45 protein-coding genes and 1 pseudogene (1 of these 46 running past the window's edge) are annotated in these 57,671 nt (G+C 42.7%); 17 read left to right on the forward strand and 29 right to left on the reverse strand.

The genetic code is table 11. The features are described 5' to 3' along the window. The coding region (locus AAEY78_RS11060) for a YifB family Mg chelatase-like AAA ATPase (RefSeq protein ID WP_352339399.1) at window positions 1–982 on the reverse strand (982 nt) is incomplete at its 3' end. A gap of 241 nt (window positions 983–1,223) precedes the next feature. On the opposite strand from AAEY78_RS11060, the gene hemN reads away from it, so the two are divergent. Further along, window positions 1,224–2,768, forward strand: a complete 1,545-nt coding sequence (gene hemN, locus AAEY78_RS11065) for an oxygen-independent coproporphyrinogen III oxidase (RefSeq protein WP_352339400.1) — start codon at window positions 1,224–1,226, stop codon at window positions 2,766–2,768. Between the two features lie 139 nt (window positions 2,769–2,907). Here the strand turns inward: hemN and AAEY78_RS11070 are convergent, their stop codons facing one another. From AAEY78_RS11070 to AAEY78_RS11090, 5 genes are all read right to left on the reverse strand, one after another. Beyond that, window positions 2,908–4,368, reverse strand: coding sequence for an esterase-like activity of phytase family protein (locus AAEY78_RS11070; protein WP_352339401.1), 1,461 nt, complete (start codon window positions 4,366–4,368; stop codon window positions 2,908–2,910). A gap of 196 nt (window positions 4,369–4,564) precedes the next feature. Further along, window positions 4,565–5,992: an esterase-like activity of phytase family protein gene (locus AAEY78_RS11075; protein ID WP_352339402.1), complete on the reverse strand. Its 1,428-nt coding sequence runs from the start codon at window positions 5,990–5,992 to the stop codon at window positions 4,565–4,567. 236 nt (window positions 5,993–6,228) lie between these two features. Continuing rightward, window positions 6,229–7,068: an SPFH domain-containing protein gene (locus tag AAEY78_RS11080; protein WP_502943749.1), complete on the reverse strand. Its 840-nt coding sequence runs from the start codon at window positions 7,066–7,068 to the stop codon at window positions 6,229–6,231. A gap of 140 nt (window positions 7,069–7,208) precedes the next feature. Beyond that, window positions 7,209–7,712 (reverse strand): NfeD family protein, encoded by a 504-nt coding sequence (locus AAEY78_RS11085; RefSeq protein WP_352339404.1) that lies wholly within the window; start codon window positions 7,710–7,712, stop codon window positions 7,209–7,211. 270 nt (window positions 7,713–7,982) lie between these two features. Beyond that, window positions 7,983–8,519, reverse strand: coding sequence for a porin family protein (locus tag AAEY78_RS11090; protein ID WP_352339405.1), 537 nt, complete (start codon window positions 8,517–8,519; stop codon window positions 7,983–7,985). A gap of 354 nt (window positions 8,520–8,873) precedes the next feature. Here AAEY78_RS11090 and AAEY78_RS11095 point away from each other — a divergent pair, with 354 nt between their 5' ends. Both AAEY78_RS11095 and AAEY78_RS11100 read left to right on the forward strand, forming a co-directional pair. Further along, window positions 8,874–10,127 (forward strand): 8-amino-7-oxononanoate synthase, encoded by a 1,254-nt coding sequence (locus AAEY78_RS11095; RefSeq protein WP_352339406.1) that lies wholly within the window; start codon window positions 8,874–8,876, stop codon window positions 10,125–10,127. Next, on the forward strand, window positions 10,124–10,930 hold the full coding sequence (locus AAEY78_RS11100; RefSeq protein ID WP_352339407.1) for a methyltransferase domain-containing protein: 807 nt from the start codon (window positions 10,124–10,126) through the stop codon (window positions 10,928–10,930). Before AAEY78_RS11095 ends, AAEY78_RS11100 begins: the two co-directional genes overlap by 4 nt. A 76-nt stretch (window positions 10,931–11,006) precedes the next feature. On the opposite strand, the gene dnaK is transcribed toward AAEY78_RS11100, so the two are convergent. Both dnaK and grpE read right to left on the reverse strand, forming a co-directional pair. Beyond that, the gene (dnaK, locus tag AAEY78_RS11105) at window positions 11,007–12,956 is read right to left on the reverse strand and encodes a molecular chaperone DnaK (protein WP_352339408.1); all 1,950 of its coding nucleotides are present in this window, start codon (window positions 12,954–12,956) and stop codon (window positions 11,007–11,009) included. Window positions 12,957–13,216: 260 nt separating this feature from the next. Then, window positions 13,217–13,822 (reverse strand): nucleotide exchange factor GrpE, encoded by a 606-nt coding sequence (gene grpE, locus AAEY78_RS11110; protein WP_352339409.1) that lies wholly within the window; start codon window positions 13,820–13,822, stop codon window positions 13,217–13,219. 466 nt (window positions 13,823–14,288) lie between these two features. Here grpE and AAEY78_RS11115 point away from each other — a divergent pair, with 466 nt between their 5' ends. Next, complete coding sequence (locus AAEY78_RS11115; protein ID WP_352339410.1) at window positions 14,289–15,770, forward strand: alpha/beta hydrolase; 1,482 nt, start codon at window positions 14,289–14,291, stop codon at window positions 15,768–15,770. A gap of 75 nt (window positions 15,771–15,845) precedes the next feature. After that, window positions 15,846–17,210 (forward strand): alpha/beta hydrolase, encoded by a 1,365-nt coding sequence (locus AAEY78_RS11120; protein ID WP_352339411.1) that lies wholly within the window; start codon window positions 15,846–15,848, stop codon window positions 17,208–17,210. Between the two features lie 111 nt (window positions 17,211–17,321). Here AAEY78_RS11120 and AAEY78_RS11125 read toward each other — a convergent pair whose 3' ends face one another. The 8 genes from AAEY78_RS11125 to fmt form a co-directional block, all read right to left on the reverse strand. Further along, window positions 17,322–18,401: a metallophosphoesterase gene (locus AAEY78_RS11125; RefSeq protein WP_352339412.1), complete on the reverse strand. Its 1,080-nt coding sequence runs from the start codon at window positions 18,399–18,401 to the stop codon at window positions 17,322–17,324. A gap of 230 nt (window positions 18,402–18,631) precedes the next feature. Beyond that, a complete protein-coding gene (locus AAEY78_RS11130; RefSeq protein ID WP_352339413.1) occupies window positions 18,632–19,570 on the reverse strand; it encodes a TIGR01777 family oxidoreductase in 939 nt (312 codons plus the stop codon). Between the two features lie 100 nt (window positions 19,571–19,670). Continuing rightward, window positions 19,671–20,321, reverse strand: a complete 651-nt coding sequence (locus AAEY78_RS11135; protein WP_352339414.1) for a Sua5/YciO/YrdC/YwlC family protein — start codon at window positions 20,319–20,321, stop codon at window positions 19,671–19,673. A 112-nt stretch (window positions 20,322–20,433) separates the two neighbouring features. Continuing rightward, window positions 20,434–21,711, reverse strand: coding sequence for a DNA-processing protein DprA (gene dprA, locus AAEY78_RS11140; protein ID WP_352339415.1), 1,278 nt, complete (start codon window positions 21,709–21,711; stop codon window positions 20,434–20,436). A 53-nt stretch (window positions 21,712–21,764) separates the two neighbouring features. Beyond that, the gene (locus AAEY78_RS11145; protein WP_352339416.1) at window positions 21,765–22,862 is read right to left on the reverse strand and encodes a LysM peptidoglycan-binding domain-containing protein; all 1,098 of its coding nucleotides are present in this window, start codon (window positions 22,860–22,862) and stop codon (window positions 21,765–21,767) included. A 392-nt stretch (window positions 22,863–23,254) separates the two neighbouring features. Next, on the reverse strand, window positions 23,255–24,676 hold the full coding sequence (gene thrC, locus AAEY78_RS11150; protein WP_352339417.1) for a threonine synthase: 1,422 nt from the start codon (window positions 24,674–24,676) through the stop codon (window positions 23,255–23,257). Between the two features lie 99 nt (window positions 24,677–24,775). Next, on the reverse strand, window positions 24,776–26,356 hold the full coding sequence (locus tag AAEY78_RS11155) for a transcription antitermination factor NusB (RefSeq protein WP_352339418.1): 1,581 nt from the start codon (window positions 26,354–26,356) through the stop codon (window positions 24,776–24,778). Window positions 26,357–26,528: 172 nt separating this feature from the next. Then, on the reverse strand, window positions 26,529–27,623 hold the full coding sequence (gene fmt, locus AAEY78_RS11160) for a methionyl-tRNA formyltransferase (RefSeq protein WP_352339419.1): 1,095 nt from the start codon (window positions 27,621–27,623) through the stop codon (window positions 26,529–26,531). A gap of 357 nt (window positions 27,624–27,980) precedes the next feature. Between fmt and AAEY78_RS11165 the strand changes: the two genes are divergently transcribed. Continuing rightward, on the forward strand, window positions 27,981–30,926 hold the full coding sequence (locus AAEY78_RS11165) for a hybrid sensor histidine kinase/response regulator (RefSeq protein WP_352339420.1): 2,946 nt from the start codon (window positions 27,981–27,983) through the stop codon (window positions 30,924–30,926). Between the two features lie 17 nt (window positions 30,927–30,943). On the opposite strand, the gene AAEY78_RS11170 is transcribed toward AAEY78_RS11165, so the two are convergent. The 8 genes from AAEY78_RS11170 to rpmH form a co-directional block, all read right to left on the reverse strand. After that, on the reverse strand, window positions 30,944–31,609 hold the full coding sequence (locus AAEY78_RS11170) for a riboflavin synthase (protein ID WP_352339421.1): 666 nt from the start codon (window positions 31,607–31,609) through the stop codon (window positions 30,944–30,946). Between the two features lie 461 nt (window positions 31,610–32,070). Continuing rightward, window positions 32,071–33,126: a bifunctional diaminohydroxyphosphoribosylaminopyrimidine deaminase/5-amino-6-(5-phosphoribosylamino)uracil reductase RibD gene (gene ribD, locus AAEY78_RS11175; RefSeq protein ID WP_352339422.1), complete on the reverse strand. Its 1,056-nt coding sequence runs from the start codon at window positions 33,124–33,126 to the stop codon at window positions 32,071–32,073. 52 nt (window positions 33,127–33,178) lie between these two features. Next, window positions 33,179–33,646: a transcriptional regulator NrdR gene (gene nrdR / locus AAEY78_RS11180; protein WP_352339423.1), complete on the reverse strand. Its 468-nt coding sequence runs from the start codon at window positions 33,644–33,646 to the stop codon at window positions 33,179–33,181. A gap of 71 nt (window positions 33,647–33,717) precedes the next feature. Next, on the reverse strand, window positions 33,718–35,106 hold the full coding sequence (gene mnmE, locus AAEY78_RS11185; protein ID WP_352339441.1) for a tRNA uridine-5-carboxymethylaminomethyl(34) synthesis GTPase MnmE: 1,389 nt from the start codon (window positions 35,104–35,106) through the stop codon (window positions 33,718–33,720). 316 nt (window positions 35,107–35,422) lie between these two features. Beyond that, a complete protein-coding gene (yidC, locus tag AAEY78_RS11190; RefSeq protein WP_352339424.1) occupies window positions 35,423–37,114 on the reverse strand; it encodes a membrane protein insertase YidC in 1,692 nt (563 codons plus the stop codon). A 196-nt stretch (window positions 37,115–37,310) separates the two neighbouring features. Then, window positions 37,311–37,700, reverse strand: coding sequence for a membrane protein insertion efficiency factor YidD (gene yidD, locus AAEY78_RS11195; RefSeq protein WP_352339425.1), 390 nt, complete (start codon window positions 37,698–37,700; stop codon window positions 37,311–37,313). A 1-nt stretch (window position 37,701) separates the two neighbouring features. Beyond that, window positions 37,702–38,073 (reverse strand): ribonuclease P protein component, encoded by a 372-nt coding sequence (rnpA, locus tag AAEY78_RS11200; RefSeq protein WP_352339426.1) that lies wholly within the window; start codon window positions 38,071–38,073, stop codon window positions 37,702–37,704. Window positions 38,074–38,260: 187 nt separating this feature from the next. Further along, window positions 38,261–38,395, reverse strand: coding sequence for a 50S ribosomal protein L34 (gene rpmH / locus AAEY78_RS11205; RefSeq protein ID WP_007394757.1), 135 nt, complete (start codon window positions 38,393–38,395; stop codon window positions 38,261–38,263). A gap of 625 nt (window positions 38,396–39,020) precedes the next feature. On the opposite strand from rpmH, the gene dnaA reads away from it, so the two are divergent. The 5 genes from dnaA to AAEY78_RS11230 all read left to right on the forward strand — a co-directional run bounded on the left by dnaA (window position 39,021) and on the right by AAEY78_RS11230 (window position 47,103). Continuing rightward, complete coding sequence (gene dnaA, locus AAEY78_RS11210; RefSeq protein ID WP_352339427.1) at window positions 39,021–40,472, forward strand: chromosomal replication initiator protein DnaA; 1,452 nt, start codon at window positions 39,021–39,023, stop codon at window positions 40,470–40,472. Between the two features lie 138 nt (window positions 40,473–40,610). Then, window positions 40,611–41,786, forward strand: a complete 1,176-nt coding sequence (gene dnaN, locus AAEY78_RS11215) for a DNA polymerase III subunit beta (RefSeq protein WP_352339428.1) — start codon at window positions 40,611–40,613, stop codon at window positions 41,784–41,786. A gap of 120 nt (window positions 41,787–41,906) precedes the next feature. Further along, window positions 41,907–43,172, forward strand: a complete 1,266-nt coding sequence (recF, locus tag AAEY78_RS11220) for a DNA replication/repair protein RecF (protein WP_352339442.1) — start codon at window positions 41,907–41,909, stop codon at window positions 43,170–43,172. A 590-nt stretch (window positions 43,173–43,762) separates the two neighbouring features. Next, the gene (gyrB, locus tag AAEY78_RS11225) at window positions 43,763–46,354 is read left to right on the forward strand and encodes a DNA topoisomerase (ATP-hydrolyzing) subunit B (RefSeq protein WP_502943751.1); all 2,592 of its coding nucleotides are present in this window, start codon (window positions 43,763–43,765) and stop codon (window positions 46,352–46,354) included. A 146-nt stretch (window positions 46,355–46,500) separates the two neighbouring features. Then, entirely contained in the window at window positions 46,501–47,103 is a 603-nt protein-coding gene (locus AAEY78_RS11230) for a manganese efflux pump MntP (protein WP_352339430.1), read from the forward strand. A gap of 124 nt (window positions 47,104–47,227) precedes the next feature. On the opposite strand, the gene rlmF is transcribed toward AAEY78_RS11230, so the two are convergent. Further along, window positions 47,228–48,265: a 23S rRNA (adenine(1618)-N(6))-methyltransferase RlmF gene (rlmF, locus tag AAEY78_RS11235; RefSeq protein ID WP_352339431.1), complete on the reverse strand. Its 1,038-nt coding sequence runs from the start codon at window positions 48,263–48,265 to the stop codon at window positions 47,228–47,230. Window positions 48,266–48,511: 246 nt separating this feature from the next. Here rlmF and AAEY78_RS11240 point away from each other — a divergent pair, with 246 nt between their 5' ends. From AAEY78_RS11240 to AAEY78_RS11265, 6 genes and pseudogenes are all read left to right on the forward strand, one after another. Next, entirely contained in the window at window positions 48,512–49,300 is a 789-nt protein-coding gene (locus AAEY78_RS11240) for a crotonase/enoyl-CoA hydratase family protein (protein ID WP_352339432.1), read from the forward strand. A 68-nt stretch (window positions 49,301–49,368) separates the two neighbouring features. Then, window positions 49,369–50,529, forward strand: coding sequence for a MalY/PatB family protein (locus tag AAEY78_RS11245; RefSeq protein WP_352339433.1), 1,161 nt, complete (start codon window positions 49,369–49,371; stop codon window positions 50,527–50,529). A 208-nt stretch (window positions 50,530–50,737) separates the two neighbouring features. Beyond that, window positions 50,738–52,345, forward strand: coding sequence for a glutamine-hydrolyzing GMP synthase (gene guaA, locus AAEY78_RS11250; protein WP_352339434.1), 1,608 nt, complete (start codon window positions 50,738–50,740; stop codon window positions 52,343–52,345). A gap of 298 nt (window positions 52,346–52,643) precedes the next feature. Further along, window positions 52,644–54,065, forward strand: coding sequence for a dihydrolipoyl dehydrogenase family protein (locus AAEY78_RS11255; protein WP_352339435.1), 1,422 nt, complete (start codon window positions 52,644–52,646; stop codon window positions 54,063–54,065). Window positions 54,066–54,108: 43 nt separating this feature from the next. Further along, window positions 54,109–54,243 (forward strand): annotated as a pseudogene (locus tag AAEY78_RS11260) (GMP synthase (glutamine-hydrolyzing)); the annotation flags it as partial. Between the two features lie 170 nt (window positions 54,244–54,413). Next, entirely contained in the window at window positions 54,414–55,439 is a 1,026-nt protein-coding gene (locus tag AAEY78_RS11265) for a hypothetical protein (RefSeq protein ID WP_352339436.1), read from the forward strand. Between the two features lie 117 nt (window positions 55,440–55,556). On the opposite strand, the gene AAEY78_RS11270 is transcribed toward AAEY78_RS11265, so the two are convergent. The 4 genes from AAEY78_RS11270 to AAEY78_RS11285 form a co-directional block, all read right to left on the reverse strand. Further along, a complete protein-coding gene (locus AAEY78_RS11270) occupies window positions 55,557–55,733 on the reverse strand; it encodes a hypothetical protein (RefSeq protein ID WP_352339437.1) in 177 nt (58 codons plus the stop codon). Window positions 55,734–55,754: 21 nt separating this feature from the next. Next, complete coding sequence (locus tag AAEY78_RS11275) at window positions 55,755–56,732, reverse strand: zinc-binding dehydrogenase (RefSeq protein WP_352339438.1); 978 nt, start codon at window positions 56,730–56,732, stop codon at window positions 55,755–55,757. A 173-nt stretch (window positions 56,733–56,905) separates the two neighbouring features. Next, entirely contained in the window at window positions 56,906–57,568 is a 663-nt protein-coding gene (locus AAEY78_RS11280) for a GDYXXLXY domain-containing protein (RefSeq protein WP_352339439.1), read from the reverse strand. Then, window positions 57,565–57,671, reverse strand: partial view of a DUF4401 domain-containing protein gene (locus AAEY78_RS11285; RefSeq protein WP_352339440.1) — the 3' end only. 349 nt of this gene lie beyond the right edge of the window; 107 of the gene's 456 nt are visible here — the last part of the coding sequence; its start codon lies off the right edge, out of view; the stop codon is at window positions 57,565–57,567. Before AAEY78_RS11285 ends, AAEY78_RS11280 begins: the two co-directional genes overlap by 4 nt.

Here is a 57,671-nt window from a genome sequence, read left to right on the forward strand (position 1 = left end):
TAACAGAGAATCTAAGGCTGAAGATAGATTTTTGACATCTATTCTTGGAATTTGACATTAATTGTTGGAATTGACAGCCGCCACCCACCAGCGCGACTGCCGATATGGTGTGATGCACCTGCCGAAAAGGGCGCGTGCCGTAGTCATAATCGCTGTCGGCGACCGAATAAGTACTGGCAACTTCTAACGCATCTTCCGCGCTCAAATCCGGCAAAATGGTTGGCAAGCGTGAAGCCATTAGAGTCTTGCCAGAGCCAGGCGGTCCGGTAAATAACAATGAATGTCCACCAGCAGCCGCAATTTCTAGCGCCCTTCTGGCATGATGCTGACCTTTAACATCGGCTAAGTCTACGCGATAACTGGCACTCGGTTGCAAGCAATTTAATGGTATAACCGGCAACTGATCTTCTAGCGAACCGTCAGGATGCGCAAGTGCTTGTAGGTGGGAGCAGACGTCTTTGAGACTTTGCGCGGCTAATACCGTTACGCCTTCAACCCGACTCGCTTCGCTGCCATTATCTATCGGTACAATTAGTTGTCGTAACGGTGCGCTGGTTTCCTTTTTTAGCCCATCTTTTTTTAGCGATTCGGCTTTGATTGCGCGTGCTACCGCAAGGCTACCTGTGACTTGACGCAGCGCGCCATTGAGTGCCAACTCTCCGATAAACTCAAATGCCGATAACACATCAGGCTCAAGCTGGCCACTTGCCGCCAAAATACCAATGGCGATTGGCAAATCAAGGCGCGCCCCATCTTTGGGTAAATCAGCAGGGGCTAAGTTAATCGTTAGCCGTCGATTGGGGAATTGAAAGCCTGAATTCAAAATCGCTGAGCGCACCCGATCTTTACTTTCGCGCACCGCTGCGGCTGGCAAGCCGACAATCGTTAGTGCTGGCAACCCTTGCGATAAATGCACTTCAATAATAACTTGCGGCGCGTGTAAACCAACGACAGAACGGGTATAAACTTGAGCAAACGACATATCAGCTTCTTATTATAAAATAAGAACGATAATAGACTACTCTTTATAAGTGCGCAAATGTCGTATTTTATCCAACAGTAAGGATTAAAACAGGAACGCGATAATAAATGAAAAATTCGTTAACCTCCACACTCAAAGCATGGATTTGTTATAATCAAAGACAATATATCGCTCATAATCACCTATACTAATCGGGCAATTAGCACGATTAGTATAATGCCGTTCACTAAAAGGAAGTTGTATGACCCATCATTCACATCAACCTGACGGCACTGCCGCCCCACTGTCGCCTAATGAACAGCCCACAACGATACGCCCATTAGTAGAAAAGGTTAGCCCTTACGCAGCACCACGCGGCTCGCTTGGTAATAAACAGTTGGCAGCATTTGATGAAGCGCTGATTCATAAATACAGCCGCTCAGGACCACGCTATACCTCTTATCCTACGGCATTAGAATTTATGCCTATCGCAGACGGACTTGAAGCAAAAATCTTGCAAAACCGTGAAGCGCGCGTACCATTATCGTTATATTTTCATATCCCGTTTTGTCGGCATTTATGCTATTACTGCGCTTGTAATAAAATTATTACTAAAAAAAATAGTGACTCAGGCGATTATCTAGAATATTTAATGGCTGAGATTAAGCATAAGCGTAGTCTACTGCCTACTCTAGAAGATGGTAAAAATCCACTTGTTAAACAGCTACATTTAGGCGGTGGTACGCCAACGTTTTTACGTGATGAAGAGCTGGTGCAACTGTGGGATTTTCTACAAACCCAGTTCGAATTTTTACCTGAAGATGAAGGCGATTATTCTATTGAAATCGATCCGCGCGAGCTTGGTGACAACACTCTACAAACCTTACGTCAATTGGGCTTTAATCGCATCAGCTTGGGCGTACAAGATTTAGAGGAAGCGGTACAAATTGCGGTGAATCGGGTGCATTCAGCAGAAATGATTGCCGCTATCTTAGATGAAGCACGAGCATTGGGTTTTCATTCCATTAATATTGACTTGATTTATGGCTTACCGCATCAGACGCCAGCAACTTTAGACAATACCGTGCGCCGCATTATTGAAATGTCACCCGATCGTCTCTCTGTCTTTAACTACGCGCATCTACCGGAGCGCTTTAAAGCCCAACGCCAAATCAAAGATGAAGATTTGCCCACGCCAGCCGCCAAACTTACGATGCTAGGCAATACTATCAATACCTTGACCGCAGCAGGTTATCAATATATTGGTATCGACCATTTTGCCAAGCCTGATGATGAGCTTGCTGTGGCGCAGCGCGAAGGCAAGCTGCACCGTAACTTTCAAGGTTATACCATTATGGGTGATTGTGATTTATTAGGCTTTGGGGTGTCGGCAATCAGTCATATCACTAATGCTAATAGCCGTTATATCCTGCAGAATGATACCGATTTACAGGTGTATCAAGACACAATTAACGCCATTACTAAGAACCCTAAGCTGATGCCAGCGGTCAAAGTTATCAAAACGTCTATTAAAGATCGTCTCCGCGAATATGTCATCATGAACCTGCTCTGTCATGATTATATTGACTTTAAAGACCTTAACCAAAAATTTGGTATCGATGCCGTTACTTATTTTATTGATGAGATTCAAGCTTTAGGCGACATGCAGCAAGACAAACTGGTAGATATGGATGTCGCTGGTATTCGGGTATTGCCAAAAGGGCGTTTATTGGGGCGCAATGTGGCTATGGTCTTCGATGAATATTTGGAGAAAAAACACCAACATCGTTTTTCACAAGTGATTTAATCGTTTTTCACAAGTGATTTAATCGCTTTATATCGTTAAAACATTTTTCCAATACCTTCAAAGTATCTTTAAAACATCACTAAAAAAGACCTCTACTATGAGGTCTTTTTTAATTTGAAAAACATAAATAGCTGCTGATTTATTGTTTGGGTTTCACAATATATAAGCGCCCAATATCCTGCATGCGCCCTTCTTTATCCAAGTATTTTTGGCGCAATTTATTCTCTTGCGTTTCTACCGAAAAATCATCGTCGTTCAATAGCCCAAGCGTGCCATCTTGACGTAGCCATAAGCCTTCTAACTTATCATGTGGATACTTTAATTCTTTTACCGCATCAAACACCAACTGCTTGGCAACGGGCTTGATACCAAGCTGGGCAAGTTTGCGCCAAGCATCGGATTCTTCAGCGACATACTGCTCAAGCGTTTGCTTATTGATAAGTATCCCGGTATTTGGGTCACGCTGGATACTGTTTTTAGCAGTATTATTATTAACGGCGATACTCTCAATATCGGTGGCATTGGTAAGGTTTATTTTATAGATATGCTTTTGTGATTTTGATTCTTGTAACGGCAAGTCGCCATCGCGCTCAATCACATAAAACTCATGGTTATTAATAGCAACGATAGCGGAGTTGGCATTGCCCGCGCGTTGTTGTTGATAGAGATACTGCTTCACCTCTCCGCTACGCAGATTGATACTGACAATACGGGTCAAGGTACTGTCACGCCCTGATTTATCGGGATTGTCCATCGACGACTGCATGATACCTATTAAGGTAGTTTGGTCAGGGGTGATGGTCAGACCTTCCATGCCGCGATTGGCACGGCGTTTGGCAAATTCCGCCGGTAGCAGTACCTGCTTACCATTAACAACGACAGTATTGCGCGTGTCTTTGGCAAAGGCATTGATGCGTTGCATTTCTACGCCCTCGCTATTGTAATGCACGATATGCGGGCCATACTCATCACTGACCCAAAACGTACCGTCTTTTAGCGCCGCCAGCCCTTCGGCATCCAAGCCATTGGGATCGGTTTTGCTAGGGTTACTGCTGGCATCATAAGGACGACTGCTATCGACGGTGATGAGCTTGGCTGCACTGTCATACGCCAGCTCATTGGTGCCGCCCATTGCTTTCGGATTGGGCAAGCCATTGATCAATTTACCGCTCCGGTCTTTTAATAATATTTGCTTAATCAGCTTTATCTCGCCCGCTGCTGTTAGCTCAAATAAGCCAATCCGCGGGGTATAATCTGGCGTTAAAAACTGCTTCCCTTTCCCTTCACTGCCGTTAAAGTCGGCATTCGGTCCACGATCAGTCAGCGCATAAAATTGATTGGCATGAGTAGGATGCGCTGCGGCATCTGAGCCAAAACCACCATTATGGATACTGATTTTTTTACCATTATCAGCAAGCGGTAAACGAGTATCTAAAATGCTATAGGGCAGCGCGGTGCCTTGGGTAAAGTTTAGCGGCTGTACTGCCTCATTATTTTTAGCTTGTAAGCTTTGGCTGCTTGCTAAACCACAGATAAAAAACGCTAATGCTGCGTACGTAAATTGCTTACCCGTTTTTACTTTTGCTCTTATTATGGTCATTATTACTCTCAATCATAAACCAAATGGCTCAAAAAAAGCGATGCTATATCGCAATCAACACACTATCCAATCCTGCACGATAGTACAGACGGTTTGGGTAGTGTAGCGACGGTTTATGACAGTAATAAGAAAGAGATAATCAGGATAAGACAAAAAATAAGACAGCTATAAAAATACTGAGAGCTAAGATTAAAGCTTACTTTATAGGCTTCACTGTTTCAGGCATGACAATATACAGTCGATTGGCATCTTCTATGGTTTTTTTACTGTCCAAATACTTTTGCTCAAGGGCATTGCTACCATCCGCCATGGTGACATCGGTTATGGCAAAATCATCATCATTTAACAAGCCCAGCGAGCCATCTTGTCTAAGCCACAAGCCTTCTAATTTATCATGTGGATAATCTAAAGATTTAAGAACGTCAACTACGAGAGTTTTAGAGATGGGTTTAATATTTAGCTTTTCAAGCGCCTGCCAATTCTCATTATTCTTACTAACAAACTGCTCTAAAGTATCGCCATTGACAGTCAAGCCGACCACCAATTCTTGTTTTAATTGATAATTATTTTGGCTGGTCTCGCGAATCGCTGAAATGTCAGTAGCCGCATTTATATCCATTTTATAAATATGTTTTTGCGCCTGTTTATCTTGCATGGGAAATTTGCGGTCATGTTCAATCACATAAAACTCATGACCATTAATAGCCGTGATGCCAGATACAACATGCTGCGTGCTATTGAGTCGATATAGATACTGGGAAATCTGCCCAGTAAGCAAGTTTATCGCAATAATACGAGTTAAGCTTGAGCCGCGCCCTGACTTATCCGGATTGTCCATCGATGACTCCATTACGCCAACCAACGTGCTTTGGTCAGGGGTGATGGTCAAACTTTCCATACCGCGATTGGCGCGGCGATTTATAAATTCTGTCGGCAGTACTATCGGTTTGCCATTAATAATGACATTGCCCATAACATTGCTTATAACATTGTTACGTACATCATTTGCAAAGGGATTAATACGTCCAATTTCCACACCATCAGCATTATAATGGACAAGGTGCGGACCATATTCATCGCTCACCCAAAAGCTGCCGTCTTGTAACGCCGCTAAGCCTTCAGGGTCTAAGCCATTAATATCATTGTCAATCGGATTAGTAACCTCATCAAACGGTAGGTTAGGATGCACAGTCATTACATTACCTTGAGCATCATAAGGGACTTCATGAGTACCGCCAAATGCTTTTGGATTGGGCAGCCCAGAGATAGGCTTACCGTTTGCATCTTTAAGCAGAATTTCTTTAATCTTGGTAATCTGCCCATTATTTTGCAGCTCAAACAGCCCAATACGCGGCGTATAACTAGGCAATAAAAATCGTTTTCCCGCGCCAGCACTGCCGACAAAATCAGCATTAGGTCCACGGTCGGTGAGCACATAAAACTGCTTAGGGTTAGTTGGATGGGCAGCAGCGTCTGAACCAAAACCGCCATTTCTAATTTCTAGTTTTCTATCAGGGTATGCAGCATTGATAGACTGATTATCCAACACGTTAAATGGCAAAGGGCTGCCTTGAATAAAGTTATCAATAGTTATAATTTTTTCTTTTAGAGTAGTTTTTGGCATTTTTAATTTCCTAAATGAATATATTTTTGTGTTTTAGACAGTAGCTACTAGCAAAACCATACCTGAATAAAAATTCTATGAAGTAGGGTTTTGTTACCTATTTATCGCTTAAAATTCAACTAAAAAAATGATCAAAAAAATAGCCAGCGCAAAGGATGCTTACTGGCTACTATTTGTTAAGGATTAGTCGTTATTCTTACTGCTTATTTTATAGTCTAAAGCTGAGCTTCCTGTAACTATACTTTCAACTTATCACCGACCATGCCCTTAATTGTACTTAAAATATCGGCTGGCAACACCACCATTTTGGCATTATCCGATTCCGCCAATTGACGAATCGCTTTAATGTATTGCTCACCCAATAAGTAAACAATAGGCATCTCCTCTGTTCCCATCGCAGCGGTAATCAGACGAATAGATTCTTCTGACCCTTTCGCCAGCACCACTTGCGCTTCAGCATCACGGCGTGAGGCTTCCAAACGACCATCCGCCTGTAGGATAGCCGCTTGCTTTTGACCATCAGCACGGGTCACGGTCGCACGGCGCAGACGCTCTGCTGCTGCCTGCTCTTCCATGGACGCTTGCATGGTGGCTGAGGGATTAATATCTTGGATTTCAACAGTTTTTAAAGTGATACCCCAATCCGAAATATCTTCAGATATCGCGTGCTTTAGCTTGGCTTTAATCTCATCACGGCTCGATAATGCGCTGTCTAAATCCATCTCACCAATGATGGAACGCAAAGAGGTCTGTACCAAATTACGAATGCCATAAGCATAATCTTCGATACCATAGACAGCTTTATCCGGTCGCACGATATTAATATACGCCACAGCATTGGCGACAATCACCACGTTATCACGGGTAATCACTTCTTGCGACGGAATATCAAGTACGATATCTTTGGTAGTGACTTTATAAGCGACCTTATCGACAAAGGGAATGATCAAGTTTAAACCCGGCTCTAAGGTTTGGCTATATTTACCCAAACGCTGCACAATCCATTTATAGCCTTGCGGTACGATACGTACGCCCTTTAATACCGTAAAGACAATTAAAACAATCAGTACAACCATAATAATGCTCAAGCCATCTAGGCTATTGATAATGCTATTCATGCAGCTCTCCTTAAATCATGATAATAAATAACGTTAAACGAGCACGGCTAATTTTTTTACGTATTATTTTTATGGTTTTATATTGAATGTATAACGTTCTAGAGGTTATCTAAACGATTAACAGCGGGCACTGCCATGCGTTTAGGACGTTCAACAACCAGCTCATTACCGATAATATCCGTTACCACCACGCGGTCACCAATCTCAATGCCCTCATCCTTGCTACGGCAAAACCATTCATCAGCGCCAACAATAGGCACGCTAAAGCGCACCCGCCCGAGCATATCGACTTGGGGCTTGGCGACAATCATCCCCGTCTCCCCAATGATGACTGAACCACCGAGACCGGCTTTAGTACGATCGACCGATAACGGCTTGATGTACTTGACCCAAGCAAACATAAAAATAACAGCCAGCGTTAGCCACAGTAGTACTTGCCATAATAATGATATCGGTAGCAACCAAGATACGGCAGCAACCACAATGGCAGCGGCACCAAACCAAAGGCTAGCAAACGTCGGCACAAACATCTCAACCAGTATCAGCAAAAAACCCAACACCAGCCAATGCCACGGCTCAATCATATAAAGTGTCTCAACCATTGTCGTCTTCTCCGCTGCTTACTTATGATTTAATGTAGCACACTTCTATCGGCATTATCCGTCTAAAGTACCATCGGCTCACAGTGATTGAAGCTGTTATATAGGTCAATAACTTATTTATTAGCACCTAACAACGAGTCGAAAAAATTTAATAATATCAACAATATAATATTTCACGACAAAAAAAACGACCACCTTAGGTGATCGTTTTTTTATTAACGTTGATGATTTACGATAAATAGGTCTTAAGCCAAATCATCTAGTGAGCACTTAGAATTTCAAGTGCGCGCCAACTGTCATTAGATCCAAGTCACTACCTAATTTGTCGTATTCAGCTTCGATACCGAAGTTAGGGTTCACTGAGTAGCCTAAACCAACACCACCAGCAAGGCTAGTATCTTTATCAGTACCATTATTTAGACCTAGATTGGTATTAGAAGCTTCAATCTCAGTTCTTGCGACACCCAATTTACCTTTGGCATATAAGCCGGTATTTGGGAATGCATAACGGTAAGTACCGTAGGCGCCGAATGCTTTAGCGTTGATATCACCGCCTCTGTAGTTAGCATCATCAGAACCTACAAACTCGCCTTCTACACCGAAATTAGGATCGAAGTTATAGCCGCCATAAACACCGTAAGCTGTTGGGTCACTAGCACCGTCAGCATCTATGTTAAATTGACCAACTTTTACGCCAACATATGGTTGACCAGTGTAACCATTACCATAAGTTACGGCAGCTTGTGCGCCTACACTTAATAAAGAACCAGCTACTAGAGCAAGTAGAGTTTTTTGGAATGTTTTCATTTCTCTCTCCTTAAAATTAATTGCGACAAACAAGTTATTTAATTGTGTTTGTTATTATATCTATGCTATCAATTTCATAATCTTCATAGATATTTTTACAGTCATATCGCCTTGTTTGCTAACGATGAGTACATAGTAACAAAGTATGTCATTCACACTGTCAGTGTTTAATAGTACCTTAGTTAAGTTTTGCAAGTATTTATCAGCCACCAAGAAACAAAGCGCAGTTAATGAAATTATTTGTTACAAATACTTGATTTGTGCAATAATCCCTACGCAATCTGGGTTTAATTTATACCTAGCTCTATTATCTGTATCAAATTATCGTGTTAAATGCCAAAAAGGAAGCTGTACATGGCAATCTCCATCATTGAGAAACTCGAGACGTCTCTGCAAGCCCTTAAAGAGCACCAGCAATATCGTGACTTGCCTATCCTGAACCATCAAGGACGTCATGTCATTTATCAAGGTAAGACCTTAGTTAATATTGCCAGCAATGACTATTTAGGTTTGGGCTGCGATGCCGAGCTACAGACAGATTTTTTACAACAAATACAAGGCTTGCCAATAACGCAATTGCCAAAAATGAGCGCGACGTCTTCACGGTTATTGACGGGTAATGATGAGCAATTGCAAGCGCTTGAGTGTGAATTGCAAGATTGGTATCAAGCGGCAATGGCATTAACTAACCCGCTAGACTTAGCGAAAAAATCAGTAACGCCAAAGACTGCTCTTGTAATGAACAGTGGCTATCATGCCAATATCGGTATTCTACCAGCGCTAACTGCATTGCCTATCAAAACGCTTATTCTCGCGGATAAACTGGTGCATGCCAGTATCATCGATGGTATACGGCTGAGCCAAACCAAGCTATGCAGTTATCGCCGCTATCGACACAATGATTATCAACAGTTAGCTATGATGATTGAACAAGCGCCAGCAGATATTGAGCGCATTATCATTGTCACCGAAAGTATTTTTAGTATGGACGGTGACCGTGCTGACCTTGTGCAATTGGTGCAGCTAAAAGCACATGATAATCGCATTGAGCTGTACGTCGATGAAGCGCACGCGGTAGGTATTCTTGGCAATCAAGGCTTAGGACTGGCAGAAGAGACGCACACATTAGCAGATATTGATTACTTGGTCGGTACATTTGGCAAAGCTTTTGCGTCCGTTGGGGCTTATATTCTATGCGATGAAGCAGTTCGGCAATGGCTGATTAATCACATGCGCCCGCTGATTTTTAGTACCGCATTACCACCGATGAATCATGCCTGGACACGCTTTATTTTAGCAAAAATGCCGCAGCTTAATGATAAGCGCAAACATTTAGCATCGATATCGTTGCAGCTTAGTCAAGCGATTGACCAACAATATAGGGCATCGTCAAACACGCTACAAGTAGGCTACCAATCACCAATTATTCCTTATGTTTTAGGCGATAATACGCGTACGGTGGCAAAAGCAAAGCAGCTGCAATCGGCTGGATTTTACGCGCTGCCTATTAGACCGCCTACTGTACCTGCCAATACAGCGCGTATTCGGCTGGTTATGAATGCAGCGTTGACCCATGATGATTGCCAACGGTTAATAACCCATTTATGAAAAATACTGCACACTCCGCTGATTTAAGTCATAGAAAACAACGTATCGCCCACCACTTTGCACAGGCGAGCGATTATGACCACCATGCCAGTATTCAGCAGCAAGTTTGTGAGTTATTGCTGACGAGGATTGCGCATACTTATCAAGACAGTGTGCTAGAGGTTGGCGCAGGCACGGGGCAGATGACACGGTTGCTAGCCGAAAACATCCAAAGTAAGCATTGGGTTATTAATGAATTAGCAGGCAGGCAGTCGCCCATTTTACAAGCCATTTTTCCAGCTGCAAAAATAATGATTGGAGATGCTGAACAGCTAGACTTGAGCTCTAATCACAGTTTAATTATCAGTGCCAATGCCGTGCAGTGGTTTGATAATCCATTGAGCTTTATTCAACAATCGTACGAGCGCCTAGCATCAGGTGGGCAACTATTGTTTAACACTTTTACGCCCAATAATTTTTTGCAAATTAAGGCATTAACTGGGCAAGGTTTAGCTTATCCAACTATGAATAAATGGCGATTGGCTTTAGAAAAATCAGGCTTTAAGCAAATAACACTTTCAACCCATCGTTTTGATCTGCCTTTTTCCAAACCATATGCCGTGCTCAAACATATGCAGTTAACGGGCGTTTCTACCAATCAAACAGCAACATCTTCAAATGACACGCCCTTCAAGTGGACAAAAGCGCGTCTACAACAGTTCGAACGCGAATATTGGCAACAGTTTGCCGCAAAAAATGCAAAAGGTGAACTTTGCGTCAACTTAACGTATGACGTGCTGATTATTAACGCTGTTAAGCCCTAGCATTTCATAATACTAGACGCACAAAAAAACGCACCTCGAAAGGTGCGTTTTTTATTAAGCAAATAAGTCAGAAAGCTTATTTTTTATCGTCGTTCACTTCAGTGAATTCAGCGTCAACCACGTCATCATCGGCAGCATTGTTCTGATTTCCGCCTGCGCCTGCAGCCGCATCTTGGAACATACTTGGATCCATACCTTCTGGACCTGTGCCTGCATCAGCGTAGATTTTTTGGCTGACTGGTAAGAAAGCATTGTCTAACGCTTCAAGCTTCGCTTTGATATCGTCATGATCGTCTTCTTTCGCTGCAGTTTCTAGCTCAGAGATTGCCGCTTCTACTGAAGATTTTTCATCGTCAGATACTTTATCAGCCGCATCTTTTAACGCTTTTTGTACTGCATGGATACGACCATCTGCTTCGTTACGCACTTGCGCTAGATTGGCAAATTTCTCGTCTTCAGCCGCATTGGCTTCAGCATCACGAATCATTTGTTCAACTTCTTCGTCCGACAAACCAGAATCCGCTTTAATTTGGATACTTTGTGCTTTGCCAGTACCTTTATCTGTCGCTGAGATGTTCATGATACCGTCAGCGTTAATGTCAAAGCTCACTTCAATTTGTGGCAGACCACGTGGTGCTGGTGGAATGTCCGTTAAGTCAAAACGACCAAGCTGTTTATTTTGGTTCGCAATTTTACGCTCGCCTTGATACACCTGAATACTAACTGCTGGTTGGTTATCTTCAGCGGTTGAGAATACTTGTGATTTCTTAGTCGGAATCATAGTATTTTTTTCAATGATTGGCGTCAAGATGCCGCCCATGGTTTCAATACCAAGGGTTAACGGGGTCACGTCAAGTAGCAATACGTCAGTTTTCTCACCAGACAATACCGCACCTTGAATCGCTGCGCCTGCTGCGACTGCTTCGTCAGGGTTCACGTCTTTACGTGGCTCTTGACCGAAGAACTCTTGTACTTTTTGCTGTACTAAAGGCATACGAGTCTGACCACCAACCAAGATAACATCGTTGATGTCGCTTGCTTTTAGACCAGCATCTTCAAGGGCAATCTTACAAGGACCCATGGTACGCTGAACCAATTCTTCCGTTAGGCTCTCAAGTTTTGAGCGACTGATGGTAACTACCAAATGCTTAGGACCACTGCTGTCAGCGGTGATATATGGCAAGTTTACTTCTGTGCTTTGAGCACTTGATAACTCAATTTTTGCTTTTTCTGCCGCTTCTTTTAGACGCTGCATCGCAAGAGAGTCACCTTTTAGGTTAACGTCTTGCTCTTTTTTGAATTCAGTTACTAAGAAGTCAATCAATGCTGAGTCAAAATCTTCGCCGCCAAGGAACGTATCACCATTGGTCGCCAATACTTCAAACTGTTGCTCGCCATCAACGTCAGCAATCTCAATGATTGATACGTCAAATGTACCACCGCCCAAGTCATAAACCGCAACAACGCTATCGCCTTGTTTTTTGTCCATGCCATAAGCCAATGCCGCAGCGGTTGGTTCGTTGATGATACGTTTTACATCAAGACCAGCGATTTTACCAGCATCTTTAGTGGCTTGACGCTGTGAGTCGTTAAAATAAGCAGGAACGGTAACAACCGCTTCAGTAACCGCTTCACCAAGATAATCTTCAGCGGTTTTTTTCATTTTTTTCAAGATCTCAGCAGAAACCTGTGGTGGTGCCAATTTTTTACCGTTGATTTCTACCCACGCATCGCCGTTGTCAGCTTTAGCGATTTTGTATGGCACCATACCGATGTCTTTTTGCACGACTTTGTCATCAAAACGACGACCGATAAGACGCTTGATAGCAAATAAGGTGTTGTTTGGGTTGGTCACTGCTTGACGCTTGGCAGACTGACCGACCAATACTTCGTCATCTTTATACGCAACAATCGATGGTGTGGTACGGGTACCTTCAGCATTTTCAATGATTTTAACTTTGTCGCCTTCCATTACCGCAACACATGAGTTGGTTGTACCTAGGTCGATACCAATAACTTTACCCATAATTTATTCTCCAAATTTATTCTAAGTGGCTTATATTGCTTACGTTTAGATTCGTTAAACTGGTGTAGCTTAGGAAACTATTTAAGCTAGGGATAGCAGACCATTGCTGGTCAGTTGTAGCCTTATATCGGACTACATCACAAATTTTTCAAGTCATAGTCAAAGTAAATATCTCAATTTGTGTGACTTTTTGTGAATACCCACATTTTATATAGGGATTAATGACCAGTAATTAATGACCAGTAATAACTGAACAACAATTACTGACCAACGCGCACCATAGCGGGGCGTAATAGACGACCGTTTAAGCTATAGCCTTTTTGCAGTACCGTGCCCACGGTATTGGCGGCAGCTTCTGGGTCGATGCCCACCGCTTCATGGAAATCAGCGTCAAATGCTTCGCCTTCTGGATCAACAACAGCAACACCGTTTTTATTTAAAATAGATAATAGTGCTTTGTGAGTCAGGGTCACGCCTTCAGCAACTGGGTCGTTGGCGTCGGCATTTTCAATGGCACGCTCTAAATTATCGACCACTTCTAACAGCTCTTTGGCGAATTTTTGCAAGGCATATTTCTTGCTTTTATCCGCCTCTTGTTCGATACGTTTTTGCGCATTATAAGTTTCGGCATTGGCACGCGCAGTATGCTCTTTTGCTTGTTTAACTTCTTCTTCAAGCTCAGCGATACGAGTTTCAAAGGCGTGAATATCGATTTCACTATCGATAGTTTCCTCATTACCTGAATTCACTTCTGGATTAAATTCATCCAGCGTTTCTGCTAATACGCTGCTGTCACGGTCAATATTGCTTTGTGCCGCTTTTGGGTCTTGGGTGTCAAATTCGTGGTTTGGGGCTTGTTCGCTCATGATAATTCCTTATGATTTTTTAATAACGAGGCTGATATTTATAATAAAACCGGCAGATGCCGATAGACTACGCTGTTTTAATGGTTCAAATAGGCGCGTTATCAAGTAGGGGCTTTATAATGTACTCAGGTTCAGCACGTGTTTCAACTGAAGCCTTTAACGCTTAAGCCCTTAAAAGCAGACATTTAATATTAGCCTTGTAAAACTAGGCTATGATGGACTGCGTTTTCGCCCTTCTTTTACAGCCGCTCTTAGTTACAATAAACTCTAGTCAATAGCTGCTTGATAAAGGTAATAAGACTAAATTTCAAGCCTAGAGTGGCGCTTTTTTATGTTTATTAGGATAATAGTAGGAAAATCTTTTTAGAAACCATGCAAACATTCTGTAATTTTGCTGCCAACTGTCCTAAATATCGGCTAAAGTTGATATAAAAACTTCTCATAGGTTGATTGAATAAGGAGCCGTATGCCTATTTTACCCACGCCATCGCTGCGCACTTTTATAAATAAGATGTTAATGGGTATGAGTCCTGCCGCCTTTGGTCAACAAAGTCCGCCAACAGCCTACCTGCCCAAGCCTCATATACCAAACGTCAATACTGGCTTTTTTAAGTCTAAACACATATCACGCTGCAAACACGTTGCGATGTATCAGCAGCATAAGTTGCATTATGTGCTAAAAACGTTAGGTTACTTACCGGAGCCCTTGCTTGAGCAGTTGGTTCGTTATTTAAATGGTCCAACAACCAAGCAGTATGAACATGCCAATGCACATTTGCGCTTGATTCTCGCTGTAAACAACAAATTAAAACGCCCTATACAGTTTGAGCTACTAGGTAGATTGCGGCAACGTTTTGCTATTGATGCTGTAGCGATGCAATCCCCGAGAGTTTGGCAACAGGCCGCACCTAATAATGTCGATACTGATAAGCTTGGCGCTACATTAAAGGCGCAATTAAATACCAAATTAAGGGCGCAATTAGAGACGCCGTTGAGCCATCTGACGGCGCTAATCATAAAGCCAAAAACGCTGACATTAGGTGTCAACTGGGACGATAAAACCATCACCAACGCTGATGGCGGGGCAATGAGAGTTCGCTGTTATCAAGCTTCAACCGACCCTAAGCAACAGCAACCTAACCCTGATAAAAGCGTTATGTTGTTTTTTCATGGTGGTGGATTTTGTATCGGTGATGTCAATACGCATCATGAGTTTTGTCATGCGGTCTGTGCCCAAACTGGCTGGGCGGTAGTCAGTGTGGACTACCGTTTGGCACCTGAGCATCCTGCGCCCACTGCATTACGTGACTGTATTGCAGCTTATGTTTGGCTATCATCGCATGCACATATATTGGGTGCCGACCCTGCACGTATTGTCTTAGCTGGTGATAGCGCGGGTGGCTGCTTGGCAACGCTGGTCGCTCAACAAGTCGCCACCCCAACTAAATCGGCGTGGCTAGATATAGGAATAGAGGGACAAGAAACTTTAGATTGCCTACAAAATCTGCCACGCCCGCTTGCCCAAATGCCATTATATCCGGTGACCGATATCGAAATCGAATATCCCAGCTGGACACTTTACGGCAAAGGGCTGCTATTAGATCACGAAGATATTGTCGTATTTGATGCTGCCTATGTTCAGCATAGCAGACTTATACGTCAGCATGTTTTGATCTCACCGATGCTTGGCGACAATCGTGAGGTATGCCCCACCTATATTATCGCCGCCGAACTGGATATTTTACGTGACGAGGCATTTGCCTACGCTGAGCAACTGCAGCGCTATGGCATTGACGTATCCACTCATCTAGTACTGGGCGCGCCGCACGGTTTTATTCATTTTATGAGCGTCCATCAAGGGCTTGAAAATGAGATGCACAAGATTATTAAAAATTTTGCCCAGTTTGTCAGTGAGATAATTCATGCTGAGGCAAGACTGGCAGCTTAATAGTGATGCGAGTACTAATGAATAACAGTCAATGCTGCTTTTAACATGTTCTTTTTAGCTCGTATAAGGGACTATATGAAAATTTTGCCGATATCATCGCTGCATGCTTTTTTTACAAAAGTAGTAAAAACAATAGAAACCACGGCGCTAGAGCAGAGCCAGCAGCGCCATGTACTGCATTATGTCGTCAAAGGTTTAAGCCGCTTACCAACACCTATCATTAACCGACTCAATCATTATTTAAATGCGCCTACCTCGGAGCAATACCCGCATACCGATGCGTCGATGAGGCTACTTCTTGCATTGAACCATAAGCTTAGACCCTCTATAACAATCAATAAATTATCACAGTTACGGCAAAAATTTGCCATTGAAATGGTCGCTCTGCAATCTCCAAGCGTCTGGCAGCAAACTAAGAACGACAATCATTTTAAAACCACCTTTATTATGGATAAGGTTTATAAAATTAGAAATAGTAATAATAAAGAAAACGCGAAAGTGGTGAGCTGGCAGGATAAGGTGATTAATAATGCTGACGGCGATGATATGACCATACGCTGTTACCATTCAATAGATAGTAATGAGCAGAACGGCAATGGAGAAAATCCTGATAAGGTTGTAATGTTATTTTTTCATGGCGGCGGATTTTGTTTAGGCGATGTCAATACTCATCATGAATTTTGCCATACTGTTTGCGCGCAAATCGGTTGGGCGCTGGTCAGTATTGACTATCGTCTTGCGCCGGAATACCCTGCGCCTACGGCTATTAGAGACTGTCTTAAAGCTTATGCCTGGTTGGCACAGCACGCTGATAGCCTCGGCGCGTCCTCATCTCGTATTGTCTTAGCCGGTGACAGCTCGGGTGGCGGTCTTGCTGCATTAGTAGCACAGCAAGTAAGCAATTCTGTAGCAATGCACGCGGCTAATCAGCAACCAGATATGCCGACACCTGATGACTTTACCATGGATATTTTTCAGCAGTTGCAAGCGTTACCGCTGCCGCTAGCACAGCTATTGCTATACCCAATTACGGATATCGACATAGACTATCCCAGTTGGAAATTGTACGGTCAAGGGCTGATTCTGGATTATAACGATGTGCAGGTCTTCCATGCGGCTTACTTGCAAGATTGCTCATTGTTACAACCGCACGCGCTGCTATCACCTATGGCTGGCGATAATGCGCATCTGTGTCCGAGTTATATTGTCGCTGCTGAATTGGATATATTACATGATGAAGCGCTGGTATATGCCGAGCAGCTACGAGGCTACGGCATTAATGTACAGACGCATACTGTCCTTGGCGCACCGCATGGTTTTATTAACTTAATGAGCGTCCACCAAGGTATGAAACAAGAAACGCATCATATTATCGATGCTTTCGCCACCTTTGTACGGCAGATAATTCAGACAAAAGCACCTACTCTGAAATTATTATAGAAAGGATATTTTGTCTATTTTCATCTTTTAACAGTGGCTCATATTAAAAAATATAGTCGGCTTATTTATTAATGTCATTTATTAATATAATTTATTAAAATTGTTTGTCCATCAAGACGATTTGCCTATCAATGTTACTACCCAAATCTCTGAGCGCGTGCCCAGTCTAAATGGCACAGCGCCAAAACCATAGCCTGAAGTCACCAAAAACTGCGTATTATTCATCTTTTTAGCGCCATATAATAACGGGCTAAAGTACTTCATCAATACGGTTAATGGGAATATCTGTCCACCATGAGTATGACCGGTAAGATGCAAATCTATGGGTAGCTTACTGATAAGCCTAATTTCTGAAGGACTATGCTCTAGCATGATGACAGGCTTGTTCGTATCAATCGGTGGCAACAATTCTTCTGCTAACGGGCGACCATAATCCGTTTCATCCGAACGCCCAACCAGCCAGACAGCGTCATTCAAATAGACACTTTTATTATCAATAACTTGGATACCGGCACGGGTCACAGCTTCAGCAATCGACACCTGATTACCAGAATAATCGTGGTTGCCCAATACGGCATAGACGCCAAGTGGCGCGCGCAGCTTTGACAACTGCTCATGCATATTGGTTTTATCATAATAATAGGTACGGTCATTCATAAGATCGCCTGCCAGCAGCACCGTATCAACATGCTGCGCATCAACAAGGCTGACTAATTTCTTCAGCTGTCGATTGCCAAACCAGCGATCCAAATGCGTGTCAGATACCACTGCCATGGTTAGCGGTTTGGCTAACGGCTTGTCCGTTTTTACAGTCAAGTGGTGGACAACGGGCGAATACGCATTAAATACCGCTAAGCCGACAATGCCTATATATACCCCAACAGCTAGCGTACGCAGTAATTTCGGACGGCTCGATTGCTTAAGAATATAACAATAAATACCAGCGATAAGCGCCGTTATCAAAGCCGCATAAAGCATAAAGCCTTGTGAGATACTGACCACTAAATATATATGAAAGCGCGCCCGCCAAAACTCACTTAGACCGTAAAGAAGCACTATATTATTAACAATAAATACTGTCCCTGCCAATAGCAGCATATTCCGGCGGCGCTTTATGCGTAGTAGCCAATACAATAAAATACTGGTCGTTAACGAGAGACCTTGAGTAATCAACACAAAAAACAGCATCATTCAAACAACATCCAAAATGTAGCGCTATCTTATGATACAAGTTTGCGGGTCACCATAGCTATTGGTAACCGATGCTCGTTTATATTGCTCGTACCATACGGTTTTTTTAGGCTCTTTCTTGTAAACACTGCCACAATCAATCATCTAAAGCGTCAAACGAGACAAAATATTGTCAACGAAAAACATAAATTATGAATTGTTTCACGTGAAACTTTATCATACTTTTCTTATTAGGATTGCTGCGTTAACGCTTGCTCTAAAGTAGGATATTTAAATTTATAACCGGCATCTAATAATGCTTGCGGAAGCACCTTTTGCCCATCAATAAGCAAGGTTGCCATCTCACCGAACATGATTTTTAGTACCGCGCTGGGCAACGTTAGAAAAGTTGGGCGATGGAGCCAAGTGCCAAGCGCTTTGGTAAAGGTGTGATTGGTCACAGGATTGGGCGCAGTAAGATTATAGATGATGTGCATATCTTGAGGTGTGTTGTGCGTGTTAATAGCTTTTGATAAATGTTGCTCAATAATGAAAATAACCGCCTCGACCCAATCGTCACGGCTAATCCAGCTCATGATTTGTTGACCGTCACCCAACTGCCCGCCAGCGCCCATTTTAAAGGGGGTTAACAGCTTCGCCAGCATACCGCCATCTGGATGAATAACCACGCCCGTACGTACAATCGCAACCGGCACGCCAGATTCCGTTGCTTGCAACGCCAACTGCTCCCACGTCTCACACAAGTGATGGGCAAAGTCGTCCTTAGCAGGGCTGCTTTCAGTTAATGGGGTATCACCTTGCACGCCATACCAACCAATGGCTGAACCGCTCACCAATAACTTGGGCTTAACCGAACTGCGGGCAATAAATTTAAGTAATGATTCGGTAGGCTTAATACGGCTGGCAAGCAGTGTCTCTTTCTGCGCATCGCTCCAGCGCTCGTCGGCTATACCGGCACCCGCTAAATTTAAGATAACATCGAAACTTTTATCTGTTTTTTCCAGTTCATCGTAACTCAACATAGCGATGGCATCAGGATGCGCTTGGCTACTGTCGCGCGTCAGCCACGTGGTATGCAACGGTTTATTTTGTTCCTGATAACGTGTTATTAATGCCTTACTAAAGGCACTACCCAAAAATCCTGAACCACCACTGATTAGTATGTCCATCACTTATTATCCTTACGTTTTTTATATACTTAATGATGATTTGGCAACAAATACCATATAAAAACAAGAGGATAAGTGTAGATAAGCGTTAGTAGCAGCTTTAGCGAATTAATTGCCCGGTTAAGGCATTATGGATTTGACTTGGTAGCTGATAACCCAATGTGTCACCAGATAGATACCTAACCTGCTCAGCGTCAGAATCAGTTGCAAAATAAGCCTGCGCTGGCGCTAAAGACAATGCAGGTGTTTGCCCAGATGGGTTGCAACTGGTCGAGACCAGCAAGCCATAAGGATTATGCGCAGAAACCAATTGGGCGCACAGCTGCTGAATAAGAGGATGGGCAATAACGCGTACCGCTATACTATTGTGTGCGCCAGTAATCCAAGTAGGCATAATAGGTTGATTTGATTCATTGGATAATGAGGATGGTAATGGTAGCAGCCAAGTATGCGCTTGTTTTTCTGTCGTATGATTTGACGTATTCCAACTGTCTAAAACCGTTTGGCGCTGGCTAGCAGTTAGCGTCGCCAGTAAAGGCGCGATACGCTCAGCACTATCAGTTACTACTATCATTCCTTTTTCGACAGGTCGCTGTTTGATAGCCAATAATTGCCGCACTGCTCCCTCATTGAAAGGGTTACAGCCAATACCCCAAACACTTTCAGTAGGATAAGCCAATAGCCGTCCTGCCTGTACCCAGCTGGCAGCTTGACTAATAGAATCAGTGGTTACGGTCGAGGTTTGAGTCATAGAAAAATTCATAAAATAACGGATTCATGGTAAGTAAAGACACAGTAATCCAGTATAAAACTTTCTGTAAATTTTTAGAAGTATCAGTAATAAACGTTAAGGTATAAATACATTAAAGCCGTGAATAACGCCCACCCTGTACGTTGATAACGCCTAACAACTCAAGCTCCATTAGCTGCCCTATTAATTCTGCTGGGGTCAGTCCCGTTGCTAACAAGAGCGCATCCAAATCCTGACCATGCCAATCAAGCTGATCATAAACAGTAGTTAAATGGCTAGGAACAGATACCGAAATAGCCGTAATGGGCGGCTGGATAATAAAAGAGTCCAAATGAACATTAGATGACGCATCATCGACTTGTTGAGAAGGAACCTCTTTCTGCTTATGATCTACAGAGTTATTATTTTGAGACCTTTTATTTTTAGGGCTGTTGTTGTTAGTGCTGTTATTCTGAGATTTGGCAGGATACAGCCCAAGTTGCAGATTAACATCAGCCAATACTTGCTCAGGATGGTAAATTAAGGTTGCGCCCTCACGTATCAGGTGATGACAGCCTTCCGCATTGCTATTATCGATGTGACTGGGTATGGCAAAGACCTGCTTACCTTGCTCAGAGGTAAGACGCGCGGTAATCAGTGAGCCGCTTTTGATAGTCGCTTCGGTAACGATAGTGGCAAGACTTAGCCCAGCAACCAAGCGGTTACGGCGCGGAAAAGTATGCTTATGCGGCTTTGTATGCGGTAACAGCTCACTAATTAAGCAGCCGCCTTGCTCAACAATTTGGCTAAAGAGTTGGTCATGATGATTGGGATAACAAATATCAATACCCGTTCCCATCACACCAATAGTACGACCTTGCAACATAGGATCAGTTTGCGCCAGTGCCCCTAAATGTGCGCGTTTATCTACGCCCAGCGCCAACCCGCTGGTAATGACATACCCTACCTGAGCTAAATATTGCGCCATATCAAAGGTAATCTTTTGCGCGTGCGCGGTTGGTTTACGGCTGCCTACCATCGCAATTTGTGCTTGTTGTAGCCGCTCGATATTACCACGGCAAAACAATAGCGGCGGTGGGTCAAATATTTGTAGTAACTGAGTAGGAAATTCAGGCTGCTCTGCAAATAATAATTGATATTGTCCAGCGGCTAATGCCTGTTCAATTTTATCTATACTGTCCACAGTTTGTTGTACTGCTTCATGGCGCTTAAGATGGGTATGATGAATGCCCAATTGCTGCCACGCACCTACTTTTGCTGCCCACGCTTGTTGAGCACTATCAAAACTCGCTATTAACTGATGATAAGCAGATAACGACGCATTAACCTCATACCAAAGCGCCAAAACCGCGCGCTGCTCATCTGATAAAGGAGGTAGTAATGCGCTCATAAAAATCACTCATCTAGAAAACTCAATCTTTTAAAAATATTAGTCTATAAAACTCATAAATAAGGCGGCGGTAACAGCTGATCGCCCACACTCAGCGGCAATTCTGAATTTAAAACATAGGCATAGCTAATGTCATCAAAGGTATTAAATACCATCACCATACCGGTAGGCTCACTTGGCAAGCGCACAGGCATATCATTATCAAACACATCGCGTACTAATGGACCTTTTTGATAAACAGTCAATACGGCACCCGGCTTTGCGCCTTGATTGCGTCCTAGATTGATTGCCACCACACTACCGCGCGCGGCAGAGCTGATGGAATCCATGACCCGAACAATCATGCCGCCGCGATTAACTGTAGCGGGCGTAGGATAAAATACCGGTGGAATTGAATTATCTAGCTCTACAAAAACATGGTCGCCTTCACGAACTTCTTTACCGTAGCTGTCCGTTAATTGCAAACTGGTTACGCCATTACTTTCCGTTGCCGTGACTAAACCAGTTGCGACTTGAGTAACCTCTAAACCAATGATCTTATTGGTTTTTGGTTCAACGTATAATTCACCTTTACGATAAACCCCGTAGCGCTGACCAACGATAAGTGGAATACCTTTGGCATAGACTTTATCACCACTACCAGTAATCAAATTGCGCTTTTTCGAGGCTAAAATGTAAGGCGTGGTGTCAAAATCTTTTGGATTCACAATCAGCGTTTTATCGAGCCAATGTTGAATCGCTGACATGGGAATGGCGGGGATACTATTTAGCGTTGACGTGACGGCAACCGTATTTACTGCCACATTAGTCGAGATTTGTTTTTCGACCCCAGCACAGCCTTCACCCGTATCGACGCCTATCAAAGTTTTACCCTTAATCACGCAGAGAATAAGAATGTCATTGGGATAAATCAGATTGGGGTTTTTAATTTGTTTATTGGTAGCCCAAATCTCTTTCCAGCGCCACGGACTCTCTAAATAGCGCCCTGAGATGTCCCATAAGGTATCGCCTTTTTTGACGATATAGCGATTGGGTGCATCGGCTTTAATCGTTGGCGGCGGGTTATTGGCGTGAGCGGTATTGAGAAGAAATACACTACTAAAAGCAGTCATTAACAGCGCTTTTGCTAGCGCATTGAGGCTTATTTTCATTATCAAATCCATAATGGGTCAAGGGTAGCGCTGGCGCTGTTAACGGCTTAATCGGTAGTAAAAGACGATACTGTGCTTTAGTTAATAATAAGCATCGTTAATTTTTAAAAGATGGGGTGGCAGATACCATAGCATAATATCAAACCATTTTTTACATAAGTGTAATCTTTAATCGAGTATTTTGCGAATTTTATAGCGCAACCGTATATCTTAGCAAGATATCAATATTTATTACTCACTATAAATAACAAAGACTTTGTTTCACGTGAAACAAAGTCTTTGTTGGATATGATTTAGTAAGCACCTATTTTAGAGAGCCGTTATTTTAAAGAGCATCTATTTTGTAAAGTGCTTCTTTCTTCTTTATGAAACAGCTCATTTTAAGTAGGCTCTTAAGCAGCATTCACTTTGACATGTTGACGAATTTGCTCAGCAACCAATTCAGCATCATTGTCTAAGATAACCACACGCTGCGGTAATGCTTCTAAACCTTCGGTATGCGCAGGGCGCGCAATATCAATTTGTCCAATAGCTTCGACGATAGTTTCGGCAAATTTAACAGGCAATGCCGTCTCAGCGCAGATGATGACTTCGCCCGCTTGCTGTAATTCTTGGGCAACTTTAATACCGTCAGCCGTGTGCGGATCGACCAGTTCACCATATTGTTCATACAGTGATTTGATGGTCTGTAGGCGGTCACTATGCGTAGACTTGCCCGCAGCAAAGCCATAACGGGTGTTTACTGCTTGCATTAAATCTGCTAAATCAAAACCTTGACCTGACTTTACCCCTTCAAACAACTCATGAACGCGCGCACTATCTTTCTCCAGCAGCAAATATACAAAACGCTCAAAGTTAGAGGCTTTAGAGATATCCATAGACGGGCTAGAGGTAATGTAAGTTTTAGCAGTCGGGCGTGGTTGATACGCGCCTTTATTAAAGAAGTCATTAAGCACGTCATTTTCATTGGTCGCAACGATTAAGCGTCCAATTGGTAAGCCCATTTCACGAGCAATGTGTCCAGCACAAATGTTACCAAAATTCCCTGACGGAATACTAAAGCTGACTTGTTCATCATTGCTAGTGGTCACCGCAAAGTAGGCTTTAAAATAATAAACGATTTGCGCAAGAATGCGACCCCAATTGATAGAATTGACGGTGCCTAAATTATAAGCCGCTTTAAACTCCGCATCTTGCTGCAAAGCTTTGACGATATCTTGGCAATCATCAAACATACCATCAATGGCGATATTATGAATATTGGCATCGGTCAAACTATACATCTGGGCACGCTGAAACTCGCTCATTTTGCCGTGCGGTGATAGCATAAAGACTTCGATATTATCTTTACCGCGTAATGCGTATTCGGCAGCGCTACCGGTATCACCACTGGTGGCACCAATAATCGTGATGCGTGCGTCTTTTTTCTTCAGCACATACTCAAAAGCATTGCCCAAAAACTGCATCGCCACATCTTTAAACGCTAAGGTTGGACCATTCGATAAGCCTAAAATATAGACATTATCTTCAAGCTTACGCACTGGAACAATATCGGCACTGCCAAATACTTCAGTAGTATAAGTGCGCTCAATAATATCTTGTAGGTCTGCTGCTGGAATATCCGTAGCAAAGCGCTGCATAATCGCCATGGCAAGCTTTGGATAACTTAGCGTGCGCCATTCATCAAGCGTTGCATTATCAATGTGCGGATAATGCTCAGGCAGCATCAAGCCACCATCAGGCGCAAGCCCCATTAATAGCACATCACTAAAATCCATCGGTGCTGTCTGACCACGAGTACTGATATATTTCATAAGCTTCCCTACCTACAATGATTTTTGAGATTTAACCCGAGTTATTAAAGGCACTTATTAAAGAACGTTTATTAAGCAGTATTGGCTAAGCAGTATTAATTACGCCTTTTTTTGTAGCAATGCATAATAAAAGCCATCACCACTTTCGCTATCAATTGGCAAACATTGGCGACCCACTTCTTGCGCAATTCCCCAGCTACAGGCTTCGGTAAATTCAATCGCCGTGGCATTGGTATGATGACGTAAAAAGTCCTGCATTTGCTCAACGTTTTCTTGTTTTAATATCGAGCAAGTAACGTACAACAAATAACCGCCGACTTTTAGCTGTGCCCACAGATTGTCTAGAATTTCTGCCTGTAACGATACGGTTTGCGCAATATCTTCTTCGGCACGTAACAGACTGATATCAGGATGGCGACGAATGACGCCGGTTGCCGTACAAGGGGAATCTAATAATATGGCGTCAAATACAGGTTTATTTTTATCAATTTTTTGGTTTTTAGATTGAGCGATGCCTTGCCATCTTGTGGCATCGGCGCAAACGATATTTAGATTAATAAGTTCCGATTTTTCTAAATTTAATCGCTCTAAATTTTCATGGATGCGGGTAATACGCGGCGCTTCATTATCAATAGCCGTAAAGTTAATGGCGCGACCGTCTGCTACATCAGCTTTACTATCATGTTCAATACGTTTCACATGAAACAATGAGGATTGTTTATCAGCATTTAATAGCTCTAGCCAATGCGCAAGCTTGCCACCAGGTGCAGCACAGGCATCTAAAATATGTAGCTCATTCTGGTCATTGTTGTTATCAATATTTACTTTATTAATAAGTGCTTGATGAATTAATGGCGCGGCAAGTTGAGCATGCATATCTTGTACGCTAGCAGCACCTACTGCAAATGAAGGCAAACCTACAACGCCCGTACTTTGCTCAAGACGTAATGCTTGGGTAGTGATTGTTTTGGCGGTCGTTGTAGCGTCGTTATTGACAGACTGTGGCAGTTGTAATTCACTTACTAACTGAACCAATTCAGCTTCAATATCTGCTTGCTCAAGCGTTTGTTGATAGCCCTCTACGGTGCTTAATGCCGTGTTGACGCGTAAAAACATCGGCGCAGGCTGACGTAACCCTTGAGTTAGGGCTGGATACTCTTCGCTCCAGTCTTGCTTAAGCTGATACGCAAGCCAGTTCGGTAAGCTGTGATTTTTATCACATTTTTTGTGGTATTTATGGGTATTTTTCACCACTTTACGCAAGATGGCATTGACCAAACCAGAGGCATGGGCAAATTCAATTTCTTTTACCGCTTCAACAGTTTCATGAATCGCAGCGTGGTCAGCAACTTGTAAATATAGCAGCTGGGTCAGTCCCACTTGTATGGTGGTACGCACTTCCATCTCATCAATCGTATTGTCCGCTAAGCTATCAAGCAAGCGCTCAAGCGCAAACCACTGACGCAATGTGGTCAACAATAAAGCATGAGCAAAGCCCTTATCGCCTTCATGCAAGCTGTTTAATAACGGGTCAAGCACACTTGATAATGACTGTCCGTTTTGGATGGCAAGCAAGGTGCGAATAACGCGCGCGCGCACACTACCGACCATCTTAAGGTTGCTTGATGGTTTATTTTTATTGTTTCGAGGGCTGTTAGACGCGGTTGCGTGATGTCTCATAGTACGTGATTTCCTGTGCGCCTACTGGCAGCGTTGGCAGTGCATAATCGTTTAAATATTAGGTTAAATATTGCTTTAAATAGAGCTGATAACTTTAATGGAATACATTTAATAAATTGGTGCGATGGTCATGTTAGGTGATTACGTTGAATAATCCTGTTAAACAATCTTATTAAATAACATCTGTTTCAGCGGTAAATTGGTCACCATCATTGAGCTGGTTGCCATGGCAGATTTGCTCTGCGCTGACTGGTTTACCGCCGGCAAACTGCAACTGAGTAATCGCTAAAGTACTGGCTTGCCTTGCTGTATTGGCACTGTCAGCATCAAAATTAGCATCATTATCAATACCACACGCCACCAAAATTGCCTTGCGACCGACGCTAATAACTGTGCCGGCAGGTTTATCGGTTTGCTGAGAATCATTGACCGGTAAGCTGGCTAAAATCTTGACGCGCGCACCCTTTAAAAAGGTGTAAGCGCCCGGCCACGGTGTTAAGCCACGGATTTGGCGCTCTATCACGCTAGCCGATTGTGACCAGTCAATCTCACCTTCTGTTTTAATCAGCTTTTCGGCATAATTAGCCTGACTGTTATCTTGCGCGGTTGCTTGCGCTTGATAATGCGGTAAATCTTGCAGCACGGTGCTGATTGCAGTCGCGCCTAATGTGGCTAACTTATCATGGAGACTGGAGGCACTGTCATTATCTATAATGGCGCAGCTGACTTTATAAAGCATATCGCCAGTATCCAGCCCTTTATCCATCTGCATAATGGTAATGCCTGTTGCAGCATCACCCGCTAATAACGCACGATGAATGGGCGCAGCACCACGCCAGCGTGGCAGTAACGAGCCATGAATATTGAGGCAACCATACGTTGGCGTGGTTAAAACGCCAATGGGTAAAATAAGCCCGTAGGCGGCGACTACCATCACATCAGGCTGGTAAGCGCGCAACGTTTCTCGAGCCGTAAGACCTTCGTCACTGGATTTTTTAAAGGTAGCGGGTTGTTCAACGGGAATGTCATGCGCCAATGCCACTTGCTTAACGGCAGATGCGGAGAGTTTTTGCCCGCGTCCGGCTTTGCGATCCGGCTGGCTATAAACAGCGACAATATCGATATTCAGCGCATTTTGCTGCGCAATTAATGCCTCAAGGCTAATAGCAGCAAATTCAGGCGTACCTGCAAATACCACGCGCAAGCGCTGGGTGGTTTTTGGCGCATTGTTAACAGCAGTCAAAGCGTTAGGAACAGTTATCGTCATAGCAGCAGGGTATCTTTAAATAGTATCAGCAAATGATAGCGTTGATTAAATGAAGTTAAATAAGAAGTTAAGTTAATCATATCGTTTAAATATTGGGTTTATTATAAGTGAGTTTACACAGTTGTACCATGCTGATAATAGAGCATCAAAATTATCTCTGCTAATATCTCTATTTAGTTATAGGTATTTTAGGGCATTATGAGGTATAAGCGTTACTAATAGGACATTAACTGCATTGTGATGGTCAATGATAGCCCACACCATGTTACTTTATACCCTGTGCTTATACCATCATTAAGGCATGCTATCCACCTTGTGATAAGTGAATACATCCTCTACCGATAAGGGTTGTGGTCTGTGCAACAGTTTCAGTCGCTAAAGCGCTTACTTATCTTCTACTGCCTAACATTGTCTATTATGTTGGTTTTGTATTATGTCATGCTATTTTTGACGCTCAAAGAAAATACCCAGCAATACAGTAAAATGGTTTTTGATAGCCTCCAGCATAATTTAACAGAGACGCACGACAACACAAACCGCCATATAGAGACTATATTACAACGACCACTTTTCAAGCGCGTTAGTTATCAGCTGATTTTGATGATGCCATCTGGGCAGACCTACGTATATAGGAATACTCGCCCTGACGAGCCACCTTTTACCACGGTCAGCTTTTCTCATATTAAGCCACAAACCCCCAACGCAAAAAGCGCTTTTAAGGTGACTGAACGCCAACTAATGGCTACTTTAACCCTTAAAAATGATCAGCAACTTTGTATCATACTGCGCCATCAGCCCATTGTTATTAATTTAATCTCGTACCTTTATTGGTTACCGCTCATGGCTGCGCTGATATTATTAGTCACAGCGCTACTATATATGCTAAAACGCCGCGCCAATTGGGAACAGCTGCTAACGTATGCGGACGATATACCAACCCTTGCTAAAGAAAATTATACCCCACCACCCTTTATAGAGGCCGATAGTACCATTGAGTTTTTACGCTTAGGTCATATATTAGGGCGGATTGGCTATCAGCTACACAGTCAGCACCGACGTATTAATGTGCTCAATCATCGGCTTGAGCGCTTGGTTACTCAGGCGCCATTACCGATGCTCATGATTATGCGTCAAGGTCAGATCAGCTTTTCCAATCAACGTTTTGATCAAGTGTTTACCACCTCATTTCAGAAAGACGTCACTTATACGCTCAAAGATTTTGTCACTGGTAGCGATAAAATTACCCAGCAATATTTGCAAAAACTGACTTCACAGCGAGTTACGCGCACGGTACTGGTCTATGGCTTGGAGGATAAACAAGCTTATCAGCTGCACATCACTCCATGGTTTGGCGATCATGAACAAACTCATGGCTTCACAGTGATGTTTACCAACGTTAATGAGCTAGTGACTCGGAATCTGAATTTGCGACAACAAAATCAGCAGCTCAATCATCAGGTAGCGCAGCTGACAGCCTTAAAAAGCACCTTGGGGCATGAATTACGTACCCCACTTAATGCGATTATCGGAACGTTAGACTTAATAGAGCCTCAAACATTGACTGACAATCAGCGCGATGTGCTAGCAACGTTAATCCAATCCAGTTATTCGATGTTAGCAATGCTGAATGACATGTTGGATGTGGCAAAGACTGAAGCGGGCAAAATGGAGGTGGTACTTGCGCCGACTGATGTGTTTAAACTCAGTCAACAACTTAGTGACTTGATGGTGGGTAATGCGCGCCGACATGAGCTTGAGCTGCTATATTTCTTTATGCCCAACTGTCCACGTTATATCGACACCGATGGCAGACACCTGCGTCAAATTCTGCTGAACCTACTCGATAATGCCGTAAAATTCACGCGCTCAGGTTATGTTGCCTTCATTATTGAAGGTGTGAGCGATCAAGAGATGGGGCAGATTATTCAGCGTGGTTTAAGTAAGTCTCAACCTCAAAATAATCGTCATCTCTCAAGTTTTCTAGATAATGCTGACACTTCCGCCACATTGCCGCTTGCTTTACCTTCAAGCTATCACCGCTTACAACACGCCGTCAATACGCAGCAGCCTTGGCTCCATTTTAGTATTCAAGATACCGGTATTGGTATCGGTCCCTCAGAGCAAAAGGCTATATTTAGCTACTTTACTCAAGCCAATCCACAAGTAAGCGCACAATTTGGCGGTACAGGGCTTGGGCTTGCCATATCGAGCAGCTTTGCTCAGCTGTTGGGTGGTTTTATCCAGCTGACAAGTACTAAAGGAGTAGGCAGTACTTTTCACTTATATTTGCCCGCCCACAACCCAACTTATCAGCCGGTTTATCAATATCATAGTAGTTTTCAGCAGATGCATCTGGTCGCTATCGTCAACCAAACGCTGAGCGCCGTTTATTTACAGCGCTTATGTCAGCATTTAAATATCCGTGCCAGTATTTATAGTCAGTTCGATAAAGCTGTGTTGCAGCAAATAACAGCAACACTGGCATCTGAAGCTAAAAGCGCTACAGTCTTACTCTTAGATTATGAGTACTACCTTACTCATAATGATACTACTGAAATGGGCGACAAAAAGGTTAGCAAAGACACAGACACAGACACAGACACAGACAACGCTAACCACACAGCTACCGATAGCGCCATTCATATTGACGCGAGTGCCAGCGCAGCTTTACAAGACTTTTTAGCCAGCCTCTCCTTGCCAAAAATACTACTGAGCATGAAGCCTGAGCGCAGTATACCTTCAACTTTCCTCATTAATTTCGATGGTTTTTTGAGCAAACCTTTGGATGTTGCCCGTCTATTATCCGAGCTGATACGTCTTACGCTGCCGCAATCTAGCGTATTAACCAACCCTGATGTACCTGAATCTAAGCAACTGACTGTGAGAATTTCTGAGAGTGATGCGGATTCTCTCAGTGCCAATACATCGATTCAAACGCCACTGATCTTGGTGGTCGAGGACAATCTGACCAATCAAAAAATTACCTGTAAATTACTGACCAAGCTTGGCTATCGCAGTGAGGTGGCAGTAGATGGTCAAGAAGCGTTAGATAAGCTTGCTGCCAAGCCGCAAGATTTTGCGCTGATTTTGATGGATTGCCGTATGCCCGTAATGGATGGCTGGCAAGCAACTACCATCATTCGTGAGCAAGGCTGCACTATCCCTATTGTAGCGCTTACTGCCAATAATAGTGATGAAGACCGCGCAGCATGCCTTGCTGCTGGGATGGATGAATTTTTAACCAAGCCGATTAATAAAGACAAGCTGCATGCAGTATTACAACAGTTTATTAAATATTCATAATATTTATTATCATGCTTCTATTTCATAAAACCGTTGTCCGCTAAAAAAGCTTCTGTGAGCGTACTGGTAGTCGAGGAAGTATTTGGCTGCGACTTATTGAGCAGACGCTCTAGATAACGGGCGACGATATCGACTTCAATATTTACTTTATTGCCCACCAGCCAATATTCAGCAATATTGGTCATCTCTGCGGTATGGGGAATGATATTTAAGCAAACAATATTATCGCGCACCAGATTGGTAGTCAGGCTAATACCATCTACCGTAATTGACCCTTTGGTTGCGGTAAAATGGGCAATCTCGGCTGGAACCTCAATTTCAATATAAAGTGAGCGCGCATCTTGTTGCAACTTGCGCACGATGCCCACCCCATCAACGTGACCAGCAACGATATGACCTCCAAAACGAGTGGTTGGAAGCATCGCTTTTTCCAAATTAACTTTATATCCTACTTTCAAATCCTCAAGTGCGGTGCGCGAGATTGTTTCACGTGAAACATCAACGGCATAGTAATTGCTACCGAGGTCAACCACGGTTAAGCAAATACCATTACAAGCAATAGAATCGCCTAACGACACATCACTAAAATCAAGTCCATTAGACTCAATCACCAAGCGGATATCACCGCCGATAGGCTGCATGGCTTTTACGTTGCCCATACTTTCAATAATTCCAGTAAACATAGCGCCCTCTGCCTTTATAGATAGATATTATGATAATAAATAGTGAATTTTAGATTAATAAGACTGGATAATTATCATGGATTAATAGTATAAGCTGTGGATAACTTATAGATTATTAGTAAAAAACAAGCCTTTAATCATTAACATTAAGAGTTATCCACAAGTTTTACCATACTAGCAACCAAAGAATAGTTAATACTAAAATTACATAAGATGTTGATTAGTAGTGGTTTTTATATATGAATTCAGAACAATCTTAGCTTGGACTGTTTCACATGGAACCCGATATAAAGTTATACACAGTTTCATGTGGAACCTATTGTAATTTATAAATTCATTCACACTGATTAAAGATTAAATATTAAATTACTAGAAGCGTGACATCATAGTTATACCCAACTTAATAGTTATACCCAGCTTATCCCTAAATAATCATGAAATAAATAACTGCCTAGAATTTATTAGAGAGGCAATAAAGTCAGCTTTAGATCATTGCCTACTCGTTGCTGATGAGCATATTGAAAGCGCAGCTGCTGTGCTAATGCCAAAGGATTAAAATCTACCATGGCTCGTGCCTGTACACCCAGTAAGCAAGGCGCTTGATAGACAATCAGCTCATCTACCAATTGCTGACTCAAAAAGCTACCGGCAACACTGGCGCCAGCTTCCACTAAAATGTCATAACACTGATAGTCGCTAACTAATGTAGCCAGTAGCTTTGGCAGATTATCGTCGCGCCAATACAAGCTATCAGTATGACGGCACAAGTGATAATCAGAATGCACATCATGTGCTAAGCGCTCTCGCCTATCGAGTATCACTATCTTAGGCGCAGGGATGTCTTCTAGGGCAAATCCGAGTCTGGTCGAGCGTACATTGAGCTGTGGATTGTCCGCGATAACCGTGCTGCTACCAGTAATAATCGCAGCGCTTTGAGCACGCAATTGCTGAACATCTTCACGTGCAGCTGCTGAGGTAATCCATTTAGACTCCCCTGATGCCATAGCCGTTCGACCATCAAGGCTGGTTGCTATCTTTAAGCGGACATAAGGTAGTTGCGTCCGCATCGCCTTTAAAAATCCACGATTTAATGCTTCAGCCTGCTCTGTCATGATGCCCACTGTAACTTCAATGCCTGCCTGTTGTAATAAGCTGACGCCACGTCCGGCTACTTGCGGATTAGGGTCAAGTCCAGCGATGACGACTCGTTTAATACCGGCTTTAATCAACGCTAGTGCACACGGGGGCGTGCGTCCAGTATGACTACAAGGTTCTAGGGTGACATACGCGGTTGCGCTATTAGACTTACTACCTGCATCATCAAGCGCAAAGACTTCAGCATGCGGCTGACCAACCTTCGGGTGAAACCCTTGTCCAACCACAACGTCTGCTTGTACGATAACGCAGCCAACAGCTGGATTTGGGCGCGCGGTATATTGTCCGCGCTGAGCCTGCTCAATAGCTAGCATCATAAAATAGCGGTCTGTGGCAGTTTGTGCATGCTCTAACAGGGACATAAAAGGCTTACCCTAATCTAAAGAATAAAAAGGTTCATAGCAATTGTTACGCTTACTCATCTTGCTTTTCTAAGGGACGAATATTAGCGATTTCTTGGTGAAAGGCATCAATATCTTGAAAGTCACGATATACGCTGGCAAAACGGACATAAGCAACATCATCGAGGGTTTTCAGCTCGCTCATAATAATTTCGCCTAATACCTTACTGCTGATTTCACGCTCACCCATTTGCCGTACGCGTTTTTCCACACGGCTAATCATGGCTTCTTGCTCATCAATGGTAATCGGGCGTTTTTGCAACGGCAATTGAATAGATCGGCGCAGCTTTTCATTATCATACGGCTCAATTTTAGTACTGGATTTAATAATACGCGGCATCACGACTTCGACCATCTCAAAGGTAGTAAAGCGCTCTTGGCAGCCACTACAAACGCGGCGGCGGCGAACCTGTGCCCCTTCCGCAGCCAAGCGAGAATCAATCACTTTCGTCTCTGAGGCGTTACAATAAGGACAGTGCATACGCTTTTCCTTTGTTAATATGAGCGGTGATAATAATCAGTCGCCGCTAAGTAAACACTAAATAGCGCCCTTTATTTTCCAATACAAAAGCTACCAAATATCTTACCAAGCAAATCATCGGCACTAAATTCGCCCGTGATTTCACCCAAATGCTGCTGGGCATGGCGCAAACTCTCTGCCACCAGCTCACCCGCTTGAAATACAGTTAATTGTTCATGAGCGTCTACTAAACAATCAGCCGTGCGTCTCAGCGCATCCAAATGTCTGGTACGGGCTATCAAACTGTTTTCAGGCGGATGAAAACCTACTTTAGCACATAAGGTTTCGATTAAATCTGTAATTCCAGCACCTGTTTCACATGAAACATGCACCTGCTCATAGCCACGACTATTAAGCTCTATTTGTGTCGTTGACGTATATTCATTATTATTAATATTATTCAATAAGTCGCTTTTATTAGCAATAATCAGCAAACGCTTAGCGGCGGGCAGCTCACCGAACAAGTGCTCTGCCAGCTCCAATGGGGTCGCATGATTATCAATATCACGCGTGACATCATAGACCATCAGCAGAATATCTGCCTGCTCAATAGCGGTTCGCGCGCGTGCAATACCAATGCGTTCAACCGTGTCATCAGTATCCCGCAAGCCTGCGGTATCGGTCAAATGTAGTGTTAAACCATTCAGGACTACCGTTTCTTGTAAGGTATCGCGCGTGGTTCCTGCCACATCAGTAACAATAGCACGCTCTTGACCTGCCAAGCGGTTAAGCAAGCTTGATTTGCCTGCATTTGGTCTGCCAGCAAGCACCACATGAATGCCGTCACGCAATAGCTGACCTTGTTTTGCCGTCATTAATACCTGTTGAATTTGGTGTTGCGTCTGTTCAAGCTTACTTTGAATCACCCCATCAGATAAAAAATCTACGTCCTCTTCATCTGGAAAATCAATCGCCGCCTCAACATGCAACCGCAGATGAATCAGCTGCTCTAATAACTGATTAATATGCTGAGAAAACTCACCACTGAGTGATCGAATGGCGCTACTAGCCGCCGCCGCGCTGGTTGCATCAATGGCATCGGCAATCGCTTCAGCTTGCACCAAATCCATTTTGTCATTATCAAAAGCACGATAAGAAAACTCACCGGCAGCCGCCTGCTTGGCACCCAGCTCAAACACCCGTGCTAACAGTAGGTTTTGCAAAATCATGCCACCATGACCTTGCAGCTCGATAACGTCTTCGCCAGTAAAGGAATGTGGAGCGCGAAAATACAGCACCAACCCTTCATCGATAACCGTACCATCTGCCTGATAAAAACGGCAAAAACTTGCCAATCTCGGAGTAAAGCCAGATTTTCCCGTTAATTGACAGGCAATAGCATAGGCTTTGGCACCTGAAAGACGAATGATACCTACACCACCGCGACCCAATGGCGTTGCGATAGCAGCAATGGTCGTCATGCCGGACGCATGAGATGGCTCAGATGACGCAACTGGTGCTAAGCCCGCTTTGACAGAATCCACACTAACTCTCAGTAGCTAAAAACTTCATTATAGACGGCTATACGCAACCTGACAAAGCAAACTTGTAGCAAGGTTTATTTTGGCTCTACTATAAAATTTAATAACGAGTCATTAATATCGCTTTTAATTAAAACAAACGGATTAAACGGTTAATCATCCAGCTCGGTAACATCTTTAATAATCTACCTCATAAAAAAACCACCGCAAGTGCGATGGTTTCTTTATTTTCGATACTAATTAGCTTAAATTACTATTAATCAAGTACTTTGACCGTACGCAGTTTTTGTTCTTCTTCCACTTTTTTATTGACAAAATACTGATGCGTCATACTAAATAAGTTATTCACTGTCCAGTAAAGCACCAAGCCTGCTGGGAAGAACAGCATAAAGGCGGTAAAGATAATTGGCAAAAACTTCATCACTTTTGCTTGCATCGGATCAGTTGGCTGCGGATTTAACTGCTGCTGTACAAACATCGATGCACCCATCAGTAGTGGCAAAATAAACCAAGGATCCATCGCTGATAAATCCTGAATCCATAATATCCACGGTGCGTGACGCAGTTCAATACTCTCAACTAATACCCAATATAAGGCTAAGAAAATAGGCATTTGCATTAAAATAGGCAAACAACCTGCCATTGGATTGACTTTTTCTTCCTTGTAGATGCCCATCATTTCTTGTGACATCTTCATGCGATCGTCGCCATGTTCTTCTTTTAATGCTGCCAGACGCGGCGCAATCGCCCGCATCTTCGCCATTGAATAGTAACTCTTATTAGAAAACCACATCAAGGCAATCTTGACCAAAACGGTCAACAGGATAATAGACCAACCCCAGTTGCCAATAATCTTATGAATCCCATCAAGAATAGCAAACAACACTTTTGATATCGGCCATAACAATCCGTAATCGACGGTTTTATTCAAACCGACCGCCACATCTTTTAGCTCAGACTGAACCTTTGGACCAGCATATAACGTGGCACTTAACGTCACTTGCTTGTTGGGTGCAACATTTACCGGCTGACTGTTAAAGCCAATAAAATAATCACTGCCCGATTCACGGCTAAAGAATTTACCGGTAAAGTTCTCAGGTGTCCACGCAGATACAAAATAATGCTGAACAATACCCACCCAACCTTTATCACTGGTTGTGGTTAAAGAGCCATCATTAAATTTGCCAAATTTCAACTTATTATAAGGATCATCAGGCGTACCCCAAGCACCGCCCAGATAAGTTGCCATGCTCAGCGCACCCTTACCCGACATACCAGGGTCTTTACTATCATCGCGCTTTAGCTGCGCAAACAACTGACCTTGCCATGGCTGCGCTGACGCATTTTGAATCTGATAGCTGACATCAATAGGATATTTATCATGCGTAAAGGTAAAGGTTTTGGTAATAGTCACGCCATCTTTTTGATAGGTCAACGGCACAGATAAGGTTTGCTGCCCTTTTTCCATCTGATAACTGTTGGCAGTATGACGATAGTTGGCACGACCTTCGGCAGTATCAATACCATCTTGTCCAATAAGACCCGATTGCGCCACATAAACCCGATTACTATTGTTCTCTAGTAATACAAAAGGCTGCTCACTATTGAGTGTCGCATCGTACTGCTTAAGCGCTGCATAAACAATATCGCCGCCCACCGGATTGATTTTAATATCATAACGATCGGTGGTGACCGTGATAAGTCCTGCATCCTTAGCAACAGCGTTCGACCCGCTAGCAGCTACTGCGCTATTGGCTGGTAACGTCTGTACCGGAATATCGCCAGCCGCGCCCGTTGTCGAGGGAATATCTGCACCTACTGAAACGGCAGCGTCTGATACCCCATCAACAACCGGCTCATTAGCGTAATCATCACGCCACGCCAAAATCAGTAGATAAGCGGTGATTAGCATCGCAATGATGATCATCACCCGAAATATCTTTTGCATAAACCTATCCTAGAGTGAAAAATTAGGGTCTGTGTCGTAACTCAGATTCAATGGTTTATATGTGACAAAACCATGCCATCACTTGTCATTGACATAAAATGGTCATCATTTTACTAAAAAACCACCTTAAATGATACCAACAGTATAATTAACCTGATAGGCGCTGTTAAACGGTGATGATTTATACAAATACGCATTACCTCAACAGATGATTTAAACGCGCCGTATAGCTATACCTATCTCGATAAACTCCCCATCCCAACGTGTAAGATTGAAATAACACATAAGAATCAGTATTGATACTTTGTGCAGGTTGGTAGCAATATTTATAAGAGGCTAGAGGCAAAGGTACAAAATCAATCCCGTGTCCGCCAAAGGGCTGACAGCGAGCAAGACGTTTTAATAACAGCCAACTGCCAGTACGCACTCCATGCCACTGTAGTGCCTGTTTGCCATAATTTGAGCAAGTTGGATAATATCGACAGCGGGCTGGCATGATAGGACTGATTATTTTTTGATAAAAAGTTATTATATAAATCAATAAATAATAAGTAACATTATTAATATTATTTTTGAAATCAAACATATTATTTATTTTTAATTTTTTTTAATATATTACTTATTTCATTTTTTAGTTCTTTATTACTTAAATTTTTAATAGGTTTTTTGACAATAAATACAATATCTTTATTTTCTAATTCAGAAGCTTGTACTCGAAAAATCTCTCTTATTTGACGTTTAATTAAGTTTCGCGCAACCGCTGTTGGTACTTTACGCTTGGTTATTGCCATCCCTACACGCGCATGAGTAATCGTACTGCTACGTACAAATGCCATCAGATGGCTCTGATGTAGTTTACGCTCAGGCGCATCAAATACTTCACGAAAGGCCGCAGGGGTCAGTAAACGCTGTGCTTTTGTAAAGCTTGCAGTAGAAGTAGTTTGGCTATGATCAGACATAAGATAACCTAAGAAAAAGAGGTTGAAATCTAGAGATAATCAACAAAATAAAGAGACAAAAAAAGCGCCAACATAGGCGCTTTCGATATATGGCTAGTGTTTCATGTGTAGTCAATAATATAGAAATGACAGACTCCAATGACGCACTAAAACCATAAACATCGTATGTATCTACTAATAAACCAGTTTATACAGTAAGACGATGACGTCCTTTTGCACGGCGGCGCGCAAGTACTTGACGGCCTTTTTTCGTTGCCATACGGGCACGGAAGCCGTGAGTACGCTTGCGTTTGATCACGCTTGGTTGGAATGTACGTTTCATAACTCACCTATCAAATAATGGACTAAATTCGTAATAACGCAGGATTATATCATTCTCACTGATTTGGGTCAATAAACTAATTCAACTCATGTTTATATACGCAGAATTATATGATTCTTACAATCAGTATTTGCACGATAACGGTCCATACTTACTTATATTGATATTGATATTGATATTGGTTTCAAAAGCCCTGTTTTTTTAGAATAATAAGCCGTTGTAAATCGTATCAATGTATTTAAATCTGATAAAGTTATCCACAGAAACCCTGTGTTTCAATAATTATTATGATTTATATATATATAGATATTGTTGTTGTTGGGAGGCTTATTTTCTGTGGTTAAGTGCGTTTTTTCATTTAATATTATATATTTACGCTATGGGTAAGGCTGTGGATAATCTGTGGGTCAATAGTGGGTAACTCGATATTATTAGTTAGCTAAAAAACAACCCACAGGGTTATCCACAAAAAATACCATGTTATCCACAGGCTGTTTGTGCTAAATTAGCAGCCTGTTTAAGTATCAAGTTCTATGATTTTTATAAGATTAATGCTCCTATGCGGTTAGTGAATATCATAACTTAATTAGAGCATTTACTATAATTTATGAGGTTAGCGATTTTAATGACAGACATGCCAATGCTTTGGGATAAGTGCTTAGAGGATTTACGCTATAGCGTGAAAGATAATGTATTTACTATGTGGTTACGTCCCTTATCCGCGCATCAAGAGGGTCAAACTCTGGTAGTAAGGGCACCTAATGATTATTTTGTCTCCTACATTCAAAAAAATCATTTACAGAATATTGAGCAATTGGTTGCTAAGCACAGTCAAGGTAGCATTGAGGCTGTTGTAGTACGTGTCGATAATGCGCATCATAATGAATCGACGGTAGATGAAAAAGAAACTAGTAATATCAAAGTCTTACAGACGGTAAGCTCCATTACTATTCCCTCCCCTATCGAGCCAAATTCTAGTGTTCACCCTCAAGATGTGCGAGTCAATAATTCTTACACGTACTCGACTATGTTGGATGCGGCAGCCGATACTAAATCGTTGAGCTATTTAAATCCTGAGTTCACTTTTGAGACGTTTGTAACCGGAAAGTCAAATAACTTGGCTTATAAAGCCTGTTATGAGCTTAGTAAGCGCCAATCAAAAAATAGACACAATCCATTGTTTATATATGGACCTTCTGGTTTGGGAAAAACGCATTTAATGCACTCTGTTGCAGATCGCTATTTAAAAAATAATAAGAAGTTTTATTATTTTACTTCTGAAAATTTTATTAATCAATTAGTTTATGCATTAAGAAATAATAAGATAGAAGATTTTAAAAAGAAAATAAAAAAGGTAGATTTATTAATTGTCGATGATATTCATGTTCTAGCTGGTAAGACCAAAAGTAGTAATGAGTTCTTAACGTTATTTGCTGACTTTACCAGTGGCGATAAACAATTGATTTTAGCGTCCGATCGTCACCCGTCACAAATGACTGAATTCGATGAGCGTTTTCGTTCGCGTTTTTCATGGGGTTTAACGGTGGCTGTGGAACCACCTGAAATTGATACTCGTGTTCAAATTTTGCAGCGAAAAGCAGCTTCGGTTGGCATGAATTTGCCCAAAGAATGTGCGTTATTTATTGCTCAAAACGTGGTGTCAAATGTGAGACGGCTAGAAGGAGCGCTCAATCAAGTATTCGCTAATGCTAATTTAACTGGCGCACCGATTACTTTGGAGATGGTGCAATATGCTTTGAAAGATATCGTTGCTATGCGTGTGCAAGCGGTCAATATGGATAATATCCGCAAGGTAGTCGCTGAATATTATGATGTTAGTATTAAAGATATCATGGGTCGCAAGCGCACGCGCATGATTGCTCGTCCGCGCCAAATAGCCATGGCATTAGCACGTGAGTTGACCAACAATAGTTTTCCAGAGATTGGTCAATCATTTGGTGGGCGCGATCACACGACGGTCATGCATGCTTGTGATAAAGTAGCAGAGCTACGCGCGCTTGATCCTGCATTTGATAAGGACTACAAGTCATTGGCAATGATGTTACAAGCAGGCTAAATGCCGCTTTCGGTGTTGCCGTTCGTCAATATGGTTTATAATGACGAATAATATATCGTCTATAAACTACTATACGTTATTAGCCAATCAGTAACAGATTCACTCATTTACGAGTAACTTATTTAAGAGTAACTTAGCATGCAATTATCGATCAATCGAGAATCGTTTTTAAAAGCCATTAATTTGATCGCCAAGGCTGCTGATAAGCGCCATAATATGGTGATTTTAGGTAATATTAAGCTACAGCTGACTGAATCTGAGCTGATTTTGACGGCCTCTGATTTAGAAGTGGAGTTGACATCAACGCTACAATTGCCTGCAGGCGCGTGTATTGAAGTAGGTTCAATAACATTGCCAGCGGTAAAATTAAAAGACATTTGTAAATCATTGCCGGCGCAAGCGCAGATTAATCTGGCGACTCAAGAAAACGAGCGTTGCTTACTTACAAGTGGTAAGAGTCGCTTTACTTTAGGTACGCTGCCTGCGACCGATTATCCAAGTTTGGGCACTCCTGAAAACATTACCCCGCTGACAATTAGTCGTAACCGCTTAACAGACTTGATTCATAAAACGCAATTTGCGATGGCGATACAGGATGTTCGTTATTATTTAACGGGCATGTTGTTTGATGTGGCGCAACAGCAGCTTACAACAGTGGCGACAGATGGGCATAGATTGGCATTGGCGCGTAGCGTGATTGATGTTAACGCTGACTTAAGTATGCAAGCGATTTTGCCTCGTAAAGCGGTCATTGAACTTGAACGTTTAACCTCTGAACTTGGTAAAATGTTGGGTGAGCAAGATAATATTGTGACTTTAAGCTTTGGGCGTGAGTTTTTACAAGTGAGCCTACCGTTTGGTGACGTAGACAGCACGGGGCAAGTCAGCCAGAATTTAATGGTGACATTTACTGCTCGTTTGATCGATGGGAAATTCCCTGATTATCGCCGTGTTATGCCTAGTAATACGGATAAGTTGGCGCTATTTAATCAAGAAAAAATGACTGACGTATTGCGCCGTGTGGCTATTTTAAGTAATGAGAAATCTCGCGGTGTGGTCTTTAATTTTGCTAGTGATGGCATGGTGGAAGTGCGTGCTAATAATGCCGAGCAGGATGAAGCGGTTGAGATGATTCAAGCCAAATATCAAGGTGAGCCAATGGAGCTGTCATTTAACGCCGCTTACTTACAAGACGTACTATCAGTAACCCAAGGCGATGTTCAGATGCATATGAGCCAATCTAATGCCTCGGTACTAGTAAATCAGCTGAATGATGAGTTTCATCAGTATGTCATTATGCCAATGCGCATATAGTTATTATTGAGTCGATAATAGTACGATAAATGGCTATTGGGTGCTTCGCTGTTATTAAGCTCAAAGCTAACATTGGATGTTAAGCAACAATACTAATATAAAGCAGATGCGGTGAGTATTATGATTGAACGTCTACAAATCTCGCATCTGCGTAATCTTAAGCAGATTAACCTACCATTAGGCGCTTGTAATGTCATTATTGGTGCTAATGGTAGTGGCAAAACCTCATTATTAGAGGCAGTGTTTTTATTATCGCGCGGTAAAAGCTTCCGTCATAGCCAACCAAAACGCTATGTTCAGCATCATCAAGCTGCCGCTGTGGTTCATGCCAGCTTGACTGATGGTAGCAGCTTAGCGATTCAAAAACAGGCGGACGCAACGACCGTATTACGTCTTAATCAAACGACGGTTTATAATCAAAGTATCTTAACCGAACAGCTGCCAACTTTGCTCATAGACCCATCTTCAATGGATATGTTAGAGCAAGGCAGTGCCAGTCGTCGTCAGTTATTGGACTGGCTAGTGTTTCACATGAAACAAGGCTTTCATCCGCAATGGGTTGCCTATCAACGTCTACTTAAGCAGCGCAATAGCTTATTAAAACAAACCAAACACCTCTCTCATAATCAACACGCTGAGCTAAAAGCTTGGGATAAAGGGCTTGCCAATCATGCTGCTCTAATTCACCATTATCGTTTGCGTATTTTTGAAGCGTGGCAGCCTCATTTCGCAGAGAGTATTCGGCAACTATTGCCGTCTTATGCTGAGCAATTAAGCTTAAGCTATACTCCAGGCTACGATACGAGCATACCTTTAGATGAGCAATTGGCTGAGCGCTTGCCGCAAGATTTGCAACTGGGTTATACCCGTATTGGTAGCCACCGTGCGGATATTCATGTGCATTGGCGCTCTCAAAGTAAAGCTGGGTCAATAAATTCTGTAGAGTCAGAAATAAGCAAAAAAGAAGCGGGGAACGAAGCGTATATTTTTAAAGGGGTTGCAGCTAAAGAGCCTACAAGTAAGGAAACTGTTATTAAAGAGCCTGCCATTAAAGAGCAAGCAGCAAATATACTATCACGAGGTGAGAAAAAATTACTAATTACCGCGCTGAGATTATCACAACTGCCCTTGTTACTGAATGCGGGACAGGCTATAGACCCAGCGCAATTGTCTAATCATGCTAACGCGACCCCAATTGTATTATTGGATGACATTACGGCGGAGCTAGATGAGAGGGCGATTGACATTCTGTTATCAACTTTAGCGCAACTGCCTTGTCAGGTTATTATGACCAGTTTGACAACAGATATTCTTCCGCAGATTTATAAATACTGGTCAGAGCCAAACGTGTTTCACGTGAAACAGGGTGTTATTTTGCTTGATTAATAAAGTTAAAGTTTACCTTTATGTACTCTCTGCCTGTTTATTACGTTATATTAATTTTTATAAATCCAATGACTATTATCTATCTTCCTGCAAAAGTTTTCCTATCTACTATTTATCTTTTCTGTCTATCGCTCCCTCTTATATCTTCCTTATTTCATAATATTTTTTATCATTATTCCGTAATACGTCTGTAGTTACTAGGCTATCAGTAAACAGTGACTTAGAGGCAAAAAAATGCTAAAATAAGGCTTTATTTTCGTCCTATTTTCAGTAAGTTATCTATTGGCTTTATCATATTTATTATGAATATAAATAAAGCGCTAAGTGGTTGATAATCAATATCTTTTTAATAATTAGTTATATAGCCAAGTGATTAAAACGGGCTTTTGCTAATGCTAATTGATTAAGAAAATGGCTATCTGTTTTTCTGCCTTGCCACTGGTTTTCAATAAAAGATTTTAACGTTACATGCTGTAAAATCTAAGATAACGTCATGAGGTATCACCTAAAGGTGTGCGCGTCATAAACCGCTGATATGGCTTGATTAAGGAATACCAATGAGTGATTCATTTACCGATAACGAGCAACTGATGTCAGATACTAGTGTTCAGCCCATCGACCCTGAGGTAACTGTTGAAGTGGTTACCGCAAGCAGCGAGTCCGATTATAGTTCTAAAGATATCCGCGTGTTGCGCGGTCTTGAGGCGGTACGCGTGCGCCCAGGTATGTATATTGGTGACACCGATGATGGAACTGGTTTGCATCATATGGTCTTTGAGGTCGTTGATAACTCGATTGATGAGGCGCTTGCTAACCATTGTGACCAGATTGATATTGTGATTCATGAAGATGAGTCGGTCAGTGTCATGGATAATGGTCGCGGTATTCCAGTTGATATCCATCCAGAAGAAGGTGTATCTGCAGCACAGGTTATCATGACTGTCTTGCATGCGGGCGGTAAGTTCGATGACAACAGCTATAAAGTATCTGGCGGCTTGCATGGCGTCGGTGTGTCTGTGGTTAATGCGTTGTCTAAGCATCTTGAGATGAACATCTGGCGCGAAGGCTTTCATTATCAGCAGACCTATACTGATGGCGTACCTAATGGCGATATTCAACCGATGGAAGCAACGGACAGAACCGGTACACAAATCCGCTTTTACCCCAGTAGTGAGGTGTTCACCGGCACTGTTTTTGAATATGACATTTTAGCCAAGCGTCTGCGTGAGCTGTCATTTTTGAACTCTGGTGTGCGCATTGTGTTAACGGATGAGCGCATTGATAAGCGTCATGAGTTTGAGCATAAAGGCGGTTTGTCTGAGTTTGTCAGCTATATTAACGCTGGTAAAGATGGCATCAATGAAGTTTTCCATTTCATTAGTAATCAAGACGACGGTATTAGTGTTGAAGTTGCGCTACAGTGGACGGACACGTATAACGAAAAAGTATTGTGCTTTACCAATAATATCCCGCAGCGTGATGGCGGTACGCATTTATCAGGTTTCCGCTCAGCATTGACACGTTGCCTAAATAGCTATATGGATCGGGAAAATCTCTTTAAAAAAGAGAAAGTCGTTGCGACCGGTGATGATGCGCGTGAAGGGTTAACGGCTATCGTATCTGTTAAAGTCCCTGATCCAAAATTCTCTAGCCAAACCAAAGATAAGCTGGTCTCAAGCGAAGTAAAATCCGCTGTTGAATCAGCGATGCACGATAAATTTAATGATTACTTGCAAGAAAATCCAGGCGCTGGTAAAGCGATTGCTAGCAAAATTATTGATGCCGCGCGTGCCCGTGATGCAGCGCGTAAAGCGCGTGAAATGACGCGCCGTAAGACTACTTTAGATATCGCAGGTTTACCGGGTAAATTGGCGGATTGCCAAGAAAAAGACCCTGCATTGTCAGAGCTGTATATTGTGGAAGGGGACTCGGCTGGTGGTTCAGCCAAGCAAGGTCGTAGCCGTAAAACGCAGGCGATTTTACCGCTAAAAGGTAAGATTCTAAACGTTGAGCGCGCCCGTTTTGACAAGATGTTATCGTCACAAGAAGTGGGTAATCTCATTACCGCGCTTGGCTGTGGTATCGGTCCAGATGAATATAACCCTGATAAAGTTCGCTATCATAAAATCATTATCATGACCGATGCGGACGTTGATGGCTCGCATATTCGTACCCTTTTATTAACGTTCTTTTTCCGTCAAACGCCAGAGTTGATTGAACGCGGTTATATTTATATCGCTCAGCCACCACTTTATAAGGTGAAAAAGGGTCGTCAAGAGCTGTATCTAAAAGATGATGAAGCGCTAAAAGCTTATTTATTGTCATCAACGATTGACAGCACTAAGTTGCATATCAATGCGGATGCGCCAGCGATTACTGGTCAAGCGTTAGAGACGTTATTAAACGATTATAACCAAACCCAGCTCATCAAAGCGCGCCTGCAAATTCGTTATCCTGCGGTGTTATTGGATGCATTGACGCATACGCCGAAGCTTGGCACTGATATGACGCATGATAAAGACGCCATGCAAGTATGGAAGGATGCGCTACAGGTTCAGCTTGAGCATTTTGGTAGTGACTTAAGTCCTGAGATTGAGCTGGTTAATATCCATGCCCCGCAACCAAAAAATATGGATGCGGCAGCGGCTGATTTACTCGGTATGAAGCCTATCATTGAAGTTGAAGCTGGTGATAATTCTGACGCTGAAGCAGCACCAGTAAAAGCCCAATGGTTGCCACGTATCACCGTTTATGTGCATCAATTGGCGCATCATTACTTGCTTGATGCAGGCTTTATTAACTCAGGTGAATATAGCCGTTTATTGCGTTTATCGGCTGAATGGAACACGTTACTCGATGACAGCGCCTTTATCCGCCGCGAAAGCAGCAGCGGTGCGCCTAAAGATATTCCGGTGCGCGACTTTGATCATTTGTGGCAGCAAATGATGTTAGAGGCGCGTCGTGGTCTGGCGGTTCAGCGTTATAAAGGTCTGGGCGAGATGAATGCGGATCAGCTATGGGATACGACCATGGATCCTGAAAACCGTCGTATGTTACGCGTGACGATTGAAGATGCCATTGCTGCTGACCATATGTTCACCTGCTTGATGGGCGATCATGTCGAACCGCGTCGTATCTTTATCGAAGAAAATGCGCTAACGGTGTCGAACTTAGATATATAATTAAGATGCCTAGTCTTAAACGACAATGATTATTTAAAAATAAAAACCATCGCTTTGGCAATCAAGGCGGTGGTTTTTTAATGAAGATCATAATAATTTTGTTTCACGTGAAACTTTTAGGGATTAAAAATTAAGGATAAAGGGTTATGTTTGAAGTGGTTTTGCTAGCGATTGCGCTAGCAATGGATGCATTTGCGGTAGCGATTGGCTTGGGCGCAAAGTCCCAAAAGCAATCGAAGGCTTATATTTTACGGTTGGCTATCTATGTTGCGCTGTACTTTGGCATCGCTCAAGGTGTCATGCCACTTATCGGCTACTTGCTGGGCGCGGCAATGCTGAGTTGGCTGGCGGCTGCAGCACCATGGATTGGCGGCTTTATTCTTATCGCGCTGGGCGGAAAAATGCTGTATGAAGCCTTTACTGGTGAGGCTGAAGCAATGGTAGAAAATGCTGACATTAGCGTAAACGCCGTTGCTACTGCTAATAATACCAGTGATATCAATCATCGCACGATGTTTACTTTAGCCATTGCCACCAGTATCGATGCTATGGCAGCGGGATTTACTCTGAATTTATTGACTATTAATGCGTGGCTAGCCTGTCTTATTATTGCTGTAGTGACTGCGGGTTTTAGCTTAGTAGGTGTTTATTTAGGTAAGCGTTCTGGGACTTGGCTAGAGGATAAAGCTGAAATGTTAGGTGGGCTGGTGCTGATATTAATTGGCTTGAAAGTAATGCTTTTTAGTTAATTAATTTTAATATATAAGCTTGTTTTCTCCATTAAAAAGCACCACTTTGAATACAAGAGTGGTGCTTTTTAATAAGGGCTATGTTTCACGTGAAACCATAGTTGCTTAAAATGTTAACTATTACTTACTCGTCGTCAGTATTAAAACGCCACGCCAGTATACGAGTGCTTTTTTGACCTTGACTCATTTCAATGATGCGCATTTGGGCGACGCCAAGTTGCTTTAACAGCAATTGCAGAGGCTTTACGTTTTCTGACTTGGATACCAGTGTGGTAAACCAGCCAACATGCTCAGCAAAGTCTTGACTCTCTTTTGCCATCTTGGTCAAGAAGGCAATTTCACCACCTTCACTCCACAACTCTTTATGCTGACCACCAAAGTTTAGATTTTGTGCCGCATTGCCAGACTTTGTTGAGCTACGGCTGATTTGTTCGTTCTCATTCTTACCACGATGGCGTTGCAGATTATGCTGCTTACGGCTATTGGCTTCCATCGCTTCTTCTAATGAGGCATGAAACGGCGGGTTACAGACCACCACATCAAAGTAATCTTGACGACCAATAATGTTAGCAAAGATGCGCTTAGGCTCAGTTTGCAGTTTTACTTTAACTGCGCTTTTTAGTTTAGGATTGGTTTCACAAATAAGCGCTGCGGTATTGACCGATATCGGATCAATGTCTGAAGCCGTAAAGCGCCAACCATAGCTTTGACTACCAACAATGGGGTAAATCGCGCTGGCACCGGTACCAATATCAAGGGCGTGGATTTCTTTACCAGTCGGTGGCGTATTGTCTTTATTCACATGCGTAGTTTGCGCGAGTAGATCAGCAATATAATGAATATAATCGGCACGACCCGGAATCGGCGGACATAGATAGCCCTCCGGAATATCCCAAAATTTAACACCATAATAATGAGCCAGTAACGCCTGATTAAGTACGCGTACGGCTGCACTATCTGAGAAATTAATCGTCGGTTCGCCATTAGGATTGGTAATCGTATGCTTGGCAAGCTCAGGCAAAGCGCGGGTCAAAACGGCAAAGTCATAGCGACCTTGGTGCGGATTGCGCGGATGCAGCTGCCCTAATTTCTTGGCAGTCTCAGGCGAGCGATTGCGGTGATTATTGGCGGTCGGGCGACGGTTCATAGGCTTACTTGTCATGGTTTCAGGCTGCGATATGTGGATATAACCGATAAGTGTAGCAGATTTCACGCGCGACTATTTAGATATCCTTTTAGAAGTTGTTGGGTAAAAGCATTAGCGATAAAAGGCTGAACGAGAGAGACAGTAAAGTACCTTGTGTTAGGTAACCTGGCTGGCTATATTAAAAAGCTGCAACACTGTTTAAAAAACAATGTTTAAAAGACAATAGCGACTTATAAAATAACAACCAACAAGGATAAGGTTATGACCACTGCCATGGATCGCATCACCTATGACATTCAAGATACTATCTGTCTGATTGGGCTCAATCGCGCTGATAAACGCAATGCTTTTGACAGCACTATGATTGCGCAATTGTCTGACGCGCTCACCCGTTATGAAAATGATAAAAATCTGCGCTGTGCATTAATTTTCGCCCATGGTGAGCATTTTACTGCCGGATTAGATCTCATGGAGCTGCAGGATAAATGGGATAAAGGCGCATTTGATTTTGATAATAGCCAAATTGATCCGTGGGGGATTAGCGGTAAATTACGCAGTAAACCTGTCGTCGTTGCCGTACAAGGCACCTGCTTTACCGCTGGCATTGAGCTAATGTTAAATGCTGATGTGGTTATCGCTAGTGATAACTGCAACTTTGCGCAAATGGAAGTGCAGCGCGGTATCATGCCCTTTGGCGGCGCAACGGTTCGCTTCGTACAAGCAGCAGGCTGGCAAAAAGCCATGCCGTATCTATTAACAGGTAAAAGCTTCAATGCGCAAACGGCGGATAGATTAAATCTGGTTAGTGAAGTCGTGCCAAATGGGGAAGAATACGAGCGCGCCCTGACCATTGCCAAAGAGATTTGCACGGCAGCTCCGCTTGGCGTGCAAGCACTACTATCCTCAGCACAAGATGCCAGTCGCAATGGTACAAGTGCAGCCTTAGCCAATATTCATAGCTATTTGCCACCGCTATTTCATTCAGAAGATGCAAAAGAGGGTGTAATGGCGATGGTTGAGAGACGTGAGGCTGAGTTTAAGGGGCGCTAGGATTTAAGGTAGTTATAGTGGATAATTTAAGCCACCCTTTAAAATCCACCCCCTTAAGAGAGTCACCTATGTTGTACAATTTTGATGAAATAATAGACAGACGTCATACCGGATCGCTTAAATGGCATTATACCGACGATACCATTGCGCTTTGGGTTGCGGATATGGACTTTAAAGCAGCACAGCCTATTTTAAATACGATTGAATGCGTGCTGCATCATGGCGTATTGGGCTATACCAAACCCACTGAGGCTTTGTACGAGGCGATTATTAACTGGCATGGCAGTCGTTATAATTTGTGGCTTGAGCAGCACAATATCTTGTTTTCCCCCGGTGTTGTACCAAGTTTGGCGCTAATGATGCGAGTATGGACTGAGAGGGGTGATGCGATATTGGTCAATGATCCTATCTATACGCCTTTTATGTCGAAGGTTAGGGATAATGGTCGACGACTTATTCTCTCGCCATTAACGGAAATTCAAGGGCGCTATTATCTCGATTTGGCGGATATCGAAGCCAAAATAATTGAGCATGGCGTAAAGCTTTTTCTATTTTGTAATCCGCACAATCCGGGTGGACGCGTGTGGACATCTGATGAGCTTAAGGCGCTGCTTGAGGTTTGTAAAAGGCACAACGTAGCGATTGTCAGTGATGAGATTCATCAAGATTTAACCTTAAGCGGTCACACGTTTACCCCTTTCTTGACGCTAGCAGAAGGCTATGAGCACAAGATGGTAAGCATTACTGCAATGACCAAAACCTTTAATGTGGCTGGTATTAAATGCTCGATGATTTTTGCTAAAGATGAGGCTTTGATTGAAACTATTAGCCAACAGCAGCGTTTAAGTGATGAGCATGATCTTAACTTATTTGCTTATGAAGTGATTCGTAGTGCTTATGAAGACGGTAGCGAGTGGTTAGCGCAGGCGTTATCTTATATCGAAGCCAATATTGAGCTAACTTTATGCTTTTTAAAAGAGCATCTGCCCAAGATTAAGGTCATGCGTCCAGAAGCGTCGTATTTAATATGGCTGGATTGCTCAGCGTATGGTCAAGATAACCAAATGCTTTATGATGCACTAAGAGACGCTAAAGTTGAGCTAAGTTCCGGCATTCAATACGGTAATGAAGGGCATCTAAAAATGCGCCTGAATGTGGCGTGTCCGCAAGCGCTACTCTTAGAAGGGTTAAAACGTATGCATTTAGCTTTAAGTGATATCAAATCCTAAAATCAGCCAGATAAGATACTCGCTTGGGTTAAATAATGGTTACGCGTTGGCTAAAATAGCTCTTTTATAACCTTTTATTAAGGATTAAATTTCTATCATATTTAGCCCTGAACCAAATAACTGATAATAATTCAGCATCTAATAACCATCGCCCTCCCTAAACTTGTTAAAATAGCGTACCAATTTATTTCTTGATGGACACTACTTTATGACAACCGTTGCCGCCTCAAATACAAGCACACCTACTATTAAAGAAGATCGCATCTTAATTCTCGATTTTGGCTCGCAGTACAGCCAGCTTATCGCCCGCCGCGTACGCGATTCAGGCGTATTCTGTGAGATGTTCCCGTTTGATATCGATACTCAACGCATCACTGATTTTGGCGCCAAAGGTATCATCTTATCCGGTGGTCCTGAGAGCGTCCACGCGGAAAACAGCCCACGCATCAATGACGCCGTATTTGACTTAGGCGTGCCTGTATTAGGTATTTGCTACGGTATGCAAGCAATGGCAGAGCGCTTCGGTGGTAAAGTTCACGCCAGTGATATCCATGAGTTTGGCGCATCGACGATCAATATCGACGGTAAATCTGAATTAATAAATGGCATCGAAGACGCTGCTGGTAAGCTAAATGTCTGGATGAGTCATGGCGATAAAGTGGTCGATGCACCAGAAGGCTTTGATATTGTTGCCAGCACCCCAAGCTGCCCGATTGCTATTATGGCAGACGATTCGCGCCATTATTACGGTCTTCAGTTCCATCCTGAAGTGACGCATACCGCCCAAGGTTCTGCATTATTAGGTCGTTTTGTCCATCAAATCTGTGACTGCGCCGGTAGCTGGACGCCTGACAACATCATCGATATGCGTATCGAACAGCTGAAAAAGCAAATCGGTGACAAGCAAGTATTGCTAGGTCTGTCAGGTGGTGTAGATAGCTCAGTCGTCGCAGCATTATTGCATAAAGCGATTGGCGATCAGTTAACGTGTGTATTTGTTGATACGGGTCTCTTGCGTCTGCACGAAGGCGATCAAGTGATGCAAATCTTCGCAGAAAATATGGGCGTAAAAGTCATCCGTGTTGATGCTGAAGAATTATTCTTAACCGCATTGGCTGGCGAGTCTGATCCTGAGGCTAAGCGTAAAATCATTGGTAAAACCTTTATCGACGTCTTTGCCAATAGCGCCCGTGAAATCAGCGAGCAAAGCGATGGTAAAGTCATCGAATTCTTAGCGCAAGGTACGATTTATCCAGACGTGATTGAATCTGCGAAGTCGCATCAAGGTAAAGCGCACGTGATTAAGAGCCATCATAATGTTGGCGGTTTGCCAGATGATTTGGCGTTTGAATTGGTTGAGCCGTTACGTGATTTGTTTAAAGATGAAGTGCGTAAATTGGGTATTACTTTAGGTCTTCCTGCGAAGATGATCAACCGTCATCCGTTCCCAGGACCGGGTTTGGGCGTACGTATCTTAGGTGAAGTAACCAAAGAGTTTGCTGATATCCTACGTGCAGCTGATGCGATATTTATGGAAGAGTTAGAAAAATCAGGCTGGTATGAGAAGACTGCGCAAGCATTTGCGGTATTCCAACCGATTAAATCGGTCGGCGTAGTTGGTGATGGTCGCCGTTATGCGTGGGTGATTGCGCTACGTGCCGTTGAAACTGTAGACTTTATGACCGCGCGCTTTGCGCATCTGCCGTATGATTTGATTGAGACCGTATCAAACCGCATTATGAATGAAATCGCTGAAGTATCACGCGTGACTTATGATGTGTCGAGCAAGCCACCAGCGACAATTGAGTGGGAATAATTCTCTACTTAGTTTCTAGCTAAAATAAAAAAACACTCAATTTATTGGGTGTTTTTTTTGGTTTTGATATTTTAGAGCCAATCTTGCTTGTCGCTATTATCTTGTCTACTTATTCATGATGCGACTAAAACCGGTGGTATTCCTGGTATCGTAAGACCATATCTGGCTGAGTTACCGTAACCACATCACATCGAACATACACTAACAGAAACGGTCATAAATGGCGCAATAATCAAATTTATTTTATGTTTTACTTAGTAAACTGAGTTATATCCTTCGGAATAAAACTGGAAAAAATATGAAACAAAATAACAAGTCAGAAAATAATAAAACAGTCCTCGTAGTCGGTGGCGGCCCAGCGGGTGTGCAAGCAGCCCTACGTGCGCAAGAACTTGGTGCAAAAGTAATCCTACTTGAAGCCAATAAGTTAGGTGGTACTGCCTTTAATGAAGGCCCTGCGCCTGTGCGAACGCTTGCTCGCGCGGCCCGTCTGCGCACTGACGCGACGCTCTACTCTCAATTTGGACTACAAGGCGATGTGCCATCCGTCGATTTTAAAGCCGCCATCGAGAATGCCAATAGTGTTGCGGCTCACGCTAATAAGATATGGCACCTGACAGAAGTGGTTAAGCAGCAAGGTATTAAGGTGATAGATGAAGTAGGGCCTGCGCATTTTGTGAACAATAAGACGGTAGAGATTGCTGATGGACGCCAGTTTAGTGCCGATAAAATCATTTTAACTGTCGGTGGTAAGCCCAAAAAACTATCTATTCCGGGCAATGAATTAGCATTGTCTTTCCATGACCTATGGTCAATGACAGAATTGCCAGAAAGGGTGACTGTGGTCGGTGGCTCTGCAACGGGTTGCCAGCTCGCCTCAATCCTCATTGATTTTGGCGCGCAGGTTGATATCATTGAATTTGCTGACCGCTTGACCCCACCAAGCGATGTTGATATATCGCGTAAGCTTGAAGAGGCCTTTAAATCACGCGGTATGAATATCCTTACCAGTACAGGGTGTGAATCAATCGCTAAGGAAAATGGTCAGCTAAAAGTGACCTATAAGCATAATGATCAAGTAGACTCACTGATGACCGATGCGGTGTTCTTGATGGTGGGTTGGCCAGCGGATTTGGATGGGCTGAATTTAGAGGCTACAGACATTAAAGTAAATGGCCCCTACATCGAAGTAGATGACTACTTGCAAACCAACGTAGAGGGTGTGTACGTTGCCGGAGATGCAAACGGCGTCAGTATGTTTGTCCAAAGTGCCGCCCATCAAGCCCGAGTTGCCGCGCAAAATGCCGTATCGGATACCGCCGAGATATACGCCCCGCGAGCTATCGCAACGGGAAGTTTTACGGAGCCAGAATATGCTTCTGTAGGCATGACCCAAGCCCAAGCCGAAGAAGAACATGAGTGCATCGTTGAAATTATCGATTATGAAAATCTACCCCGTGCCGTTATGGATGGACGTACCGATGGGTTCTGTAAGATTATCATCGATAAAGAGACTCAAGAACTACTGGGCGCGCATGTACTCGGTTCTTACTCTGCCGAGGTGATTCAGGTGGCGGCCACTTGTTTGGCTACAGGTATGAAAATTAACGAGATAGCTAATTTAGAACTGGCCTTTCCGACGTTCACAGAAGCCTTGGGTATGGCAGCGCAACGCATCTGTAGAAACCTGCGAATGGAAGACGAAAGAATAGAAGAGTAATCATTGTGCTTATTAACTGGTGAAGAATTCAGTGATCACCAGTTTGGTTCGTGATGGTCACCACTATGTATGGGTGATTGAGACTATGAGTAATTGCATTATGAATACGATCAAAGATGTGCAGCAGGTGACTTATGATGTGTCGAGCAAACCACCTGCGACGATTGAGTGGGAATAATTCTTTACTTAGTCTTTAGATGGCAAAAAACACTCAACATGGTTGGGTGTTTTTTGCCATCTAAAGGAGTGAAAAATAGGTAAAGGTTAATATCATACTTTATTAACTATTATGCTATCTTTGAAGCTAGCACTAACTACTAAAAACTGTTTAGTAAAAGGAATTTAAAAGTGGATGAAGAATCTAAAAAAGAATACAAACTACCATCAATGTTAGAAATGAATGAAGTATTTGATAAGTTTAAGAGTCAAACGAACCCATTATCTTATCATCTTGAAAAATCAAACAGTCTACTGGGAATAGCAAGCCAGTATGAACATCTTAATTCAGCTGTGAGTATAGGAGAGATTGCGAGAAAAGCTTTTCAACAGTCAGACTTAGTTTCTAACAATCTTGTAACCTCAAGTGTCTTAGCAAGCCATGTACAGCTTAAATCTCAAGAAGTCACAGCTTTGCAAGATAACTTTCTTCATATCACAGGAGGTTTGAGTGCGAACAATAATGTCATGCTTGCGGCAGAAAGTACTATGAAAGGTATGGGTAGAGATAATGCATATAAAGATGCGATGGCATCATTCAGTCGATTCAGAAAGTCGCTAGAACCATTGAGAGATGCGCTCAATACAGCTGGCAAGACATTTAATGGAAGTGAGTTTTCTAATCTTGTGAGGGAGCTGCAAACATCTAGAATCATTCCTGAATCAACTCTTTCAGAATATGCTGGTATAGTTAAGCAGTTTGATTCGTTACGCAACCTTGAATCTTTTAAAGCAATATCTAGACTTGAAAACTTTCCAAATGACAAATTGTGGACACAAGACTACGATAAAAAACATGGGATAACAGAAGATTTTTTAGCTGAAGTTAAAAAGATAGATGAAAGGATAAGTGATGAAGTATCATCTGTAGATGATTTCAATGATTTATCTGAAAACAGTCAACGTTCTTTAGAGAAATTAAGTTTAAGCTATTATCAAGTATTTATAATTAACTATATATATATTATAACTATTTTAAAGGACAAAATAAGCAATAGCTTGAAATATTCTAATATGGAATTCAGGTTCGTTGGGTTATCAAGTAAGGTTTTAGTTGGTGCATGCTTTATTAATTTTCAGCCAGACTTCAATAGTATCTGTAATTCAATATTGGCTTCAATATTATTAGAAAGTATTAAGCAGGACGAAAAAAAGTGAAAATACGCTGGGCTATCGCTATTTAGCTATTTATAGTACAACTTTGCTGATAAAAAAAGCAGTACCCCAAATAGGAATACTGCCGCTACTAATAAAACCTCATTTCTAATTCTAAACTTAACCCTTCACATTCACTACATAACGCCCAACTGTTTTACTCGCCATAAAGCGCTCTAAGTATTCAGGCGTTTGCTCTAAGGTAATCTCTTCACCATAATTCTCTAGATTAGGCAACTTCATATCCGTAGCTACGCGCTGCCAAGTTGCTTTTTTATCTGCTAGTGTAATAAACATAAAATGGATTAATTCATTAACCTAAGGCTTCAACAACACCTTACCTTTCTTCTCAGCCTGCATTTTCCCATCAACCGCTTTTAAGATATCTGCTAAATCAAAGGTCGCTTCCGTGGGCAGTTTTAACTGACCACTTACCGCGCGATCAATTAATTCGTCGACCAAGCGCTGTTTATTCTTAACGCTCATTTCTTGGCTGATTTTACTACCCCAAAAGCCTTTTAATACAGCTTGTTTAAATATCATATCCGTCGGATTTAGCATCATCGGCTTACCTGACATAGCGCCAAATACCGCAAATACGCCGCCATGACCAAGCAGTGATAATAAAGCACCACTGTCTTCACCGCCGACAGAATCGACGGCAGCACTAATTTGCTCGTCACCAAGGAGTGATTTTACTTGGTCTTTCCAATCTTCGTTTTCGGTATTGATACTGTTTTTAATATCGAGTGCTTCTAGCTCTTCTAGCGCATCTTCACTACGTACTAGATTAATCGTTTTTACGCCACGTGCTGCTGCAAGCATAGCGAGAGATTTACCAACTGCGCCATTTGCCGCATTATGGATGACCCATTGACCATTTTCCGTCTCAAGGAATTCAAGCAACATTAACGCGCTGAGCGGCATCGCAATCAGTTGTGCTGCCATTTCATCGTCTAAGCTATCCGGTACAGGAAATACCATGTGCTCAGGCGCAACGAAATACTCTGCCCACGTCGCTTGCACACTGGCTGCGGCGACACGTTGACCGACTTTTAAATTTTTTACATCGCTACCAACGGCATCAATGATACCAACGGCTTCACTACCACCGATAGCAGGCATTTCAGGTTTAAAGCCATATTTACCGCGAATGGTGAGCAAGTCGTGATTATGAATCGAGGCTAAAATCGTTTTGACCCGTACTTCATTTGCTTTGGGTTCTGGAGTAGGACGCTCGCCGAGGCTAAGGACGTCAGTAGGTTTGCCAAAATGATCGTAAGTTGCGCTACGCATAGTAATTCCTTAAGTGTTTTCTACTTTAATCGTTTTTAAATGAATGGGTGCATAGATAGGTAAAGCTGACAATCAACCATAACAACTCAGATACGACACGCGCAATATCAGTTTGGTTAAGCAAATCTAAAGTTTATAGGCATAATCGCTTTCAATTTATGTATACATTACTCTTAAGGATTGAGTGTATCGGTAGGGTCAGCTTTACCTTTAATCATCTGAAAATTCTCATTGACCATCTCAGTTAATAATGGCGCGCCTTTATCATTTATCCGAAATAAGCCATATTTTGCCGTTTCAAAAGACTTGGCATGACCTTCTTGAAAAAAGAACGCATTGGTTGCAAGGCGCACTCTGTTATCACGAATACGGTAATAAATCGGCAGCTCGTTGGTAGCCAAACCGGCACGACTATTACTATCCGCTAAGCGCACAAAATGCCCGACCTTATGGGCATCGACTTTGACAATCACATAGCCATCTTTTGGCTGAGTGATAGTCTGCTCTGACTCAAAATCGTTAGCATCTGAATTTGGATTTGCTTCTAAATTAGCTTCTAAGTTAGATGATGGCTCTAAATTTTCCGGCTCTATAGCAGCAATAATGTCACGCTCTAACGCATAACTGAGTGCCATATAATCGCCTTGCATAAAGCCACGCGGGTCAACGGGAGCAAGCTCTAACAGTACCGTAGCGCCTTTCATTAGGTGGTTTTCATACTTTATAATATTGGCATTTACAGTGATTAGCACAGCGAGCAAGCCTAATATTGCTATGGTTATGATTATTGCGCGTTGTCGCCACCACGGCAAAGTATGCATAGTAGAGTGTTTCATAACACTGCCGCCTTAGGGGCGCTGAGGCGTTTTAATAACTCACGCAGCAGCAAAACCACCAATCCAATGATGAGCATAGAGCTGGATTTTATTAATAAAGACG

The sequence above is a fragment of the Psychrobacter sp. 16-MNA-CIBAN-0192 genome (assembly GCF_040309565.1).
Lineage (GTDB): Bacteria > Pseudomonadota > Gammaproteobacteria > Pseudomonadales > Moraxellaceae > Psychrobacter.

What these genes read in the sequence shown, in the direction of transcription:
- dnaN (WP_352339428.1), top strand. Translation starts at nt 40,611, where the DNA reads ATGCAATTATCGATCAATCGAGAATCGTTTTTAAAAGCCATTAATTTG.
- AAEY78_RS11155 (WP_352339418.1), bottom strand. Translation starts at nt 26,356, where the DNA reads ATGAGACATCACGCAACCGCGTCTAACAGCCCTCGAAACAATAAAAAT.
- nrdR (WP_352339423.1), bottom strand. Translation starts at nt 33,646, where the DNA reads ATGCACTGTCCTTATTGTAACGCCTCAGAGACGAAAGTGATTGATTCT.
- fmt (WP_352339419.1), bottom strand. Translation starts at nt 27,623, where the DNA reads ATGACGATAACTGTTCCTAACGCTTTGACTGCTGTTAACAATGCGCCA.
- AAEY78_RS11240 (WP_352339432.1), top strand. Translation starts at nt 48,512, where the DNA reads ATGACCACTGCCATGGATCGCATCACCTATGACATTCAAGATACTATC.
- AAEY78_RS11120 (WP_352339411.1), top strand. Translation starts at nt 15,846, where the DNA reads ATGAAAATTTTGCCGATATCATCGCTGCATGCTTTTTTTACAAAAGTA.
- rpmH (WP_007394757.1), bottom strand. Translation starts at nt 38,395, where the DNA reads ATGAAACGTACATTCCAACCAAGCGTGATCAAACGCAAGCGTACTCAC.
- AAEY78_RS11085 (WP_352339404.1), bottom strand. Translation starts at nt 7,712, where the DNA reads ATGGTTGAGACACTTTATATGATTGAGCCGTGGCATTGGCTGGTGTTG.
- dnaA (WP_352339427.1), top strand. Translation starts at nt 39,021, where the DNA reads ATGACAGACATGCCAATGCTTTGGGATAAGTGCTTAGAGGATTTACGC.
- AAEY78_RS11275 (WP_352339438.1), bottom strand. Translation starts at nt 56,732, where the DNA reads ATGCGTAGCGCAACTTACGATCATTTTGGCAAACCTACTGACGTCCTT.
- dprA (WP_352339415.1), bottom strand. Translation starts at nt 21,711, where the DNA reads ATGAGCGCATTACTACCTCCTTTATCAGATGAGCAGCGCGCGGTTTTG.
- thrC (WP_352339417.1), bottom strand. Translation starts at nt 24,676, where the DNA reads ATGAAATATATCAGTACTCGTGGTCAGACAGCACCGATGGATTTTAGT.
- yidC (WP_352339424.1), bottom strand. Translation starts at nt 37,114, where the DNA reads ATGCAAAAGATATTTCGGGTGATGATCATCATTGCGATGCTAATCACC.
- mnmE (WP_352339441.1), bottom strand. Translation starts at nt 35,106, where the DNA reads ATGACGACCATTGCTGCTATCGCAACGCCATTGGGTCGCGGTGGTGTA.
- grpE (WP_352339409.1), bottom strand. Translation starts at nt 13,822, where the DNA reads ATGAGCGAACAAGCCCCAAACCACGAATTTGACACCCAAGACCCAAAA.
- rnpA (WP_352339426.1), bottom strand. Translation starts at nt 38,073, where the DNA reads ATGTCTGATCATAGCCAAACTACTTCTACTGCAAGCTTTACAAAAGCA.
- recF (WP_352339442.1), top strand. Translation starts at nt 41,907, where the DNA reads ATGATTGAACGTCTACAAATCTCGCATCTGCGTAATCTTAAGCAGATT.
- AAEY78_RS11115 (WP_352339410.1), top strand. Translation starts at nt 14,289, where the DNA reads ATGCCTATTTTACCCACGCCATCGCTGCGCACTTTTATAAATAAGATG.
- AAEY78_RS11075 (WP_352339402.1), bottom strand. Translation starts at nt 5,992, where the DNA reads ATGCCAAAAACTACTCTAAAAGAAAAAATTATAACTATTGATAACTTT.
- AAEY78_RS11270 (WP_352339437.1), bottom strand. Translation starts at nt 55,733, where the DNA reads ATGTTTATTACACTAGCAGATAAAAAAGCAACTTGGCAGCGCGTAGCT.
- AAEY78_RS11100 (WP_352339407.1), top strand. Translation starts at nt 10,124, where the DNA reads ATGAAAAATACTGCACACTCCGCTGATTTAAGTCATAGAAAACAACGT.
- AAEY78_RS11245 (WP_352339433.1), top strand. Translation starts at nt 49,369, where the DNA reads ATGTTGTACAATTTTGATGAAATAATAGACAGACGTCATACCGGATCG.
- AAEY78_RS11230 (WP_352339430.1), top strand. Translation starts at nt 46,501, where the DNA reads ATGTTTGAAGTGGTTTTGCTAGCGATTGCGCTAGCAATGGATGCATTT.
- yidD (WP_352339425.1), bottom strand. Translation starts at nt 37,700, where the DNA reads ATGTTTGATTTCAAAAATAATATTAATAATGTTACTTATTATTTATTG.
- AAEY78_RS11070 (WP_352339401.1), bottom strand. Translation starts at nt 4,368, where the DNA reads ATGACCATAATAAGAGCAAAAGTAAAAACGGGTAAGCAATTTACGTAC.
- gyrB (WP_502943751.1), top strand. Translation starts at nt 43,763, where the DNA reads ATGTCAGATACTAGTGTTCAGCCCATCGACCCTGAGGTAACTGTTGAA.
- ribD (WP_352339422.1), bottom strand. Translation starts at nt 33,126, where the DNA reads ATGTCCCTGTTAGAGCATGCACAAACTGCCACAGACCGCTATTTTATG.
- AAEY78_RS11090 (WP_352339405.1), bottom strand. Translation starts at nt 8,519, where the DNA reads ATGAAAACATTCCAAAAAACTCTACTTGCTCTAGTAGCTGGTTCTTTA.
- AAEY78_RS11080 (WP_502943749.1), bottom strand. Translation starts at nt 7,068, where the DNA reads ATGGTTGTACTGATTGTTTTAATTGTCTTTACGGTATTAAAGGGCGTA.
- AAEY78_RS11170 (WP_352339421.1), bottom strand. Translation starts at nt 31,609, where the DNA reads ATGTTTACTGGAATTATTGAAAGTATGGGCAACGTAAAAGCCATGCAG.
- AAEY78_RS11095 (WP_352339406.1), top strand. Translation starts at nt 8,874, where the DNA reads ATGGCAATCTCCATCATTGAGAAACTCGAGACGTCTCTGCAAGCCCTT.
- rlmF (WP_352339431.1), bottom strand. Translation starts at nt 48,265, where the DNA reads ATGACAAGTAAGCCTATGAACCGTCGCCCGACCGCCAATAATCACCGC.
- guaA (WP_352339434.1), top strand. Translation starts at nt 50,738, where the DNA reads ATGACAACCGTTGCCGCCTCAAATACAAGCACACCTACTATTAAAGAA.
- AAEY78_RS11135 (WP_352339414.1), bottom strand. Translation starts at nt 20,321, where the DNA reads ATGACTCAAACCTCGACCGTAACCACTGATTCTATTAGTCAAGCTGCC.
- AAEY78_RS11125 (WP_352339412.1), bottom strand. Translation starts at nt 18,401, where the DNA reads ATGATGCTGTTTTTTGTGTTGATTACTCAAGGTCTCTCGTTAACGACC.
- dnaK (WP_352339408.1), bottom strand. Translation starts at nt 12,956, where the DNA reads ATGGGTAAAGTTATTGGTATCGACCTAGGTACAACCAACTCATGTGTT.
- hemN (WP_352339400.1), top strand. Translation starts at nt 1,224, where the DNA reads ATGACCCATCATTCACATCAACCTGACGGCACTGCCGCCCCACTGTCG.
- AAEY78_RS11255 (WP_352339435.1), top strand. Translation starts at nt 52,644, where the DNA reads ATGAAACAAAATAACAAGTCAGAAAATAATAAAACAGTCCTCGTAGTC.
- AAEY78_RS11280 (WP_352339439.1), bottom strand. Translation starts at nt 57,568, where the DNA reads ATGAAACACTCTACTATGCATACTTTGCCGTGGTGGCGACAACGCGCA.
- AAEY78_RS11130 (WP_352339413.1), bottom strand. Translation starts at nt 19,570, where the DNA reads ATGGACATACTAATCAGTGGTGGTTCAGGATTTTTGGGTAGTGCCTTT.
- AAEY78_RS11145 (WP_352339416.1), bottom strand. Translation starts at nt 22,862, where the DNA reads ATGAAAATAAGCCTCAATGCGCTAGCAAAAGCGCTGTTAATGACTGCT.